This window comes from Comamonas humi (assembly GCF_054782535.1).
Genome location: NZ_BAAGSH010000005.1, coordinates 220154 through 277302 on the forward strand (window position 1 = coordinate 220154; position 57149 = coordinate 277302).

A 57149-nucleotide genomic window follows, 5' to 3' on the forward strand; every position below is an offset into this window, starting at 1 on the left:
AGCGAAGCCCCGCCGTCGATCTGCCCTTCCAGCAGGAAAGGGGGCGCATTGCCGTCGGTCAACTGGATGATCCCATAGCTGGGATAGTCCGCATCCCGAACCGTCCTCAGGCCTTCATAGAGAGAGGCGGCATAGGAGTCGCCAAAGAGGACGATGTTCTGGCTGCGCAGTGCCAGGCAGCCATTTTTCTCGCGCTCGGGCATGGCGACGGAATGGCAGACTCCATTTCTGATGTTCTTCTGAAAATCAAAATAGTCGTAAAGATTCTCGATCTGGGCCAGTTCCTGCAAGGTCTTGTTGGCCGGGGATCCAGATATCCATTGCTGCGGAACCATGATCGTTGCAAGCAAGGCCAGCGCATATCCGCAATACAGGGCCAGGCGCCTGTTCGGCGTGGTGCTAGGTCGTCGGGCAGGCTCTTCGATCAATCGCCACGAGAGGTACGCCATCACTACGGTGGCGGCGATCAGGAGCAGAGCATATTTTTCCAGCGAATGCTTGCCGAAGCGGTGCATCCAATAGGCAAAAATGGGCTGGTGCCAAAGGTAGGCGCTGTAGCTGATCTTGCCGAGAAAAACGAATGGCGGCAGTTCCAGGATTCTGGTGGCGATGCCTTGGGGGGCCTGGGCCGCGAGCACGAGCAAAGTGCCTGCGGTGGGCACCAAGGTGTGCAGGCCGGGGTGGGGCAGGCTGGCATCGAGGCCAGTGATCGAGAAGGTGATGAGTGCCAGTCCTGCGAGGGACAAGGCCTGCCGCCCCGTGGCGCCCAGCGTTTGCCGGCTCGCCCAGAGGGCGCCCAGGGCTCCGAGCAGCAGTTCCCATGCGCGTGCTGGCAGCAGATAGAAAGCCGCATTGGGCTGCGACGTTACCGTGGCGATGGCCCACACAAAGCTCAGAACGGCGCATAGCACCAAGGCATGGGTGCGCCAGGCCGACTTTCTCAGCGCATACGCCAGCAAGGGAAAGAGGATGTAGTACTGCTCCTCCACCCCCAGGCTCCAGGTATGGAGCAAGGGCTTGAGCTCGCTGGCGGCTTCGAAATAGCCACTGTGGAGCCAGAAGTAGATATTTGACGCAAAGCCCAGTGTCGCCAACAGGCTGTTGCGGAAATCGGCAAATTCCAGCGGGGCCAGCAGCACTCTGGCGAAACCATAGGTGACCAGCAGCATGGCCAGCAAGGCAGGCAGGATGCGACGCGTTCGGCGTTCATAGAAACGCAGGATGCTGAATCGGCCTTCGGATATCTCGTCGAAAAGAATGCGGCCGATCAGGAAGCCACTGATGACAAAAAAGATATCGACGCCGAAGAATCCGCCGGAAATGCCGTGGTGGAACCCGGCATGAAAGAGGATGACGGACCCTACGGCGATTGCACGCAGGCCATCGATGTCTTTTCTGTACTGCATGGGCCGTTAGCGCAAAAAGCGCTTGAGCCGCAGCGTCGGTTCCTCCACCAGTCGCCACGACAGCCAGCCCGCCGCCAGCGTCAGCACCACGACCAGCGCCAAGCTGGATGTGAAGCCCAGGCCCGGCCACAGCGCGCGCACGCTTTGCTGGATGGGGAAGGCATACAGGTAGGTGCCGTACGACACGTCGCCGAACCGCCCGGCTTGCGACAGCACGGGCCACGACGCGGTGCCTATGCCCAGCAGCACGGCCGGCAGGAAGAGCAGCAGCGCCGAGTAGGGAAAGCCCAGCGCCCAGACCAGCAGCCCTGCTGCGGTGGCCAGCACGCCGCAGGCCAGCCGGTGCCGCATGAACCATGGGTTGAAGGTCGCGATCAGCGAGCCGAACGCGAAGTACGCGGGAAACTCCCATTGGTGGTGCATGGTGCCGGTCAGGTCCAGCGTCATGTTCGTCAGAAACCACAGGAGGTAGCCGAAGCAGGCCAGCGCCCACAGCAGGCGCCAGCGCAGCAGGCCCACCAGGCCGCAGGCCGCCAGCACCGCATAGCAGGTGACTTCGATGGGAATCGTCCACAGCGATCCATTGACGGCATGGGGGTGTGGGTTCGTGACGAACACGCCGGGCAGGGCGAAGCGGATCTGCAGCACGATGTTGCGCGCATAGTCCCACATGCCGGCGTTGCGCCAGTATTCGGGCAGCGGCAAGGTGGTGAAGAAGGGGCCGAGCACCAGCATGCCCAGCAGCACCACCGTGATCAGCGCCGGCCAGATGCGCAGCACGCGCTTGGCGGTAAACGCCACTAGGCGTGGCTGGGCCCACCAGCTCAGCGTGACCAGGTAGCCGCTGATGACGAAGAAGGTCATCACCGCCACGCCGCCGATCATGGCCACGTTCATCCATGGTGGCGGCGTGGTGCCGGTGATCGGGAACTGGTGGCTATAGAGCACCGCCAGCGCGGCCAGCAGCCGCAGGGAATCGAAGTTGTTGCGGGGATGCGCAGCAGTCATACGGCGGCTGCTCAGGACGATTGCAATTCCAGCCCCGCATGCTCGCGCAGCGGATGGAAGTGGATCTTGGGGAAGCGTTCCTGCGCCAGGCGTACGTCGTAGGGGCTGGTGCACAGGTAGGCCAGGGTGTTGGCCGCATCGTGCGCCAGGCGCAGTGGGTAGGCGTGCTCGAACTCGCGCAGCTCGGCCGGGGTGTCGGCCGTGATCCAGCGCGCGCCGGTGTACTGGCAGCCTTCCAGGCGCACTTCGCAGTCGTACTCGGCCTTGAGGCGGTGCTGCACCACTTCGAACTGCAGCTGGCCCACGGCGCCCAGCAGCATGTTGCCGCCGGCGTCGGGTTTGAAGACCTGGATCGCGCCTTCCTCGCCGAGCTGCATCAGGCCCTGCTGCAGCTGCTTGGTGCGCAGCGGGTTCTTGAGCACCACGGTCATGAACATCTCGGGCGCGAAGAAGGGCAGGCCGGTGAACTGCAGGCTGGGGCCGTCGGTGATCGAATCGCCCAGCTGTACGCCGCCGTGGATGGTGAAGCCGATGATGTCGCCCGCGTAGGCCTCGTCCACGGCCTCGCGGCGCTGGCTCATGAAGGTCACGACCGAGGTGGGGCGCAGCTCCTTGCCGGTGCGCTGCACCTTCATCTTCATGCCCGGCGTGTACTTGCCCGAGGCCACGCGCACGAAGGCGATGCGGTCGCGGTGGTTGCTGTCCATGTTGGCCTGGACCTTGAAGACCACGCCCGAGAAGCTCTCGTCCTCGGGGCGGATGGTCTTTTCCTCGCGGTTGCGGTTGACCTCGGTGAAGGCCACGCGCGGGCCGGGCGGGGGCGACATGTCGACCACCGCGTCCAGCACTTCCATCACACCGAAGTTGTTCACGCCCGAGCCGAAGAACACGGGCGTGAGCTTGCCGGCGAGGAAGGCTTCATGGTCCCATTCGGCCGAGGCGCCCACGGCCAGCTCCATGCTTTCCAGTGCGTCGTCGAAGGCCTGGCCGAAGCGGGCGCGCAGTCGGTCGGCTTCGGTGAGCGGAATCACCTCGAAGTCCTGCGGGCGCTTCTCGCTGCCGGCGGTGAAGACGGTCATGCTCTGCGTGCGCAGGTTGATGATGCCGCCGAACTGCTTGCCCTGGCCCACGGGCCAGGTGATGGGGCAGCAGGGCATGCCCAGCTCGCGCTCGACCTCGTCCATGATGTCCAGCGGGTCGCGCACCTCGCGGTCCATCTTGTTGACGAAGGTGATGATGGGCGTGTCGCGCTGGCGGCAGACCTCGATCAGGCGGCGGGTCTGCGATTCCACGCCGTTGGCCGCGTCGATCACCATCAGCGCCGAATCAACGGCGGTGAGCACGCGGTAGGTGTCTTCCGAGAAGTCCTTGTGGCCGGGGGTGTCGAGCAGGTTGACCACGTGGTCGCGGTAGCTCATTTGCATCACCGACGAGGCCACCGAGATGCCGCGCTGCTTTTCGATCTCCATCCAGTCCGACGTGGCATGGCGGCTGGCCTTGCGGCCCTTGACGGCGCCGGCGATCTGGATCGCGCCCGAGAACAGCAGCAGCTTTTCGGTCAGCGTGGTCTTGCCGGCGTCGGGGTGGGAGATGATGGCAAAGGTGCGGCGGCGGCGGGTTTCGGGTGCGTAGGACACGGTTCGGATGCTAGGGCTGTAGCCAGCCCGGAGCGGGCGGCAAAAAACAAAGCCAGCGGGCGCTGGCTGGAACTGCGGCGATTTTACCCGGCCTCGGCGGCGCGGCGAGGACGGGGGCCGAGAGTCCTGCCGGGCGCGGGCAGATGGCGCTTGAGCCGCAGCGCGGGCGACTCGATGGCGTGCCAGAGCAGGTAGCCCAGCAGCACCGCCAGCAGGCAGGACAGCAGCATGCTGGCGTAGAAGTTCATGCCCGGCCACGTGGCGTACACCGCCTGGGCGATCGGGCAGCCCGACAGGTAGATGCCGTAGGAGGGGTCGCCCAGCCGGCTGAGTCGGCCGGAGAAGGCTGAGGACTGCGAGCCCAGAAAGATCAGCAGCGCGGGCAGCACCAGCAGGCCGGCGGTGTGCTGCAGCCCGGTGAGCCAGAAGAACAGCGCGATCGGGATCAGGCCGCCCGTGATGGCCAGCGCGTGCGGCGCGAAGCGGTCGCGGTGCAGCGCCAGCAGCGCGCCGCAGGCAAAGTAGGCCGGGTACTCGTACCAGTGCATCATGGTGCCGGTGAAGTCGGCGTTGTAGCGCGCGATGAACACCAGCACATAGCCGAGCAGCGCCAGCGTGGCCAGCCAGCGGTAGCGGAAGAGTCCCAGCACGCCGGCGGCGGCCAGCACCGCATAGCACATGGCCTCCATGGGGATCGTCCACAGCGGCCCGTTCATCAGCAGGGCCAGCGGGTTGTGCTCGAACACGCCGGGCAGGTTGACATAGGCGCGGTACAGCAGCAGGTTGCGGAAGTACTCCAACGTCTGCGGATGGCGCAGAAAGTCCAGGGCGGGCAGGCTGGTGAAGGCCAGGCCGAACACCAGGATGTTGAGCACCACCGCCGCCAGCATGCCCGGCCACAGACGCAGCAGGCGCTTGGCGGCGAAGGGCAGCAGGCGCGGCTCGCGCAGCCAGCTGCCGGTGACCAGGTAGCCGCTGATGGTGAAGAAGGTCATCACCGCCACGCCGCCGATCATGCCTACGTTCATCCAGGGCGGCCCCTGGCGGTCGCTGATGTAGTAGTGGTGGCACACGATCACGGCCAGGGCCGCACTGATCCGGAGGATGTCGAACGAATTGGTGCGGTGCAGGGAGGAAGCCATGGAAAACAGCAAAAGGGTCTGCGGGGATTGTAGGGCTCCGCTACAATACGCGTTCTTCGCTTTTCGAGGAGCGTTGCAGCACCAGGCGGTGCGAGGCTCGAAAAGTCGGCAATGCTCTAGTCCATTGCACCCGCAACGACGCTCACCCACGCTTTCTGTGCGGTGAGGTGTTCTTCCCCCAAGTTCCCCGCAGAACGTGGTTTTTCATTCGTCACTGGAGAAAACCATGAACGCTGCCGTTCGCCCCGTTTCCGCAGACTCGGCCATTGCCGACATCACCCTGGCCGATTGGGGCCGCAAAGAGATCCGCATCGCCGAGACCGAGATGCCCGGCCTGATGGCCGTGCGCGAGGAGTTTGCTGTTGCCCAGCCACTGAAGGGCGCGCGCATCACCGGCTCGCTGCACATGACCATCCAGACCGCCGTGCTGATCGAGACGCTGAAGGCCCTGGGCGCCGACGTGCGCTGGGCCTCGTGCAACATCTTCTCGACGCAGGACCACGCCGCCGCCGCCATCGCCGCCACCGGCACGCCGGTGTTCGCCATCAAGGGCGAGTCGCTGGAAGACTACTGGGACTACACCCACAAGATCTTTGAATTCGGCGCCGCCGGCACCGAGGGCGAAGGCCCGAACATGATCCTGGACGACGGCGGCGACGCCACCATGCTCATGCACCTGGGCAAGCGCGCCGAAAAGGACCTGTCCGTGCTGGCCAACCCCGGCAGCGAGGAAGAGCGCATCGTCTTCGCCGCCATCAAGGCCAAGCTGGCGCAGGACGCCACCTGGTACAGCCGCAAGAGCGCCCAGATCATGGGCGTGACCGAGGAAACCACCACCGGCGTGCACCGCCTCAACGAGATGTCGGCCAAGGGCACGCTGCTGTTCCGCGCCATCAACGTCAACGACTCGGTGACCAAGAGCAAGTTCGACAACCTGTACGGCTGCCGCGAATCGCTGGTGGACGGCATCAAGCGCGCCACCGACGTGATGATCGCCGGCAAGGTCGCCTGCGTGGCCGGCTACGGCGACGTGGGCAAGGGCTCGGCCCAGGCGCTGCGCGCGCTGTCGGCCCAGGTCTGGGTGACCGAGATCGACCCCATCAACGCCCTGCAGGCCGCGATGGAAGGCTACCGCGTGGTGACCATGGAATACGCCGCCGACAAGTGCGACATCTTCGTGACCACCACCGGCAACAAGGACATCATCCGCCACGAGCACATGGCCGCGATGAAGGACCAGGCCATCGTCTGCAACATCGGCCACTTCGACAACGAGATCGACGTCGCCTCGATCGAGAAGTACGAGTGGGAAGAGGTCAAGCCCCAGGTCGACCAGATCACCTTCCCCGACGGCAAGAAGATCACCCTGCTGGCCAAGGGCCGCCTGGTGAACCTGGGCTGCGCCACCGGCCACCCCAGCTTCGTGATGAGCAACTCCTTCGCCAACCAGACCCTGGCGCAGATCGAGCTGTTCACCCGCACCGACGCCTACGAGGTCGGCAAGGTCTACGTGCTGCCCAAGGTGCTCGACGAAAAGGTCGCCCGCCTGCACCTGAAGAAGGTCGGCGCCCAGCTCACCGAGCTGACCGACAGCCAGGCCGCCTACATCGGCGTGAGCAAGCAGGGCCCTTACAAGCCCGATACCTACCGCTACTAAAGCAATAGCTTCTGGCGCTTGCCATCAGCCGTTTTTAAATAGAAAAGCATTTGAATTCGGCCAGCAACAAGCGCCAGTAGCTATCAAAACAAGAGAGGACAGCGCCATGCGCGCCGATGTTTTTCTGGTGGATGCAGGCCATGCGTCCACGCGTTCGCAGGCGCAGCGCCTGATCGCCGCCGGCGTGCAATGGCGGCTGTCGCCGCTGGCGCCGTGGGTCCAGGTGGCCAAGAACGGCGACGAGATTCCCGCCGGCTCCGAGGTGCAACTGCTCGACGCCGCCGAGGCGCGCTATATCTCGCGCGGCGGCCTCAAGCTCGAAGGCGCGCTCGCGGCGACGGGCCTGTCCGTCGCCGGCCTGCGCTGCCTTGACGTCGGCCAGAGCACCGGCGGCTTCACCGACTGCCTGCTGCAGGCCGGCGCCGCGCAGGTGGTCGGCGTCGACGTGGGCCACGCCCAGCTGCACGAGTGCCTGCGTGCCGATGCGCGCGTGATCGGCATCGAGGGCCTGAACGCCCGCGCGATGACCGCCGACGGCCTGCAGGAAGCCTGCGAGGAGGCGCTGTCCGAGCGCGTCGAGGAGGCCGAGGACAACGACACCCAGCCGGTCGCACCCTACGCCTGGATGCGCAACGGTGGCATGGTGGCCGATGATTACGAAGACAGCGACGGCAGCGGCGACGCTTCCGACGCCGAGATCGAGTCCTTCAAGGCCGAGCGCGCCGCCAAGGCCAGCCAGGTGCAGGACCGCTCGCAGCTGCCGCGCCGCCGCCGCGCCGGGCTGGAGCAGGTCGACACCACGCCCGCGTTCGATTTCGTCACCGGCGACCTGTCCTTCATCTCGCTCACGCTGGTGCTGCCCGCCGTGGCGCCGCTGCTGAAAAGCGGCGGCCACCTGCTGATGCTGGTCAAGCCGCAGTTCGAGCTGCAGCCCGGCCAGGTCGGCAAGGGCGGCATCGTGCGCGACGCGGCGCTGTACGCCGTGGTCGAGCAGCGCATCCGCGACTGCCTGGACGGCCTGGGCCTGCAGGTGCAGGCCTGGCTGGATTCGCCCATCGAGGGCGGCGACGGCAACCGCGAGTTCTTCATTCACGCCAAGCGGTGATACCCATCATGAGCTTCCCCATCAGTTTTGAATTCTTCCCGCCCAAGACGCCCGAAGGCGCGGAAAAGCTGCGCGTCGTGCGCCAGCAGCTCTATGCGCGCCAGCCGCAGTTCTGCTCGGTCACCTACGGCGCCGGCGGCTCCACGCAGCAGGGCACGTTCTCGGTGGTGCGGTCCATCCTGCAGGAGGGCGTGGAGGCGGCCTCGCACTTCTCGTGCATAGGCGCGACCAAGGAATCGGTGCGCGAGCAGCTTGCGCAGTTGCAGGCCATGGGCGTCAAGCGCCTGGTGGCGCTGCGCGGCGACCTGCCCAGCGGCTACGGCCTGGGCGGCGAGTTCCAGTACGCCAGCGACCTGGTGGCCTTCATCCGCGAGAGCACGGGCGACGCCTTCCACATCGAGGTGGCGGCCTACCCCGAGGTGCACCCGCAGGCGCGCACGCCCGAGGCCGACCTGCAGGCCTTCGCCACCAAGGTGCGCGCGGGCGCGGACTCGGCCATCACCCAGTACTTCTTCAATCCCGATTCGTATTTCAGATTTAAAGATGATTTACAAAAACTCGGAATTGATACGCCGGTCATCCCCGGTATCATGCCGATCACCGGATCGACGCAGCTGATGCGTTTTTCCGACGCCTGCGGCGCCGAGATCCCGCGCTGGATCCGGCTCAGGCTGCAGGCCTATGGAGATGATGCGGCCAGCATCCGTGCCTTCGGCCTGGATGTGGTCACGCAGATGTGCGAGGAACTGCGCCGACGTGGCGTGCCGGGCCTGCACTTCTATACGATGAACCAAAGCGCCGCCACCCTGGCCATCTGCGAACGCCTGGGGTTGTAGTCGGCCCCCGGCGCAAGCGCGGGGCCGGCGGCACCAGCCTGAAGGAAGTGACCGCATGCCCCTGGGGATAGCCGCCTGGCCACGCGCCCGCACCCGTATCCGCACCGCGCTGCTCGGCGCCCTGGCCGCCGGCCTGCTCACGGCCTGCGCCAATGCGCCCACGACGGAAGCGGAGCCCGAACCCGAGCCCGTGCCGGCACCCGCCAAGCGGCCAGCGCCTGCGCCCAAGGCCGCGCCCCGCGCGCAGGCGCCCGCTCCCCAACCTGAGCCGGCCATGCCTGCCGAGGACCAGTCCGGCGCCTACTCCGAAGCCTATTCGGGCGAAGGCCTGCTGCCCCCGGTGCTGCGCCCTTATGGCGGCATGTTCGATGGCCGCAGCCTGCAGCGGCGCATTCCCGACAGCCCCCTCCAGCCGCCCGAGGACTGGCGCGACAGCGACCAGCGCGGCATGGCCTCGTGGTATGGCGGGCGCTTCCATGGGCGCAAGACGGCCAGCGGCGAGCGCTTCGACCAGGGCGACCTCACGGCCGCGCACCGCACGCTGCCCTTCGGTTCGCTGGTCTGCGTGCGCAGCACCGTCACCAGCAAGACCGTGGTGGTGCGCATCAACGACCGCGGGCCCTACAGCGAAGGCCGGGTCATCGACCTGAGCCAGGCCGCCGCGCAGGAGTTGGGCATGCTGGGCCTGGGCATCAAGCCGGTGGAAATGTGGACACTGGCCGAAGGCAAGGAGGAATGCCCTTCCTTCGTGACCTCGCCGCACCGCAAGACCCACGCCTCGGCGTCCACGCCCGCCCGCAAGAAGGCAGTGGTGCCGGCCAAGCGCCCGGCGGCCAAGGCGCCGCCCCGCAAGCGCCGCTAGGGCTTCAGACGCCCGCGCTTTCCAGCGTGAAGCCCGCGTTGCTGTCCTGGCGCAGCAGCTCCACCATCTGCGGCAGCGCGGCCTTGAGCTGGGCCTGCAGCGTGTAGGGCGGGTTGACGACGAACATGCCGCTGGCGGGCAGGCCGGGGCGCTTCTTCTCGCCCTGCAGGTTGCTCGAGATCTTGCTGGACTTGACGGTCAGCGTGGCATGCAGCCAGCCCTTGCCGGCCTTGGTGGCCATGGTTCGCAGGCGGCGCGGCAGCTCGTGTGCCTCGGGCCGCGGGATGATCGGGTACCAGACCGCGTAGGTGCCGGTGGGAAAGCGCTTGAGCCCGTCGGCCACCATGTCGGCGACCTTCATGTAGTCGGTCTTGATCTCGTAGCTCGGATCGCACAGCAGCAGGCCGCGGCGCGACGGCGGCGGCAGGAATTTCTTCACGCCCTCGAAACCGTCCTCGTGCAGCACCTGCACCTGGCGTCCAGCCTCGAGCTGCGCCACGTTGCCACTCAGCGAACGCATGTCGGTGGGGTGCAGCTCGAACAGCTTGAGTTTGTCGTGCGGGCGCAACTGCTGCTGCGCCAGGAAGGGCGAACCCGGGTAGGCCAGGATGCGCGGGCCGGCGTTGAAGCTGCGTACCGCATCCACATAGTCCTGCAGCAGCGGCGCGAGCTTCTCGGCCTGCTCCAGCCGCAGGATGCCGTCGGCCGCCTCGCCGCTGGTGCTGGCGTAGTCGCCGTCCAGCCGGTACAGCCCGGCGCCCGCATGGGTGTCGAGCACTGCCAGCGCCGCCTCCTTTTGCGTGAGGTATTGCAGGATGGCGAGCAGCATGCTGTGCTTGAGCACGTCGGCATGGTTGCCCGCATGGAAGGCATGGCGGTAGCTGAACATAGCCGCCAATGGTACTCGCTTTGCCATGAAAACGGTTTTTTGTATAATGGCGGGCTTCGCAGCGATTTTTGGACCCCGCGACGAAGAATGGAAGACTTGCGCAAAACAGCTCCAGAGCCAGGCTCCTGGCCCATGGATACGTTGTTGAGGCATCCTTGTTTGCGCAAGCCGGCCATGCCCCCGCCTAAGAGGCCTCTCACCAGAAGAGGCACCGACCGCGGAAAAGGGTCCGCCAAACCTTCTTGAAAGAGAAAACTCATGTCTACATTCAGCGCAAAACCCGCTGAGGTCGTGCACGAGTGGTTTGTGATTGACGCCACCGATAAGGTGCTCGGACGTGTCGCCAGCGAAGTGGCACTCCGTCTGCGCGGCAAGCACAAAGCCATTTATACGCCTCACGTTGATACCGGCGACTTCATCGTCATCATCAACGCCTCCAAGCTCAAGGTCACCGGCACCAAGAACCTGGACAAGATCTACTATCGCCACTCGGGTTTCCCCGGCGGTATCACGGCTACCAACTTCCGCGACCTGCAGGCCAAGCACCCCGGCCGCGCGCTGGAGAAGGCTGTCAAGGGCATGCTGCCCAAGGGCCCTCTCGGCTACGCCATGATCAAGAAGCTCAAGGTGTACGGCGGCGGTGAGCATCCTCACACCGCTCAACAGCCCAAGCCGCTGGAAATCTAAGGAGTTGCAATGATTGGTGATTGGAACAATGGCACCGGCCGTCGCAAATCCAGCGTCGCCCGCGTGTTTCTGAAGAAGGGTTCCGGCAAGATTACGGTGAATGGCAAGGACATTCAGCAGTATTTCGGCCGCGAAACCTCCATCATGATCGCAAAGCAGCCCCTGGTGCTGACTGGCAACGTCGAAGCCTTCGACATCCAGATCAACGTCCACGGTGGCGGTGAATCCGGCCAGGCAGGCGCAGCCCGCCACGGCATCACCCGCGCCCTGATCGACTACGACGCAGCGCTGAAGCCCGTCCTGAGCCAAGCCGGCTTCGTGACCCGCGACGCCCGCGAAGTGGAACGTAAGAAGGTCGGCCTGCACTCCGCACGCCGCGCCAAGCAGTTCTCGAAGCGTTAATCCGCTTTGGTCTACTGCGGGAAAGGTTCTTCGGAGCCTCTCCCAAAAAGCCGCCTGGAACGCAAGTTCCGGCGGCTTTTTTTATGGCTCAATCCACGAGCAGTTTCCCGTCCCGTGCGGCGATGCGGCCGCCTGCCACGACCAGCGAGCGCGGCGGGCGCGCGCACACCGCATGGGCCGCGCATTGCGCCGGCAGCAGCACCAGGTCGGCGCGGCAGCCGGGCGCCAGGCCGTAATCGCCGAAGCCGCAGACCTCGGCACCGGCCTGGGTCACGCAGTGCAGGGCCTGCTCGATCTCGTCGTCGCGGCGCAGGTTGTTGCGCAGGCCGATGAACATGGCGCGCTCCAGCATGTCGGGCTGGCCATAGGGTGACCAGGTGTCGCGGATGCCGTCGTTGCCGCCGGCTACGCGCACGCCGGCCGCAAGGCAGGCCTGCAGCGGTGGCACCGAGCGCGACGGCGGCGCGCTGGTGATGAGCGTGACGCCCAGGCGCGCCATGCGGGCCAGCAGCGCGTCGCGCGCCGGCGCGGCCAGATCGCCCAGGCAGAAGCCGTGGCTGATGGCCACGCGGCCCTGCAGGCCATGGGCCTCGACGCGGTCCAGGATCAGCTTCAGCGAGAACGCGCCCATGTCGCCGCTCTCGTGCAGGTGGATGTCCAGCGGCTTGTCGTGGCGCTCGGCGATCCCGAACAGCACATCGAGCGAGCGCACCGGGTCCTCGTCGATGGCGCAGGGGTCCAGCCCGCCCAGCACGTCGGCGCCCAGCGCCAGGGCTTCGCCGAGCAGCTGCGCGGTGCCCGGGCGCTGCAGCAGGCCCGACTGCGGAAAGGCCACGATCTGGATCTCCTGCCAGGGTGCCATGGCCTCGCGGGTCTGCAGCACGCCCTCCACATGCCGCAGGCCGATCTCGGTATCGACGTCTGCATGGCTGCGGATGCGCGTGGTGCCCTGGGCCAGGAACTCGCGGGCCAGCGCCAGCGACTGCGCGGCGCTGTCGTGCCCACCCTGCGCCCGGTAGGCGCGCTCGTTCTCGATGCGGTGGATGAGCTGGTTGCCAACTTCGTTGCGGTACCAGGGCAGGTTCCAGAGCGTCTTGTCCAGGTGGGTGTGCGCTTCGACCAGGCCGGGCAGCAGCAGCTGGCCCTGGCCGGCTATGCGCTCCGCGCCCTGCGGTGCGGCCAGCGCCGGGCCGATGCCGGCGATACGGCCCTGCTGGACGAGCACGTCGCAGGCTTCGCCATTCAGGGGGCCGCCGAAGGGGCGGACGTTCTGCAGTAGCAGATCAGGGGTGTTCATGTTGGTCTCCTGTAGGTGTCGGGTCAGCGCACGGCGCCGATCTCGGGCGTGGCGACCTGGCGCACCTTCTGCACGTCGGCCCGGATCAGGCGCTCGAAATCGGCCTGCGTGCCGCCTACATGCTCGATGCAGGCCTGGTCGAGCTTCTCGGCCACCTGCGGCTCGCGCAGCACGGCATTGATCTCGCGGTTCAGCTTGCCGGCCACGTCGTCGGGCACGGCCTTGGGTGTGAAGATGCCGGTCCAGATGCCGAAATCGTAGCCGGCCAGGGCCTTGGACGAGGACAGCGCTGGCACGCCGGCCAGCACGGCGCACGAGGTCTTGGACGTGGTGCCCAGCGGCTTGACCTTGCCGTCCTTGAGGTAGCCCTGGATCGACGGCACCATGAAGAAGCCGTAGTCCACGCTGCCACCGATGAGGTCCGTCAGCATGGGCACAGCGCCCTTGTAGGGCACGTGCTGGATCGAGACATGGGCCTGCTGGTTGATGAGCTCGCCGGCGATGTGCAGCGCCGTGCCCATGCCCGACGAGGCGAAGTTCTCCTTGCCCGGCTGGGCCTTGGCCTGGGCGAGCATGGTGTCCACGGAAGTCGCCTGCGTGCGCGGGCCGGCGACCAGCACCATGGGCATGACGCCGACCAGGGTCACGGCGCGCAGGTCCTTGGCGCCGTCGTAGGCGATGGCGTTGTTGAAATAGCGCGACAGGATGACCTCGCTGCTGGAGCCGAGGAAGATCGTGTAGCCGTCGGGGCGCGCGCGCACTACCTTCTGCGCGGCGATGCTGCCGCCCGCGCCGGCCACGTTGTCCACGATCACCGGCACGCCCAGGCGCCGCGACAGCGGATCGGAGATCGTGCGCGCCAGGATGTCGGCCGAGCCGCCCGCGGTGAAGCCGACCACCAGGGTGACAGGCCTGTCGGGCCAGGCCGCGTGTGCCGGCAGGCAGGCGCCGGCCAGCGACAGGGCCAGCAGTGCGGAGGGGAGGAGAGGTTTGGGGGACATGGGCGTGGAAGAGTGGCTGCGCAGGCGCGGGGAAGAGGATTCTACGAACCTGGGTGCGGGCGCCCCGGGCCGCCGTTATCGTGCAGGCGACAGCCTGGGCAATCCTTCGCAATGTCCTTACTCCAATTGCCGTCTCGCCCCGGCGGGCCTGCACGCGGCGCGGCGATGCAGTAGCATGGCGCCAGTTCCATAGATTTCCCGGAGTTATTCCCATGAGTGCTGTTGCCGAAACCCCCGTGACGGAAATGCCCGCGCCCATCGTCTTCACCGACAGCGCCGCCGCCAAGGTGGCCGACCTGATCGCCGAGGAGGGCAACCCCGACCTGAAGCTGCGCGTGTTCGTGCAGGGCGGCGGCTGCTCGGGTTTCCAGTACGGCTTCACGTTCGACGAGATCACCAACGAGGACGACACGACCATGAGCAAGAATGGCGTGTCGCTGCTCATCGACGCCATGAGCTACCAGTACCTGGTCGGTGCCGAGATCGACTACAAGGAAGACCTGCAGGGCGCGCAGTTCGTCATCAAGAACCCGAATGCGAGCACCACCTGCGGATGCGGGTCGAGCTTCTCGGTGTGAGACCGCACCAGTTTCACCAAGCCGCTGTCCTCAGCGGCTTTTTCTTTGGGGCTTGGGCATGACCGACTCCGCCTCGCGCCCCGCGTCGTCCATGGTGCTGTGGCTGGTGGCCATCGGCTTCTTCATGCAGACGCTGGACGCCACCATCGTCAACACCGCGCTGCCGTCGATGGCCGCCAGCCTGGGCGAGAGTCCGCTGCGCATGCAGTCGGTGGTGGTGGCGTACTCGCTGGCGATGGCCATGCTGATCCCGGCGTCGGGCTGGATCGCCGACCGCTTCGGCGCCAAGCGCGTGTTCATCGGCGCGATCATCTGCTTCATGCTGGCCTCGCTGCTGTGCGCGATGGCGCGCACGGTGGACCAGCTCGTGGCCTTCCGCGTGCTGCAAGGCCTGGGCGGCGCGCTGCTGCTGCCGGTGGGGCGGCTGGTGGTGCTGCGCAGCTTTCCGCGCGAGGAATTCCTGCAAGCGATGAGCTTCGTCGCCATCCCGGGGCTGATCGGCCCGCTGGTCGGGCCCACGCTGGGCGGCTGGCTGGTGGAGCTGGCCTCGTGGCACTGGATCTTCCTCATCAACGTGCCGGTGGGCCTGATTGGCGTGGCCGCCGCGCTGCGCTACATGCCGACCATCGACAGCCCGCCGGTCGGCCGCTTCGACGGCGTGGGCTACGGCATGCTGGCCTTCGGCATGGTGGCGGTGTCGCTGTCGCTCGACGGCCTGTCGGGCATGGGCATGGGGCGCGCCGCGGGGCTGCTGCTGATGCTGGCGGGCCTCGCCAGCCTGGCGGCCTACTGGCTGCACGCGCTGCGCCACCCCGGTCCGCTGTTCTCGCCGCAGCTGTTCTCGGTGCCCACGCTGCGCATCGGCCTGCTGGGCAACCTGTTCGCGCGGCTGGGCAGCGGCAGCATGCCGTTCCTGATCCCGCTGCTGCTGCAGGTGACCATGGACTACTCGCCCATGCAGGCCGGCATGATGATGCTGCCGTCGGCGCTGTCGGGCATGGCGATGAAGAAGGCCGCGGTGGCGGTGATCGGCCGCTTCGGCTACCGCCGGGTGCTGGTGGGCAATACGCTGCTGCTGGGCGTCCTCATGGCGAGCTTCGCGCTGTCGTCGCCGGCCGAGCCGCTGGCGTTCAAGATCGCGCAGCTGGCGGTGTTCGGCGCCATCAACTCCATGCAGTTCACGGCCATGAACACGGTGACCCTCAAGGACCTGAACAAGACCATGGCCAGCAGCGGCAACAGCCTGCTGTCCATGGTGCAGATGGTGTCCCTCGGCATGGCCGTGGCTACCGCGGGCGCCATCCTGACCACCTTCGACGGCCACGGCGGCGCCGCCGTGGCGGGCGAGCATGCGCAGGGCGCGTTCCAGGCCACCTTCGTCTGCATGGGCGTGATCACCATGCTGTCGGCGCTGATCTTCTGGCAGCTCGCGCCGCAGGACGAGAACCTGCGCGGCCAGGGCAGCGACCAGATGGACGACGCCCACGATGCCTGATCTTTGAATGAAACAGGCCGCTGGCGCTTATCCATCAAGCGCAAGCAGCTATTGTTTTGGTAGTGATCAGGCCGGGTAGACCGCGCCCAGCACGCGCGGGCCGCGCGCGCCGGTCACGGCCGGCAGGTTGCCGGGCAGGCGCCGCAGCGTCTGGCGGGCCAGCCAGGCAAAGGCCGCGGCCTCGACCTGCAGCGGCGGCAGGCCCAGCGCGTCCGAGGCCTGCACCGGCAGGCCCGGCAGCAGGGCGGCCAGGCGCTGCATCAGATGGGTGTTGAGCGCGCCGCCGCCGCAGACCACCACGCGCTGCCCGGCCGCGGCGCCATGGGCCAGCAGGTCCTGCGCGATGGCCTGCGCCGTGAATTCGGTCAGCGTGGCCTGCACGTCGGCGGGCGCCGCGCCGGCGCCATGCACGGCGAGCTGCGCCTGCAGCCAGCCGGGGTGGAACAGGTCGCGCCCGGTGCTCTTGGGCGCGGGCTGGGCCAGGTAGGGCTCGGCGAGCAGGGACTGCAGCAGCGGCGCAATGACCCGGCCCGAGGCCGCCCAGCGGCCGCCGTCGTCATAGGCCTGGCCGGTGTGCCGCTGGCACCAGTGGTCCATCAGCGCGTTGCCCGGGCCGCAGTCCCAGCCGCGCACGTCGGGCTCGCCGGCGCGGCCGTCCAGCCGGCTGAGGTTGGAGATGCCGCCGATGTTCACCGCCCAGGCCAGCGCGCCCGGCTGGCCGAACACCCCTTGGTGGAAGGCGGGCACCAGCGGCGCGCCCTGGCCGCCGGCCGCCACATCGCGGCTGCGGAAGTCCGCCACCACGGTGATGCCGGTCCGCTCGGCCAGCAGGGCCGGGTTGTTCAGCTGCAGCGTGTAGCCGGTGCCGTCCCGCAGCCCGGGCTGGTGGCGCACCGTCTGGCCATGGGCGCCGATGGCGGCCACCGACGAGGCCGGCGTGCCGGTCTGCCGCAGCAGCTGCTGCACGACCTGGGCATAGTCCTCGGCCAGCGCGTTGGCGGCCAGCGCCGCGCGGTGCAGCTCGTTGCTACCGGCGCTGTTCAGCGCCAGCAGCTCGGCCTTCAGCGCCGGCGCGAAAGGCGCTGACTCGTGCCGCGCGACCACGGGTTTTTCGCCGTCGAAGCGAAGCAGCACGCCGTCCACGCCGTCGAGCGAGGTGCCTGACATCAGGCCGATAAAGAGATCTGTCATCTGCGTACCCAAAAACAAAAGGCCCCGGCAAGCATAGCTCGCCGGGGCCTGGGGTGCGGTGAACCGCGCGCTTATTCGGCGCCGGCGGCGCTGCTCTGCTCGGCGGCGTTCAGCGCCAGGCGCATGCTGGTGGTGAACTTGTCGAAGGCCGGGCGCGCCAGCTTGGCGATGGGGCGGGCGGCGCTGGTGCTGCTGGCCACCATGGCCAGCGGGTCGCGCTGCTCGCCGTCGACGCGGAACTCGAAGTGCAGGTGCGGGCCGGTGGCCCAGCCGGTCTGCCCCACGGCGCCGATCTCGTCGCCCTGGCGCACCTTCTGGCCGGGCTTGACGTCGATGCGGCTCAGGTGGGCGTAGACGGTTTCCTGGTCGTTGGCATGGTCGATGAAGACCACGTTGCCGTAGCCGCTCTGCACCCCGGCAAAGCTGACGGTGCCGTCGGCCACGGTCAGCACCGGCGTGCCGGTGGGCGCGGCCAGGTCGGTGCCCTTGTGGGCCTGCCAGGTCTTGTGGATGGGGTGGATGCGCATCGCGAAGGCGCTGGTCACCTGGGTGTAGCGCACCGGCGAGCTGAAGCCGCGCTGCAGGCTGTTGCCGGCGAAGTTGTAGTAGCCGCCCTTGGCCTGCGGGTCTTCCTGGAACCACACGGCCTCGTAGGTCTTGCCGGCGTTGCGCAGCTCGGCGCTCAGCAGGCGGCCGCTGCGCAGGATCTCGCCGTCGGCCTCGAGGGTTTCGTAGACCAGCGAGAAGCGGGCGCCGGGACGGATGGCCTTGCGCAGGTCGACCTGGTCGGCCAGCGCATCGGTCAGCTGGCTGACGACGCTCTGCGGCACGTCGGCCGCGTTGGTGGCCGAGTACAGCGTGCCGCGCACGATGCCGCCGGCCAGGCGCAGGCTCTTGGTGAGCGGCACGAACTCGGTGACCACGTCGAACTTGCCGGCGGCCTTGGCGTCCTGGCTGCGGCGGATGGTCAGGCGCTGGAACACGTCGCTGTCGTCGGCCGCCCAGCGCACGGTGAGGCTGGCGAGCTGGTGGTCGTTGGTGGCTTCGGCCGTCACCAGGCGGCCGGTGCGGCCGACGATGGCGTTGCGCGCCTTGGCATTGCTGCGCAGGAAGGCGGCCGCGGCCGGGTCGGCCACGCCCAGGCGGCGCAGCAGGGTCTCGGGCGAGTCGCCGCTGCGCACCTGCTCGGAGCGGTAGAGCGTGAAGCCGGGGCCGTCCACCAGGTCGGCGATGGAGATGTCGGAAGCCAGCGAGGGCACGCTGTATTCGACGCTGTGCACCGGCATGTCGGCGGCGGTGGGCTGGAGCTGGGCCACGGCGAAGGCGCCGCCGCCTCCGGTCATGAGCAGCAGGGACAGCACGGCGGCCACGCGCCGGGGATGCCGCTGGGCGCTGGCAGCCAGCCGGCTGAGGAAGGCCTGGCCGCTGGAAACGAGTCCGTTGTTCAAATCGTCATCCTGGTTCGATCGGTCAGTGTGCTTGCCGGACGCCGTAGGCAGACGGCAAAAACGGCTGCGGGGCGTTGGCAGCCGTTGTCGTGCAAGCACGGGGGTATCTGGATGTGCGCGGGCCGGGCTCGTTGCGGGAGCAGACTAAAATCCCACGCGACAATGGGCCGCAAGTATACCGGTCATCCCCGCCGATGGGACTAGAGAAACCCTTATGAATCAATCGACTGTTACAAATTACCCCGTGACCGACCGTGTGCGGCAGGCCCTGGAAATCTCGCTGCGCGGCGTCGATGAGCTGCTGCCGCGCGAGGAGTGGGAGCGCAAATTGGCCCGGTCGGAGGCGACCGGCGTGCCGCTGCGCGTGAAGCTCGGGCTGGACCCGACGGCGCCCGACATCCACATCGGCCACACGGTGGTGCTGAACAAGATGCGCCAGCTGCAGGACCTGGGCCACCAGGTGATTTTCCTGATCGGCGACTTCACCACGCTGATCGGCGACCCCTCGGGCCGCAACACCACCCGCCCGCCGCTGACGCCCGAGCAGATCCAGGCCAACGCCGAGACCTACTACCAGCAGGCCGCCAAGGTGCTGGACCCGGCGCGCACCGAGATCCGCTACAACAGCGAGTGGAGCGACAAGCTGGGCGCGCGCGGCATGATCCAGCTGGCCGCCAAGTACACGGTGGCGCGCATGATGGAGCGCAACGACTTCCACCAGCGCTTCACCGACGGCAGCTCGATCAGCGTGCATGAGTTCCTCTACCCGCTGATGCAGGGCTATGACTCGGTGGCGCTCAAGGCCGACCTGGAGCTGGGCGGCACCGACCAGAAGTTCAACCTGCTGATGGGCCGCCACCTGCAGCAGGAGTACGGCCAGGAGGCGCAGTGCGTGCTGACCATGCCGCTGCTGGTGGGCCTGGACGGCGTGGACAAGATGTCCAAGTCCAAGCACAACTACATCGGCATCACCGAGGATGCGAACACCATGTTCGCCAAGGTGCTGTCGATCTCGGACACGCTGATGTGGGACTGGTTCACGCTGCTGTCCTTCCAGAGCCTGGCCGAGATCGCCAAGCTCAAGGCCGAGGTGGCGGGCGGGCGCAACCCCAAGGACGCGAAGGTGATGCTGGCCAAGGAGATCACGGCGCGCTTCCACAGCGCGGCCGCGGCCGATGCGGCCGAGCAGGATTTCATGAACCGCAGCAAGGGCGGCATCCCGGACGACATTCCCGAGGTCAGCCTGTCGGGCGCGCCCATTGGCATCGGCGCGCTGCTCAAGCAGGCCAACCTGGCGCCTTCGACCAGCGAGGCCAACCGCCTGATCGACGGCGGTGGCGTGCGCATCGAGGGCGGTGTGGTCAGCGACAAGGGCCTGAAGCTGGGCGCCGGCACCTACGTGGTGCAGGTGGGCAAGCGCAAGTTCGCGCGCGTCACGCTGTCCTGATCGTCAGATCTTTCAAAAAAGAGAGCTGCTGGCGCTTGCTGCACTAGAGTTTCAGATGGTTTTCCATCTGAAACCCAATGGTGGAGAGCGCTGGCAGCTCTCTTTTTTATGCCGGCGTGCGGCGCAGCAGCATCGAGTCGCCGTAGCTGAAGAAGCGGTAACGCTGCTCGATGGCATGGCGGTACATCGCCATGATGTGCTCGTAGCCGGCGAAGGCGCTGACCAGCATCATCAGCGTGCTCTTGGGCAGGTGGAAGTTGGTGATCAGCAGGTCGACCACCTGGAACTGGAAGCCCGGCGTGATGAAGATGTCGGTGTCGCCCGTGGCCTGGCCGCTCTTCGCCCAGGATTCCAGCGTGCGCACCGTGGTCGTGCCCACGGCCACGACGCGGCCGCCGCGCTGGCGGCAACGCTCCAGCGCCGCCAGCGTGGCCAGCGGCACCTCGTACCACTCGCTGTGCATCTGGTGCTCGGCCAGGTTCTCGGTCTTCACCGGCTGGAAGGTGCCCGCGCCCACGTGCAGCGTGACGCTGGCGCGCTCCACGCCGCGCTCGGCCAGCTGCGCGAGCAGCGCCTCGTCGAAATGCAGCGCCGCGGTGGGGGCCGCGACCGCGCCGGGATGCTTGGCGAACACGGTCTGGTAGCGGGTCTCGTCCTCGGACTGGTGCGGATCGGCGCCATGCTGCTGCTGGCGCTCGATGTAGGGCGGCAGCGGGATGTGGCCGTGGCGCTGCATCAGCTCCCAGGGCGTTTCGCCGTTAGCGCCGTCGAGGCGCAGGCGGAAAAGCGCGCCCTGCTCGTCGGGCCAGCGGCCGAGCAGGGTGGCGTCGAAGCCGCCTTTGCTGTGCCCGCCGGCCAGGTGCATCACGCCGCCGATGCCGGGCTTCTTGCTGACCTTCATGTGGGCGACGACTTCGTTGCCCGTGAGCACCCGCTCGATCAGCAGCTCCAGCCGGCCGCCGCTGGCCTTTTCGCCGAACACGCGCGCCTTGACGACCTGGGTGTCGTTGAACACCAGCAGGTCGCCCGGCTGCAGCTGCGCGGGCAGGTCGTAGAAATGGCGGTCGATGAGGGCGGGGGCCTGGCCGTCCAGCAGGCGCGAGGCGCTGCGTTCGGCGGCGGGGTGCTGGGCAATCAGCTCGGGGGGCAGGGCGAAGTCGAAGTCGCTCAGTTGGAAGGCGCGGGGCGCGGTCATGGGGAACAAAGGCTGTACAGGCCTTGCAGTCAAAAACAAGGGCGTGATTGTGCCAGCAAACCAGGGCTCAACCACTGTTTATCCAACCAGTTGTGATAGCCTTGCCGCCGTGCCCCAAGCCTCTTCCTCCCCCAAGCCCGCTGCGGCCAAGACCGCAGCCGCCAAGAACCCGGCGCAGCAGGCGCTGGCCAAGCTGGGGCTGACGCGCGACATCGATCTGGCGCTGCATCTGCCGCTGCGCTACGAGGACGAAACCCGCATCGTGCCCATCGCCAATGCCCGCGACGGCAGCGTGGCGCAGATCGAGGCCACGGTCACGTCCAGCGAGGTGCAGCTGCGCCCGCGCCGCCAGCTGGTGGTGCAGGTCGAGGACGCCAGCGGCAGTTGCGAGCTGCGCTTCTTCAGCTTCTACCCCTCGCACCAGAAGACCCTGGCCGTGGGCAGCACCCTGCGCATCCGCGGCGAGATCAAGGGCGGCTTCTGGGGGCGGCAGATGGTGCACCCAGCCTTCCGCCAGGCGGGCGGCGAGCTGCCGCAGTCGCTCACGCCCGTCTACCCGACGGTGGCGGGCCTGCCCCAGCCCTACCTGCGGCGGGCCGTCGTGGGCGGGCTCACGCGGGCCGAGCTGTCCGAGACGCTGCCGCCCGGCGTGGAGCCGCCGTTTGCGCGGTATTGGGGTCAAAATGCAGTGCAGGCCGCATATAGCCTGCGCGAAGCGCTCACTTTTTTGCACCATCCCGCGCCCGACGTGGCGCTGGCCAGCCTGGAGGACCACAGCCACCCGGCCTGGCAGCGCCTGAAGGCCGAGGAGCTGCTGGCGCAGCAGCTCTCGCAGTTGGAGGCCAAGCGCGCCCGCGACCAGCTGCGCGCGCCGCAGCTGGTGCCGCAGCGCGCGGCAGACGGCGGGCTGAACCTGCACGAGCAGTTCCTGGCCGCGCTGCCGTTCGCGCTCACCGGCGCGCAGCGCCGCGTCTGCGAGGAGATCGCCCGCGACCTGGCCCGCGCCGTGCCCATGCACCGGCTGCTGCAGGGCGACGTGGGCTCGGGCAAGACCATCGTGGCCGCGCTGTCGGCCATGATCGCCATCGAGGCCGGCTGGCAGTGCGCGCTGATGGCGCCCACCGAGATCCTGGCCGAGCAGCACTTCGCCAAGCTGGTCGGCTGGCTGGCGCCCATCCTGGCGCAGCGCGGCCTGCAGGTGGCCTGGCTGGCCGGCGCGCAGAAGAAGAAGGAGCGCGCCGCCATGCTGGCCCTGGTCGAGAGCGGCGAGGCCGCGCTGGTGGTGGGCACGCACGCCGTCATCCAGGAGCAGGTGCGCTTCGCCCGCCTGGGGCTGGCGGTGATCGACGAACAGCACCGCTTCGGCGTGGCGCAGCGGCTGGCGCTGCGCCAGAAGCTCGCCAGCACCGGCATGGAGCCGCACCTGCTGATGATGAGCGCCACGCCCATCCCGCGCACGCTGGCCATGAGCTACTACGCCGACCTCGACGTCTCCACCATCGACGAGCTGCCGCCGGGCCGCACGCCGGTGGTCACCAAGCTGATCGCCGACAGCCGCAAGGACGAGGTGATCGAGCGCATCGCCGCCCAGGTGGCGGCCGGGCGCCAGGTCTACTGGGTCTGCCCGCTGATCGAGGAGAGCGAGGCGCTCGACCTGTCGAACGCCACCGCCACCCACGCCGACCTGAGCGAGGCGCTGCCCGGCGTCATGGTCGGGCTGCTGCACTCGCGCATGCCCACGGCCGAGAAGAAGGCGGTGATGGAGCTGTTCACCAGCGGCGCCATGGGCGTGCTGGTGTCCACCACGGTGATCGAGGTGGGCGTGGACGTGCCCAATGCCTCGCTGATGGTGATCGAGCATGCCGAGCGCTTCGGCCTGTCGCAGCTGCACCAGCTGCGCGGGCGCGTGGGGCGCGGCGCGGCGGCCTCGGCCTGCGTGCTGCTGTATTCCGTAGGCGACAGCGGCCGCCTGGGCGAGACCGCCAAGGAGCGCCTCAAGGCCATGGCCGAGACCGCCGACGGTTTCGAGATCGCGCGCCGCGACCTCGAGATCCGCGGGCCGGGCGAGTTCCTGGGCGCGCGCCAGTCAGGCGCGCCGCTGTTGCGTTTTGCCGACTTGGAGCGCGATGTGCAGCTGCTGGACTGGGCGCGCGAGCTGGCGCCGCAGATGCTGGACCGCTGGCCCGAGCTGGCGCGCACGCATGTCTCGCGCTGGCTGGGCGGCAAGGCGGAATACCTGAAGGCCTAGCAGACGGCGGGCCGCGCCTGCGAAGGCCGCTTTGGCCGCCCTGCGCAATGGCGACCTTCACGCTTGACAGCCTGCCAGGAACCTGACTGTTTCCATGGGCTTCGGCTTACGCTATGGTACGGATGCGCGCAGGTGAAAAAACTCATCGCTTGCAAAGCTACATATTAGAAAAATGCATAGTTTTATGCCTTAAATTGGGAACGGCTATTGCACAATATGCGGCGTTTCCGCGAGACACCCCCATGACACTGACCGAACTGAAATACATCGTCGCCGTAGCCCGGGAAAAGCATTTCGGGCGTGCTGCCGACTCGTGCTACGTGTCGCAACCGACGCTGTCGGTCGCCATCAAGAAGCTCGAGGACGAGCTGGAGGTCAAACTGTTCGAACGCAGCGCGTCGGAGGTGTCGGTCACCACGCTGGGCGAGCAGATCGTGCGCCAGGCGCAGATCGTGCTGGACCAGGCTGCCTCGATCCGCGAGATCGCCAAGCGCGGCAAGGACCCGCTGGCCGGCGTGCTGACGCTGGGCGTCATCTACACCATCGGCCCCTACCTGCTGCCCGAACTGGTGCGCCAGTCCATCGAGCGCACGCCGCAGATGCCGCTGATGATCCAGGAGAACATGACGGCCAAGCTGCTCGAGATGCTGCGCACCGGCGAGATCGACTGCGCCATCATCGCCGAGCCCTTCCCCGACACCGGCCTGGCCATGGCCCCGCTGTACGACGAGCCCTTCTACGCCGCCGTGCCCAGCACCCACCCCTTTGCCACGCGCGACAACCTGTCGGCCAACGAGCTGAAGAACGAGACCATGCTGCTGCTGGGCACGGGCCACTGCTTCCGCGACCACGTGCTCGAGGTCTGCCCCGAGTTCGCGCGCTACTCCAGCAACACCGAGGGCATCCGCCGCACCTTCGAAGGCTCGTCGCTCGAGACCATCAAGCACATGGTGGCCGCCGGCATGGGCGTGACCCTGGTGCCGCGCCTGTCGGTGCCCAAGGACGCGCTGGAAAAAGGCCTGCGCCGCCGCAAGTCCGACGAGACCCACATCCGCTTCATCCCGCTGGTCGAGGAGGGCACGACCGAGGCGCCCAAGCGCCGCGTGGTGCTGGTGTGGCGCCGCAGCTTCACCCGCTACGAGGCCATCGCCGCGCTGCGCAACGCCATCTACGCCTGCAACCTGCCGGGCGTGACCATGCTGACGGGCTGATCCGCAGCCTGCTGATCCAGCGCAAAGCCCCGGTGCACCGCACCGGGGCTTTGTCATATTCGGGATGGTTGCGGCTGGCATACTTGTTGTGACAGCCGTATTTCATTGGCGCTGTCGCATCTGCAGGAGGTACCCATGGCGCAAGAGAAGAAATCCCCATCCAAGGCGTTCGAGTTCCCCAAGGCGGGCAAGGTCGGCGCCGCCATCAACATCGGCATCAGCGACAAGGACCGCGCCGCCATCGCCAAGGGCCTGTCGCGCCTGCTGGCCGACACCTACACGCTGTACCTGACCACGCACAATTTCCACTGGAACGTGACCGGCCCCATGTTCAACACGCTGCACACCATGTTCATGGGGCAGTACACCGAGCTGTGGAACGCGGTCGATCCCATCGCCGAGCGCATCCGCTCGCTGGGCCACAAGGCGCCGGGCTCGTATGCCGAGTTCGGCAAGCTCACCAGCCTGCCCGACGCGCCCGGCGATTCGCCCAAGGCGCTGGCCATGGTGCGCATCCTGGTCGACGGCCACGAGGCCGTGGCCCGCACCGCGCGCGAGCTGTTCCCGCTGGCCGACAAGGCCGGCGACGAGCCCACGGCCGACCTGCTGACCCAGCGCCTCACGGTCCATGAGCAGACCGCGTGGATGCTGCGCTCATTGCTAGAAGAATAATAGCTATCAGCGCTTGCTGCACTAGGGCTTCGGCCCTTTTTTGCTTTTCATCGTGCAGATTTGCGCGGCATTCACATGCGGACACAGTGGCTCACGCCGGCGCGCCTACAGTGGGGCATCCCCGCCCAGGAGCCAGCCCAGCATGCCTGCCGATGCCGTCCGCCCCGATCCCGTTGCCATCGCGCTGAACCGCTTCGGTCTTGGCGCCCGCGCCGACGAGGCGCCGCCCGGCGAGCCCCGGCGCTGGCTGCTGCAGCAATTGCAGCAGCCGCCGGCCGCGGTGCGCGCGCCAGCCTTCGGCACCGAGGCGCTGACGCAGGCGCTGCTCGAGCAGCAGCGCCTGCTGCGCGATGCCGCCGATCCGGCCGCGAAGATGGCCCAGCGCCAGGCGCTGAACCAGCAGGCCCGCGCCGCCTACCAGCAGGACGTGGCGGCGCGTGTCGACCGCGCGCTGGCCAGCCCCGCGCCGTGGCTGGAGCGCTGGGTGCATTTCTGGGCCAACCATTTCGCGCTGTCCTGCGAGAAGCCCGAGGTGCGCATGCTCGCCGGCGCCTTCGAGGACGAGGCCATTCGCCCGCATGTGCTGGGCCGCTTCGAGGACATGCTGCTCGCAGTGGAAACCCACGGCGCCATGCTGCGCTACCTGGATGCGGCCTCGTCCGTCGGCCCGAACAGCCCGGCCATGCGCAGGAGCGCCCGGCCGCGCGGCCTCAACGAGAACCTGGCGCGCGAAACCCTGGAGCTGCACACGCTGGGCGTGCGCACCGGCTATTCGCAGGCCGACGTGACCGAGCTGGCGCGCGCCATGACCGGCTGGGGCGTGCCCGGCCTGCAGCCGGCCCGGGGCGAGCAGGCGCTGGGCTTGGGCGCCGTCTACCGCCCGCTGCTGCACGAGCCCGGCGAGCGCACGGTGCTGGGCCGCCGCTATGCCGATGCCGGCCCCGGCCAGGCGCGGCAGGTGCTGCACGACCTGTCCACCACGCCGGCCACGGCGCAGCACCTGTGCACCAAGATCGCCCGCCACTTCGTCGCCGACGATCCGCCGCCCGCACTGGTCGAGCACCTAACCGGCACCTGGCTGCGCAGCCGCGGCGACCTGCCCACGGTCTACCGCGCGCTGGTGGAGCACGAGGCCACCTGGAGCGCGCCGGCGCGCAAGTTCAAGACGCCGTGGGAATGGCTGGTGTCCTCGGCCCGGGCGCTGGGCTGGCGCCAGTGGGCGGACAAGCCGCCGGCCTTCCAGCTGCTGAACCAGCTGGGCCAGCCCGTGTGGCAGCCCGGCTCGCCGGCGGGCTACGACGACCGGGCGGCCGCCTGGGCCGCGCCCGATGCGCTGGTGCGCCGCGTCGAGGCGGCCCAGCAGCTCGCGGCCCGCACCCGGCCGGGGCTGGACGCGCGGCGCACCGCCGCGCAGGTCTTGCCCGGCAGCCTGGGCAGCGCCACGGCCCAGGCCATCGCGCGCGCCGAAAGCCCGGCCCAGGCACTGGCCCTGATGGTCGTGTCGCCAGAATTCCTGCGGAGGTAGCCATGCAGTCCTACCCACCATCCACACGCCGCCGCTGGCTGCAGGGCGCCGGGCTCGTGGCCACCGCCGCGCTCGCGCCGGCCTGGAGCTTTGCCGCCGCCGCCACCGAGCGGCGCTTCGTCTTCATCATCCAGCGCGGCGCGGCCGACGGCCTGCACACCGTGGTGCCGTATGGCGACCCGGCCTATGCGGCGCTGCGCCGCGAGCTCGCAGTTGATCCGGCCGCGGCGCTCAAGCTCGACGGGCTGTTCGCGCTGCACCCGGCGCTGGTGCAACTGCACGGCATGTACCAGCAACAGCAGGCGCTGTTCGTGCACGCGGTGGCCTCGCCGTACCGCGGCAACCGCTCGCACTTCGATGCGCAGAACGTGCTCGAATCCGGCGGCACCGAGCCCTACCAGGTGAAGGATGGCTGGCTGAACCGGCTGGCTGCGCTGCTGCCCGCCGGCCTGCCCGAATCGCTGGCGCTGGCGCCCACGGTGCCGCTGGCGCTGCGCGGCGCGGTGCCCGTGGCGTCGTACGCGCCCTCGGGCCTGCGCCAGCCGCCGGACGACCTGCTGGCGCGCGTGGGCCAGCTCTACGAGGGCGATGCGCAATTGCACGCGCTGTGGGCCAGCGCCAATGAGACCCGCGACATGGCAGGCAGGAACACGCGCCAGGACCCGGCCAGCATGGGCCGGCTCGCGGCCGGCTTTCTGCGCCGCGCGGACGGCCCGCGCATCGCCATGCTGGAGACCAATGGCTGGGACACGCACGCGGGCCAGGCGGGCCGCATGAACAACCAGCTGAAGAACCTCGACACCCTGCTGGCCGCTCTGCGCGAAGGCCTGGGGCCGGAGTGGGAGCGCACCACGGTGCTGGTGGCCACCGAGTTTGGCCGCACCGCTGCCGCCAATGGCACCGGGGGCACGGACCATGGCACCGCCGCCGTCGCCCTGCTGGCGGGCGGCGCGGTGCGCGGCGGCCGCGTGCTGGCCGACTGGCCGGGCCTGCAGGCGAAAGACCTGCTGGAGGGTCGCGACCTGCGGCCGACGATGGCGCTGGACGCGGTGATCGCCGCCGCCGCCGGCGAAAGCCTGGGCCTGGAGCCCGGCAAGGTGGCGCGCAGCCTGTTCCCCGCAATGGAGCGCAGCGCCGCGCTGCCCAGTGGCCTGGTGCGGGCCTGATCAGCCGCGCAGCAGCTCCAGCCGCTGCTTGCGCTGCTGCGGGGTTTCGCTGGCCAACTCGTCGATCACCTGCTGGCGGGTCTTGCCGGCATCGGCCTGCGGTGCCTCGGGCGGGTAGGCATTGCCGTTGAAGCGCGAGGCGCCGCCCGGCGCGCGCGCGGCGGCCGCCGCCTCGGCCTGTACCTGGGCACGGGTCTTGTCGCTCTTGAAGGCCTCGGGGTGGACCACCACGCCCTTCTCGTTGTTGGCGGGGTGCATGTAGGTGTCGGCCGAAGCCAGCGCGGGGGCCAGCAGGGCGGTGGCGAGGACGGGGATGAGAAGCAGACGTCGGGTCATGGCAGGACTCCTGGTGGGGTGGATGGACATCCCGCAGCGCCTCGGTCAGCTGCTGCGGGCGGGGCTGGATCGCTTGATCCAGCTTGGTATCCACTGTAGAAATCCGACCCCGACAGCACGCCCACCGCAGCGTGACAATGTCGTCATGCTGCCGTCAGCGGCTCCCCGGTGGCCTGGCCTTCGGGCGTGCGGCGGTAGGCCAGCCGGTACAGCAGCGGCAGCACCAGCAGCGTGAGCATGGTGGACGACAGGATGCCGCCGATCACCACCGTGGCCAGCGGGCGCTGCACCTCGGCGCCGGTGCCGGTGGCGATCGCCATCGGCACGAAGCCCAGCGAGGCCACCAGCGCCGTCATCAGCACCGGCCGCAGCCGCGCCAGCGCGCCCTCGGTCACCGCGTCGGCCAGGCCCTGGCCAGCCTCGCGCAGCGAGCGGATGTGGGCGATCATCACCAGCCCGTTGAGCACCGCCACGCCCGACAGCGCGATGAAGCCGATGGCCGCCGAGATCGACAGCGGAATGCCGCGCAGCCACAGCGCCACGATGCCGCCGGTCAGTGCGAACGGGATGCCGGTGAACACGATGAGCCCGTCGCGCACATTGCCGAACATGGCGAACAGCAGCACGAACACCATCAGCAGCGCTACCGGCACCACGATCTGCAGGCGCTGGCGGGCCGACTCCAGGTTCTCGAAGGTGCCGCCCCAGCGTGTCCAGTAGCCGGCCGGCAGCTGCAGCGACTGCAGGCTTTGCTGCGCCTCGCTGACGAAGGAGCCGATGTCGCGGCCGCGCACGTTGGCGCTGACGACGATGCGGCGCTTGCCGTCCTCGCGGCTGACCTGGTTGGGGCCGGGCGCGATGTCGAACTGCGCCACCGCCGACAGCGGCACGAAGCTGATGCGGCCGTCCGCGCCGCGCGGCAGGGCCACGGGCAGGCGGGCGATGGCCTCCAGGTCGTCGCGCATGCTGTCGGGCAGGCGCACCTGGATGTCGAAGCGCTTGTCGCCCTCGAACACCTTGCCGGCCTCGCGACCGCCGAGCGCGGTGGCCAGCGTGTCCTGCACGTCGCCCAGGTTCAGCCCATAGCGCGAAGCCTTCTCGCGGTCGATCTGCACGGTGAGCATGGGCAGGCCGGTGGTCTGCTCGACCTTGACCTCGGAGGCGCCGGGGATCTTCTGCAGCAGGCCGGCCACGGTCTGGGCCGAGCCGGCCAGCACCTGCATGTCGTCGCCGAAGATCTTCACCGCCACGTCGCTGCGCACGCCCGAGATCAGCTCGTTGAAGCGCAGCTGGATGGGCTGCGAGAACTCGTAGTTGCTGCCGGGGATGGACTCCACCGCCTTCTGCACCGCGGCCAGCAGGTCTTCGCGCGGGCGGGCCGGGTCGGGCCATTGCTCGCGGGGCTTGAGCATGATGTAGCCGTCCGAGATGTTGGGCGGCATCGGGTCGGACGCGATCTCGGCGGTGCCGGTGCGGGCGAAGACGCGCTCGATCTCGGGGAATTCGCCCTTGAGCTTTTTCTCCAGCTGCATCTGCATCTCCAGCGACTGCGTGAGGCTGGTGCCGGGGATGCGCAGCGCCTGGATGGCGAAATCGCCCTCGTTGAGGTTGGGCGCGAACTCGCTGCCCAGGCGCGAGGCCAGCAGCAGGCTGAGCGCCACGGCCACGCCGGCGGCCGTCAGCACCACGGCTGGCGCCCGCATCACGCGCGCCAAGAGCGGCGCGTAGGCGCGGCGCGCCCAGCCCATCAGCCGGTTCTCCTTCTCGGCCACCTTGTCGCCGATGAACAGGGCGATGGCCGCGGGGATGAAGGTGATGGACAGCAGCATGGCGCCGGCCAGTGCGAACACCACCGTGAGCGCCATCGGGTGGAACATCTTGCCCTCGACGCCGGTGAGCGCAAAGATCGGCAGGTAGACCACCATGATGATGAGCTGGCCGAACAGCAGCGGCCGGCGCGATTCGCGCGCCGCGGCGAAGACCTCGTGCAGGCGCTCGCTGCGCGTCAGCAGGCGGCCCCGGGCGGACTGGGCGTGCGCCAGGCGCCGCACGCAGTTCTCGACGATCACCACCGCGCCGTCGATGATGATGCCGAAGTCCAGCGCGCCCAGGCTCATCAGGTTGGCGCTGACGCGGTAGTGCACCATGCCGGTGAAGGTCAGCAGCATCGACAGCGGAATGATCATCGCGGTGATCACGGCCGCGCGCAGGTTGCCGAGGAAGAGGAACAGGATGGCCACGACCAGCGCCGCGCCTTCGACCAGGTTCTTCTTCACCGTGGCCACGGCCTTGTCCACCAGGTTGGTGCGGTCGTAGACGGTGACGGCCTTGACGCCCGCGGGCAGGCTGCGGTTGATCTGCTGCATGCGCTCGTGCACGGCCTGCGAGACCTGGCGGCTGTTCTCGCCGATCAGCATGAACACCGTGCCCAGCACCACCTCGCGGCCGTTGTCGGTGGCGGCGCCGGTGCGCAGCTCGCGGCCCAGGCCCACGTCGGCCAGGTCGCGGATGCGGATGGGCTGGCCCTGCGCGCTGCCGACGATGACCTCGCGGATGTCGGCGATGCCGCGCACCTGGCCGGGCGCGCGGATCAGGTACTGCTCGCCCTGGCGCTCGATGTAGCCCGCGCCCACGTTGGCGTTGTTGCGCTCGAGCGCGGCAACGATGTCGGCCAGCGTGAAGCCGTAGGCGGCCAGCCGCGCGGGCTGCGGCGCGACCAGGTATTCCTTGGCATAGCCGCCGATGGAGTTGATCTCGGCCACGCCGGGCACGTTGCGCAGCTGCGGCTTGATGACCCAGTCCTGGATCTCGCGCAGGTCCATGGGCGTGTACGGCGAGCCGTCGGCCTTCTTCGCGCCGTCCTCGGCCTCCACGGTCCACAGGTAGATCTCGCCGAGGCCGGTGGAGATGGGGCCCATGGACGGCGTGATGCCTGCGGGCAGCGCGCCGCGCGCCTGCTGCAGGCGCTCGCCCACGAGCTGGCGCGCGAAGTAGATGTCGGTGCCGTCCTCGAACACGACGGTGACCTGCGACAGCCCGTAGCGCGACAGCGAGCGGGTCTGCTGCAGGTGGGGCAGGCCGGCCATCGCGGTCTCGATGGGGTAGGTCACGCGCTGTTCGGTCTCCAGCGGCGAGTAGCCGCCGGCATGGGTGTTGATCTGCACCTGCACGTTGGTGATGTCGGGCACAGCGTCGATGGCCAGGCGCTGGTAGTTGTACAGGCCCAGGCCCGCCAGCCCGAGCACGGCGATGAGGACCAGCCAGCGCTGCTCGATGGCGAAGCGGATGATGCGTTCGAACATGGTTTCTCCGGGGTCAGCTGTTCAGGGGCTGGTGAAGGGTTTGGGGTGTTTTTGGCCTGTAGCGCTTATGGGGTGAGCGCGAGCAGCTATCTTTTTTGTGGACAGAGGCCGGGAGTTCGCCCCGGCGGGCGACCTACTTTTCTTGCTCCTGCAAGAAAAGTAGGCAAAAGAAGCAGGCCCTGCTGCCTGCGACCCCGCTGCGCAGCAGCGGGGCAACCTGTGGCGTGGCGTTTGCGGGGTGCGCCGTGGAACTCTCTCCGCGCCAAAGGCGCTCCGTTCAAACATCCCCGGCGAGCCAGACAACGAAGCATGCGCGCTCCGACGCGCATGCCACCCCGCAAACGCCACGCCACAGGCGCAGGCAGAAGGGGGTGATACGGGCCATCGCGTTGCTCGGCCTGGCGAGCCGAGCAAAGCTGGCGAGCTGGATCAGTGCGCATGCTCGGCGGTGGCCTTGCCGAGTTCGGCCTTGAGCATGAAGCTGCCGTCACGAACATAGCGCTGGCCGGGGGCCAGGCCTTCGAGCACCTCGGTGGTCTGGGCGTCGGCGCGGCCCAGGCGCACGGGCTGGGCGCGAAAGCCCCCGTCCACCGGCACGAAGACCACGCTCTGCTGCTGGTCGAGCTTCTGGATGGCCTGCGTGGCCACGGCCAGCGGCACTTGCTGCGACGAGGCGGTCAGCTCGACGTTGACGAACAGGCCCGGCCGCCACAGGCCCTCGGGGTTGGGCAGGGTGATGCGGGCCGGCGCGGTGCGCGTGTCCTGGCCGATCAGCGCGCCCACATAGGCCACCGAGCCAGTGGCCGACGACTCGAAGGCCGTGGCGCTGACGGTGGCCTGCTCGCCCACGCGCACGGCGGGCAGGTCGCTGGCGGCCACGCGCATCTCGGCCCATACGCTGCGCAGGTCCGAGATGGTGAACACGGCCGTGGTCTCCTGCACGGCCTCGCCCATGGACAAATGCTTTTCGACCACCACGCCGTCGAACGGCGCACGCAGCTCGAAGCGGTTGAGCGCGCCGCCGCCTGTCTTGCTGCTTATTCCGGCGCCGGTAGCCGCCAGCTTCTGCTGCGCGTTCGACACGGCGATCTCCGCCTCGCGCAGCGCCTGCTGGGCCTGCAAGTAGTCCTGCTGGGCCGAGACCTTTTCCTCCCACAGCTGCTTTTCGCGCGCATGCGTGTTCTGCGCCAGCGCCAGGCGCTTCTGCGCGGCCAGCAGCTCGCTGCGCTGCTCCGACACCGCGGCGCTGCTGAGCACGGCTAGCACCTGGCCCTTCTTCACCGCCTGGCCCAGGTCGGCGGTCACGCTGTCGGCGACGCCGGCCACGCGCGGCACCACGTGGGCGGTGCGGTCCTCGTTGAAGCGGATCTCGCCGGGCAGCTGCAGCGTGCGGCGCACGGTGGCGGGGCCGGCCTCGGCCAGCTTCACGCCGGCGGCCTGCGTGCGGGCTGCGTCCATGGCGATCAGGCCTTCGTCGTCATCGTGTTCGGCGGGCTTGGCGGACTTGTCTTTGGGGGCGGCCTCGCCATGGTGCTCTTCGTCGGCGTGCTCGGCCGAGTCGCTGTGCCCATGGCCGGCCTGCGGCGCGGCGCTGCCGCCGGAGCCACCCTGCAGGATCAGCACGGCGGCCAGGGCGCCGAGCGCGAGGATGGCGGCCACGGCGATGGCCGTGCGACGGCGGCTGGTGGGAGGAGGTGTGGTGTTCATGGTGGAGTGGATAGGGGGATCAGGGGCCGGTGCCGAGCAGGCGGTCGATGCTGGCGGCGGCGCGGTGGGTGGACAGCAGCTGGTTCAGGTACTGGCTGCGCGCGTCGGACCAGGTGCGCTGCGCGTCGAGCACCTCGAGGTAGCTGAACTTGCCCAGCGCAAAGCCCTTGGCCGACAGCTCGTAGGCCGATTGCGCGGCGGGCAGCACCTGGCTGGACAACTGCTCGGCCTGGTCGCGGCTGGTCTGCAGCTGCTCGCGCGCCTCCTGCAGCTGGGCCTGCAGCTGGGTGCGCACGGCCTGCAGTTCCTCCTCGGCCTGGTCGGCGCGGCGCAGGGCCTGCAGCTGGTTGCCGTGGTTGTTGTCGAACACCGGCAGCGGCACCGAGACGCCGAACACCACCTGGTTGCGGCTGCCGTCCTGGCCATCCTGCGAGCGCTTCACGCCCAGGCTCACCGTGGGATCGGGCAGGCGCTTGGCGCGCTCCAGCTCGGCGGCGGCGCGGCTTTGCTCCAGCACCTGGCGCGCGCGCAGCACGGCGGGCGCCAGCTCCAGGCGCTGCTGCAGCACGGCGGCCTCGGGCACCGGGGGCAGGGCGTCCACGGCGCCTTCGGCGTCGCCGAAGCCGGCCATGGTTTGGGCGCTGTCGCCCCACAGCGCCTGCAGCTGTTGGCGCGCCACGCGCAGGCCCGATTGCGCCTGCGACAGCTCCAGGCGCGCGCCCGACTCGGCGACGCGGGCCTTGGTTTCCTCCAGCGGCGCGACCTTGCCCGCGGCCACGCGCTTGGCGGCGGCCTCGCGGGCGTTGGCGGCGATCTCCAGCGTCTGCTGCGACAGCGCCACGCGCTGCTGCGCGGCCAGCAGGCCGAAGAAGGCGGTGCTCACGTCGGCCTGCAGCGCGGTCTGGGCGGCGGCCAGCTCGGCCCGGGCCAGGTCGCGGCCGCGCTCGGCCACGCGCATGCGGGCCTCGCGCTTGCCGCCGATCTCGATGGGCTGGTTCCACTGCAGGGTGCTGGAGCGGGTGCTGCGGCGCATGTCCTCCTGCGAGTAGGACAGCTCGGGGTTGGGGCGCGCGCGGCTTTGCAGCACGCCGCCTTCGCTGGCATCGACCCCCAGCCGCGCCGCGCGCAGCGTGGGGTTGTGTTCGAGGGCCAGCGCCTGCGCCTGGGCCAGCGACAGCGGCGGCGACGAAGTGGCGGCCGGCTGCGCCGCGGCCCCGAAGGCCAGCAGCAGCGCGGCGCCCAGCAGCCCGCAGCGCAGGGACAGGGACGAGGCAAAAGACATGGAACAGAACTCCGTGGATAGAGTCGGCACTCTAGAAAGCCGGCAGCGACGCACTTCTGACCGCCAGATGACAAATTCGTCATCTGGCTGGCGGCAGGCTGAGCGCCGGCATCGCGCACAATGCGGGCCATGAAGCTGCTGGTGATTGAAGACGAGGCCAAGCTGGCCGACTACCTGCGCCGGGGCCTGACGGAGGAGGGGTTCATCGTCGACGTCGCACACGACGGCATCGACGGCTTGCACCTCGCCACCGAGCTGGCCTACGACCTCATCGTGCTCGACGGCATGCTGCCCGGCATCGACGGGCTGGCCGTGCTGGCGGCGCTGCGCCAGTCCAAGCAGACGCCGGTGCTGATGCTGACCGCGCGCGGCCAGGTGGAAGACCGCGTCAAGGGCCTGCAGGGCGGGGCGGACGACTACCTGGTCAAGCCCTTCGCGTTCTCGGAGCTGGTGGCCCGCATCCACGTGCTGCTGCGCCGCGGCGCCGCGGCCCAGGCCGCGCCCGAGGCCACGGTGCTGCGCATGGATGACCTCGAACTCGACCTGATCCGCCGCCGCGCCACGCGCGCCGGCCAGCGGCTCGACCTGACGGCCAAGGAATTCAACCTGCTCAGCCTGCTGCTGCGCCGCCAGGGCGAGGTGCTGTCGCGCACCGAGCTGGCCTCGCAGGTCTGGGACATGAACTTCGACAGCGAGACCAACGTGGTCGAGGTGGCCGTGCGGCGCCTGCGCCTCAAGCTCGACCAGCCCTTCGAGCGGCCGCTGCTGCACACCGTGCGCGGCATGGGCTACGTGCTGGAGTCGCGCGCACCGTGATGCCCTGGCGCAGCGACGTTCCCCACCTGGGCCGGCGCCTGTCGCGCTGGCTGGCGCTGCAGACCATGCTGGGCCTGGGGCTGGTGTGCGTGGCGGTGTACGTGGTGATCGCGCTCGCGCTGTCGCTGCGCCAGCAGGAAGCGCTGGACCACAAGCAGCAGGCCGTGCAGCACCTGCTGGCCGAGGGGCGGGCGGTGCACGGGGCGCCCGAGCTGGCGCACATGCTGGACGATTTCCTGACCGGGCACGACGAGCTGTCGCTGCGCATCCTCGACGCCCAGGGCAACCCGGTGTACGAGCATCCGCGCCACGGCGCCGGCGCCGATGCGCGCCCGCTGCACCGGCGCTTCGCGGTGCTGCTGCCCGGCAGCGGGCAGCCGGTGCAGGCCGACCTGCAGCTGGACCGCAGCGACGACAACGCATTGCTGCGCCACCTGGCCTGGACGTTGGGGCTGGCCGCGGTGATCGGCACGCTGCTGGTGTCGCTGGCCGGCATCTGGCTGGTGCACCGCGGGCTGGCGCCGCTGCATTCGCTGGTGGAGCAGACGCGCCGGCTGTCGGCGCAGGACCTGCAGCGCCGGCTCGACGACAGCGGCCAGCCGCAGGAGCTGCGCCCGCTGGTCGCGCAGTTCAACTCGCTGCTGGAGCGCCTGGCCGTGGCCTATCGGCAGATGGAGGCCTTCAACGCCGACGTGGCCCACGAGCTGAACACGCCGCTGGCCACGCTGATCAGTAGCAGCGAGCTGGCGCTGCGCAAGCCGCGCAGCGAGGCCGAGCTGCGCGAGGTGCTGGCCTCGAACCTGGAGGAGCTGCAGCGCATGGCGGGCATCGTCGCCGACATGCTGTTCCTGTCGAACGCCGACCGCGGCCAGGGCGCCCGCAGCGCGCCGGTGGACAGCCTGGCCGCGCTGGCGCACGAGGTGGCCGAGTTCCACGAGGCCGCGCTGCAGGAGGCCGACCTGCAGGTGCGGGTGCGCGGCGACGCGGCCGCCGCAGTCGATGCGCGGCTGCTGCGCCGCGCGCTGTCGAACCTGCTGGGCAACGCCACGCGCTATGCCCGGCCGGGCTCCACCATCGCCATCGAGATCGGCGATGGCCAGGAGCCCTGCGAGGTGTGTGCGCCGCAGGTGGCGCTGGTGGTAAGCAACCAGGGTCCGACCATCGACGCGCAACACCTGCCGCGGCTGTTCGACCGCTTCTACCGCGCCGATGCCGCGCGCATCCAGGCCGACGGCAACCACGGCCTGGGCCTGGCCATCGTCGCGGCGATCGCGCGCATGCACGGCGGGCGCTGCTTCGCCGAGTCGCAGGGCGGCCTGACGCGCATCGGCATCGAGCTGCCTCGCGGCTGGTGACTATAAAAAACATAGCTGCTGGCACCTGCTGTTATTGATTTTAAAATAAAAAAGTGCATGAAATCGAGAGATGGAGAGCGCGAGAAGCTATTGTTTTGATACCGCCCAGCGTGCCCGCGAGGCCCTCCAAACCCGCTATGCTTGGCGCACCATGGCCTCTGCTTCTCCTGCTTCCGTTTCGCTGTCCGAGCGCATCGCGCTGTACCTGAATCTCGTGCGCTGGGACCGCCCCGCCGGCTGGCTGGTGCTGGTCTGGCCCACGCTGGTGGCGCTGTGGGTGGCGGCCGATGGTTTTCCGGGCTGGCACCTGCTGGCCGTCTTCGTGCTGGGCACGGTGCTGATGCGCAGCGCGGGCTGCTGCATCAACGACATCGCCGACCGCAAGTACGACAAGCACGTCAAGCGCACGGCGCAGCGGCCCATCACCTCGGGCAAGGTCTCGGTCACCGAGGCCGTGGTGCTCGGCGTGGTGCTGGCGCTGCTGTCGCTGGGCCTGGTGCTGACCACGCGCTGGGAGGCCGTGGCCTGGTCGGTGCCGGCGGTGCTGTTCACCATCCTCTACCCGTTCACCAAGCGCTTCTTCGCGATGCCGCAGGCCTTCCTGGGCATCGCCTTCAACTTCGGCATCGTCATCGCCTTCGCCGCGGTGCAGGGCGAGGTGCCGCTCACCGCCTGGCTGCTGTGGCTGGCGAACATGTGCATGGTGCTGGCCTACGACACCGAATACGCCATGGTCGACCGCGACGACGACCTGAAGATCGGCATGCGCACCTCGGCCATCACGCTGGGGCGCTACGACGTGGCGGGCATCATGCTGTGCTTCGCGCTGTGCTGGTGGCTGACGGCCTTCGCGCTGCGCCCGTCGCTGCTGGGCTGGCCGCTGTGGCTGGGCATGGGCGTGGCCGCGGGGCAGATGGCCTGGCACTACGGCCTGATCCGCGAGCGCACGCGCGAAGGGTGCTTCCGCGCCTTCAGCAAGAGCCACTGGATCGGCGCGACGCTGTTCGCCGGCGTAGTGCTGGGCTTCGCGCTGAAGTGAACGGCACGGCTGGCGCCGGCGCGGCGCCCGGCCTATCATGGGCGTTGGCGGCATGTGCCGCCGATACCAGGGGTGCGATCATGTCCAGATCCTGTTTGCCCGCCGGTCTTGCACTGGCTGTCCTCTGTGCGCTGCCGCTGGGCGCGGCGGCCCAGAACAGCGGCGAGCGCACGGCGGGCGCGCCGCTCAAGGGCGTGGACGTGAAGCTGGGCAGGGCCGCCGAGGCCCGCGCCGCCGGCCAGCCGCCGAAGGCGGATGCACCCGCCAAGGCCGCGGCCGACGGCAAGCCCGGCACGGCGCCGCAGCCGGCGCAGAGCGGCATCGTCAAGTCCAAGTCGAACATCACCAACAACTGAAGGCCCGCGCCGCGCGGCGCTTGACACAGAGCTTTCATCACCGGCGGCCAAAAATGGTTGTTTACTCAACAACCAGCGTTGGCTGCCATGTTTGCCCTGCGATCGATAGCTTCCGTGTGCCGCACCCCGGCGCGCCTGTCTTCCCCGTTTTTCCTGGCCAGTGCGCTGGCACTGGCGGCCTTGCCTGCATCTGCCCAGACCGCATTGCAGCCGGGCGACGTAGCCGTGGTCGGCTTTCGCTCCGACACGCCCGACGGCGTGAGCCTGCTGCTGCTGCGCGGCGTGGACGCCGGCACCGAAATCCGCATCACCGACAACGGCTGGCTGCAGGCCGGCGGCTTCCGCTCGGGCGAGGGTATGCTGGTCTGGAAGGCCACTGCAGCGCTGCCGGCGGGCACGGTGGTGCACCTGGGCAGCGCCGATACCAAGGCGCCCACGGCCAGCGCGGGCAGCGTCTCCGTCGCGGGCTCGTTCAACCTGGCCTCGGGCGGCGACAGCCTGATCGTCTACCAGGGCAGCGAGGCCGCGCCCAGCGTGCTGTACGCGGTGAACAACACCTCGGGCGGGGGCTGGCAGGCCGATGCCGCGAACAGCAACACCTCGGCCCTGCCGCCGGGGCTGCTGGCCGGCACCACGGCGCTGGCGCTGGCCCAGAAGGACAACTACGCCTACAGCGCCCTGCTGCGCCAGGGCACGGCCGCCGAGTTGCGCGCTGCCATCGGCGCCGCCGGCAACTGGACGGGCGATGCCACCGCGGTGCCGGCGCCGCCCGATGCCTTCGACGTGACCGATGGCGGTGGCGGAGGAGGCGGTGGCACGACGCCTCCCGGCCCCGTCGCCGCCAAGATCTCCGCCGTGCAGGGCGCGGTGGCGGCATCGCCGCTCAAGGGCAAGAGCGTGGTGGTGAAAGGCATAGTCACGGCCCACTTCCCGCAGCTGAACGGCTTCTTCCTGCAGTCGCTGCCCGAGGATGACGACGGCGACGCCGCCACGTCGGAAGGCGTGTTCGCGTACTACGGCAACCAGCCCGTGGACGTGGGCGTGGGCCAGGTGGTGCAGTTCACCGCCACGGTGGATGAGTACAAGGAGCAGACCCAGCTTGGCAACCTCACCAGCTTCAGCGTGCTGAACGGCGGCGCGCTGTCGGCGCTGCCGGCAGCGGTGGAACTGTCGCTGCCCCTCGCCGACGCCGCGCTGTGGGAGAGCTACGAAGGCATGCGCGTGCGCGTGCGCGCCGCCGACGGCCCGCTGGTGGTGACCGACAACTACACGCTGGGCCGCTTCGGCACCGTGGTGCTCGCCAGCGGCGGCCTGCTGCCGCAGTACACCGAGCAGCATGCGCCCAGCTACACGGGCAACCAGGCCTTCATCGCCGCGCAGCTGCGCAACCAGATCATCGTCGACGACGGCAACGGCAGCCAGAACCCGGCCGCGCTGCCGGGCCGCGGCGGCCAGCCGCTGAGCGCCGCCAACCCGCTGCGCGCCGGCGACCGCACGCCCGAGGTCGTGGGCATCCTCGACCAGTTCGTCGCCGGCACCGAGGCCGCGCACCAGACCAGCTACCGCCTGCAGCCCACGCAGGCACCGGTGTACGAGGGCGACGAGCGCCCCACGGTGCAGGCGCTGCAGCAGGCCGTGGGCGAGGCCACGGTCAAGGTCGCGTCGGCCAACGTACTGAACTTCTTCACCACGCTGGGCAAGGCGCGCTTCAGCAACCCCTTCGGCGATTCGCTGGAAGGACGCGGCGCCGACAACGCCCAGGAGTTCGCCCGCCAACGCGACAAGGTCGTGGCCAACCTGCTGGGCCTGGACGCCGACGTTTACGGCCTGATGGAGATCCAGAACAACGGCTTTGCCGATGACGGCGCGCTGGCCACGCTGGTGGCGGCGATGAACCAGCGCCATGGCAGCGCGGTCTTCGCCTTCGTGCGCGGACCGTTCGATGCGGGCGGCGGCAAGCAGGTGCCCGCGGCCGGGCGCGATGCGATCAGCGTGGCCCTGGTCTACCGGCTCGACCGCGTGCGCCCGGTGGGCCAGGCCGCGGTGGCCGACGACAGCCAGTACGACGCCTTCACCGCCGCCTACGGCAGCCGCGTACCGCTGGCGCAGTCCTTCGAGGTCGACCTGAAGGACGGCGGCACCGAGCGCTTCACGGTGGTGGCCAACCACCTCAAGTCCAAGGGCAGCGTGAACGACCCCGACACCGGCGACGGCCAGGGTGCGAACAACCTCGCGCGCATGCGCGCGGTGACGCAGCTGCAGGCCTGGCTGCAGGGCACACCCACCACGGTGGCCACCGACAAGCTGCTGCTGCTGGGCGACTTCAACGCCTACGCCAAGGAAGACCCCATCGCCTACCTCGAAGGCCAGGGCTACGCCAAGCTGGCGCCGGGCCAGTATTCGTACGGCTTCCAGGGGCTGTGGGGCGCGCTCGACCATGTGTTCGTCAGCCCCGCGCTGGCGGCCAAGGTGGGCAACGCGGTCAAGTGGCACATCAACGCCGAAGAGCCGCCGGTGCTGGACTACAACACCAACTACAAGAGCCCGGCGCAGGTGGCGGCCTACTACGCGGACGACGCCTACCGCTCCAGCGACCACAACCCCATCGTCGTCGGCCTGCGGCTCGACCCGCCGGTCGTGCCCGTCGATCCCCCGGACTACGAGGTGCAGCTGCCGTCCGGTCCGGCGCTGAACCTGGCGCTGGCGAGCGAGGCGCAGTGCCGCTTCGAGGCGGCGCCCGCGGTCAGCGCCGGCGGCCACGGGCCGCTGCCGCGCGGGCTGGAACTGCTGCACGCGCCGCTGCAATGGGCGGCGACCGGCTGCACGCCCGGCGGCGCGGCCACGCTGCGCATCACCTACCCCGAGGCGCTGCCGGCCGGCACGCAGTACTGGAAGTGGGGCCCCACCGCCGCGAACCCGCAGCCGCACTGGTACAGCCTGCCGGCCACGGTCAGCGGCAAGGTGCTGACGGTGCAGCTCAGCGATGGCGCCGATGGCGATGATGACCTGGCAGCTAACGGCCGCATCGCGGACCCGGGCGCTGCCGGCCGCCTGGCCGCCGACCCCAGACCGGGCACGCCCGTGGCCACGCCGGTGCCGGCGACCGGCCCGGCCGCGCTGGGCCTGCTGGGCGGTCTGCTGGCGCTCGCGGCAGCGGGGGTGCGCCGGCGCCGCCGCTGACCACGGCGCATAAAAAAGCGGCCATCGAGTCGATGGCCGCTAAACACTGGAGTCGCAGAAAAAATCGTTACCAGGCGCTTGTGGCGGGCGCCCCCCTCTGCAAAGTTGTAAGCAGTAGTTTAATCCAAAGTGTCGAACACCGCATCGTCCGGGCCGACAAAGGCCGGCGAGCGCCAGGTGACATCGCGCATCGAGCGCGCCACCTGGTTCTCCACGCCCATCAGCACCGCGAACAGTGCCATGCGCACGGGGATGCCGTTGTCGGTCTGGCGGAAGATGGCCAGGCGCGGGTCGAGGTTCAGGTCGGTCGAGAGGTCGTTGGCGCCGGGGCGGGCGTCGCGCGGCAGCGGGTGCATGATGATGGTGTCGGGCTTGCAGACCGCGTCCACCAGCGACTTCTGCACCTGGAACTCGGGCGTGTAGCCCTCGATGTTCTCGCCCTCGAAGCGCTCCTTCTGGATGCGCGTGGCGTAGACCACGTCGGCGCCCTTGAGGTCCTGCAGCGACGACGAGACCTGCACCACGTGGCCGTTCTTCGAGGCCAGGTCCACCAGGTAGGCGGGCATTTCCAGCGACGACGGCGAGATCAGCGTGAACTTCATGCCCTGGTACAGCGACAGCAGGCGGATCAGCGAGTGCACGGTGCGGCCGTACTTCAGGTCGCCGACCATGGCGATGTGCGCGCCGTCCATCAGCTTGCCCAGGCGCGAGAACTCGCGCTGGATGGTGTACATGTCCAGGATGGCCTGGCTGGGGTGCTCGCCCGGGCCATCGCCGGCGTTGATGACCGGGATGTTGGTGGCGCGCGCGAACTCGGCCACCGAGCCCTGCTCGGGGTGGCGGATGACCAGCGCATCGACGTAGCCGGCCATCACGCGGCTGGTGTCGTAGATGGACTCGCCCTTGGCCATGGACGAGAAGGTGAAGCCGGTGGTGTCGCACACCGAGCCGCCCAGGCGGCAGAAGGCGGCGCCGAAGCTCACGCGGGTGCGGGTGCTGGCCTCGAAGAACAGGCTGCCGAGCACGGCGCCCTCGAGCACGCGGCTCACCTTGTGGCGGCGCGCGATGGGCTGCATCAGGTCGGTGATGCGAAACAGCTCTTCCAGGCTCTCGCGCTCGAACTGCGACACCGACAGCAGCTGCGGCCGGCCGTCGGCCGCCATGCGCTCGGCCAGCGGCTTGGCGTGCTTCTTGGCGTCCTGGCCCGAGGCTTCGCGCGACAGGATCTCGGAGACGAACTTCTGCGCCATGTCGGGCATGGCGCGGGCTTCGCCCGAGGCCTCGGGCAGCAGCCAGGTGTCGAGCGTGCGGCGGCGCACGCCCAGGCGCTCGGCGAACGCGTCGCGCGTCAGATTCATGCGGCGCATCGCGTCGCGCAAAAAGTCCTGTTGGCTGTCCATGGCGGTGTCCTGTCGGCAAATGTCGGCGGGATTATACGCTTTGCGTAGAATATTTGTGTTGAATATACGCATTGTGTTTTGTGCGAACCCGTGTCGGACAACTTCGCCAGCACGGCCGTTTTGTTTGCGCCGCCCGGGGCCATCCGCTACCGTGGGGCCATCCGTATGGACCCAAGGAGGATACGCATGGACCAGAACGTGGTGGTGCTGAGCTTTGCCGAGGCCAGCAAGGCCTACCAGGCACTGTCGGAGCTGAAGGCCGCGGGCGTGCAGGAGCGCGTTCATGTCGAGACCGCGGCCGTGGTGGCGCGCGAGGCCGACGGCCGCCTCGTCGTCAAGGACGGCGCGAGCGACGGCGAGATGGCCTCGGGGCCGCTGACCGGGACGCTGCTGGGCGCGGTGATCGGGCTGCTGGCGGGGCCGCTGGGCATGCTGCTGGGCGGCATGTCGGGCGCGGTGATTGGCAGCTCGGTTTCGCTCGACAAGGTGCAGGACCGGCTGAGCATGATCGACCAGATGATGCGCGCGATGCCGGTGGGCTCGACCTCGCTGATCGCGGTGGTGCAGGAGTCGTCGGCCGAGGCGGTGGACCAGCTGGCCGCCGGCCTGCAGGGCACGGTGCTGCGCCGGCCGCTGGCGGCCGTGCAGGCCGAGGTCGATGCACAGAGTCAGGCCCACGAGGCCGCCAGCCGCGAGGCGCGCCGGGTGCTGCACGAGCAGCAGAAGGACGAGTGGCAGGGCAAGTTCGACAACTGGAAGGAAGAACTCGGCGAGGGCCTGGACCGGCTGCAGGCCCGGATCGCGGAGCTGTTCGGTGGCCGCAAGTAGTCAAAAAAAGGAGCTGCTGGCGCTTATTCTGCAAGGATTTCGATATAAAAGTATTTGAAAATCCTTGCGTACCAAGCGCCAGCAGCTCTGTTTTTTGATAGTCCCGGAGCTACGCCTTGTAAGGGCGCCGGTTTACCGCCCGAACTCGTCGCCCAGCTCGGTGGCGCGCTTTTCGGCGGCGCGCATCGCGGTGACGAAGTGCTCGGCGATGTGGCTGGCGCGCATGCTCTCCAGCGCGGCATAGGTGGTGCCGCCCTTGCTGGTGACGCGCTCGCGCAGCACGGCCGGCGGCTCGCTCGATTGCGCGGCCAGCTGCGAGGCGCCGACGAAGGTGCCCACCGCGAGCTGGTGCGCCTGCTCGGGCAACAGGCCCATGTCGGTGCCGGCCTGGGCCATGGCCTCGAGGAAGTAGAAGACATAGGCCGGGCCCGAGCCGGACAGCGCGGTGACCGCGTCGAGCTGGCCTTCCTGCTGCACCCACAGGTACTGGCCGGTGGTGGCGATCACCTGTTCGACCAGTTGCTTTTGCGCCGCGCTGACGCCGGGGCGCGGGAACAGGCCGGTCATGCCCAGGCCCACCAGCGCCGGCGTGTTGGGCATGGCGCGCACGATGTGGTCGGTGGCCAGCCACTGGGCCATGCTGTCCGAGCGGATGCCGGCGGCCACGCTCAGGTGCAGGGCGCGGGTGGCATGCGGTGCCACGGCGGCCGCGGCCTCCTTGAAGGTCTGCGGCTTGACGGCCCAGACCACCAGCGCGGCATCGGCCAGCGCGCTGCCGGCGGCTTCGAGCACCTGCACGCCGAACTGCTCGCGCAGCTTCTGGCGCTGCGCCTCGAAGGGCTCGACCACGGTGATGCGCGCGGCCGGCGCGCCCTGGCGGATCAGCCCGCCGATGATGGCGCTGGCCATGTTGCCGCCGCCGATGAAGGCGATGGGCGGAAAGGTGAAGGGGGTGGAGGTCGAGGCGGTCATGGAAGGTGCGGGCGGATGAAGCGGGTCAGCCTTGCATTATGGCGTGCCGTATGGCGCGCCGCACCGCCCGGCCTCGGCCAGCGCGACCAGCTGGGTCACCTCGGCCGGGTTGAAGTTGTCGTCGCTCAGCACCAGCAGCACGCGCTCGCCGCCGGCCAGCCGCGGGCCCCAGGCCATGCCCTCGAGGTTGTCCACGCTGCGCAGGCCCAGCGCGGCGAAGTCCAGCACCAGGGTCTTGGCCGCCACGCGGTGGTTGCCGGGGACGAGCTGCGCGAGCGCCAACGTGTCGCTGGCGGCGTCGCCCGCGATGCGGGTGCTGATGCGGTACAGCCGCGCGCCGAAGCCGTGGCCCAGCACGTACGAGCGCTCCAGCACCAGCAGCTGCCCGGGGCCGTCGTCCAGGATCTCGCTCACACCGTTGACGGCGGCCTGCGGCAGCAGCGGCGGCGCATCGGCGGGCAGCGCATCGGGCTGGTAGGCGATCTGGCGCAGCGCCTGGCCGCTCGCGGCATCGAAGGCGGTGAGGCGCACCGGGCCGCCGGGCTGGCCGTGGCGGGGCAGGGGGCCGTCCTGCTGCAGCGGGGCTTCCATCGAGACCCAGACCGTGCGCCGGTCGTCGTCCACGGCGATGCCCTCGAACGTGAAGTTGTTGCGCGGGCCCTGGCCGCGCACGCGGGGTTGGGGCAGCTGCAGCTGCGCCGGCAAGGTCCAGCTGCGCAGCCAGTGGCCATCGGCCTGCATCTCGTTCAGCTCGGGGCCGAAGCCGCGGGCGAAGTCGCCCTCGCTGCTCCACAGCAGCCGGTCACCGCCGGGCAGCAGGCGCAGCGCCTCGGGGTCGGGCACGGCCACTTGGGGCTGCGCCGTGCGGGTGCCTGCATAGGGCTGGTCCAGCGGGCTGCGCAGCGGCTGCACGCCGGTCAGCGCAAAGCCGTGCAGGCCGGCGGCGTCGTAGCGTATGCGGGCGGTATAGAGGCGCGCCGGGTCGCGGGCCGAGCGGTCGTCGCTGAGCAGGTAGTACTGGTCGTGCGCCGCGTCGTAATCGATGGCCGACAGGCCGCCGACCGTGGTGCCGCCGAACTGCATGGCGTGGTCCCAGCGGATCTCGCCGAGCAGGCGCCAGGCGCTGCCATCTGCGGTGCAGATGGCGGCCGGCGGCGGCGCGGTGGCGCAGCCGGCCAGCCACAGCGCTGTCATCAAGGCCGCCCATACTCGGGCGCGCCTGGAATCGTGGAGAGGGCGGAGGGCGGGAGAAGCAGCGGGCATGGAGCGATGGGGCCGGGGGCGAGCATGGTTTCCCCCTATTGTTCACATTTCTCACGGACGCAAAGGATGGCCGCCCCCTATGATTCCAGGCACTTCGGCATCGGCATGTGGCCCGGCGCCGCAGCTAGAGGAGGAGAGTCTGTCATGGCAACAAACGTGAAGAAATGGTCCGCCGAATTCATCGGCACGTTCTGGCTGACCTTTGGCGGCTGCGGCAGCGCGGTGCTGGCCGCGGCGTTTCCGAACGTAGGCATCGGCCTGTTGGGCGTGTCGCTGGCCTTCGGCCTGACGGTGCTGACCGGCGCCTATGCGCTGGGCCCGATCTCGGGCGGGCACTTCAACCCGGCCGTGTCGGTGGGGCTGGCGGTGGGCGGGCGCTTCAAGGCATCCGAGCTGCCGGGCTACATCATCGCGCAGGTGCTGGGCGCGATCGCCGCCGGTGCCGTGCTCTACGTGATCGCCACCGGCAAGGCCGGCGCGGACATCGGCGGCTTCGCCACCAACGGCTATGGCGAGCATTCGCCCGGCGGCTACTCGATGCTGGCGGCTGCCGTCGCCGAGATCGTGCTGACGGCCATCTTCGTGATCGTGATCCTGGGCGCCACCGCCAAGCGCGCCGCCGGCGGCTTTGCCGGCGTGGCCATCGGCCTGTGCCTGACGCTGATCCACCTGATCTCCATCCCGGTGACCAACACCTCGGTGAACCCGGCGCGCAGCACCGGCGTGGCGCTGTTCGGCCCGTCGATCGCCACGACGCAGCTGTGGTTCTTCTGGGTCATGCCCATCGTTGGCGCGGCCATCGGCGCCATCATCTACAAGGCCCTGCTGGCTGACGAGCAGGACTGATACCCGCAGCGCCTGCTGCAGCACAGCGCCAGAAGGCATGCACCGTGAGGTGCATGCCTTTTTGCTTTTGCGGCGGGCCGTAGCGGAAGGGCTCGCCGTGACGCGGATTCACATTTGATTGACAATATGCCCATTCGGAGAATTTATAACCGAAGCCAAAAAAACAGGGAGGCATCCGCAGCGAGCGGGTGTAGGGAGGAAAAGACATGCACATCCTGCTGGTGGCGAGTGCGTTCAACAGCCTGACGCAGCGCATCTACACCGAACTGGCCGAGCACGGCCACAGCCTGGGCGTGAGCCTGGCGCTGGGCGATGACGAAGAGCTGCGCGAGGCCGTGCGGCGCCATGCGCCTGACCTGGTCGTGGCGCCCATGCTGACCACGGCCATCCCTGAGGACATCTGGTCGCGCCACACCTGTTTGATCGTCCACCCCGGCCCGCCCGGCGACCGCGGGCCCTCGTCGCTGGACTGGGCCATCGCCCAGGATGCGCCGCAGTGGGGCGTGACCGTGCTCGAGGCGGTGGCCGAGATGGACGCCGGCGACGTCTGGGCCTGGCGGCCGCTGGAAGTGGCGCCGGTGGGCAAGAGCGAGCTGTACCGCGGCGAGGTGGCCGATGCCGCCGTGGCCGCGGTGCAGGAGGCCGTCGAGCGCTACGCCAGCCGCACGCACCGGCCGGCGAAGCAGGCCGCGGCCGATCTGGCCGCCGGCTGGCGCTGCTTCATGCGCCAGCCCGAGCGCGCCATCGACTGGTCGCGCGACAGCACCGCCGAGGTGCTGCGCCGGCTGCGCGCCGCCGACTCGCAGCCCGGCGTGCTGGACGAGCTGCTGGGTGAGCGCTGGTACCTGCACGGCGGCCATGCCGAGACCGAGCTGCGCGGCGCGCCGGGCACGCTGCTGGCCACCCGCGACGGCGCCGTGTGCCGCGCTACGGTCGATGGCGCGGTCTGGCTGCCGCACCTGCGGCCGGTGGCGGCACCTGGCGAGCCCGCCAGCTTCAAGCGGCCGGCGGTCGATGCGCTGGGCGCACGCCTGCCGCCGCTGCCCGAGGTGCCGGCCGGCGCGCAGGATTGGTCCGAGATCCGCTACGAGGAACACGGCGACGTGGGCCTGCTGTGGTGGCGCTTTGCCGGCGGCGCCATGGGCACGGCCCAGTGCCAGCGCCTGCTGGCGGCCTGGCGCCGGGCCTGCGAGCGGCCGACGCGGGTGCTGGTGTTCGGCAGCGAGCGCGACTTCTTCTCCAACGGCATCCACCTGAACCTGATCGAGGCCGCGCCCGATCCGGCGGCCGAGTCCTGGGCCAACATCAACGCGATGAACGACCTGGTGCAGGCCATCCTGTGCACCACCGACCGCCTGGTCGTCGCGGCGCTGGGCGGCAATGCCGCCGCGGGCGGCGCCATGCTGGCGCTGGCCGCCGACGAGGTCTGGTGCCGCGAGGGCGCGGTGCTCAACCCGCACTACCGGCTGATGGGCCTGCATGGCTCCGAATACTGGACCTACACGCTGCCGCGGCGCGTGGGCACGGCCATGGCGCGACAGCTGACCCAGGCCGCGTTGCCGGTGGGCGCGCAGCGCGCCCGCGCGCTGGGCCTGGTCGACCGCGTGCTGGACGCGCCGCCGCAGGGCTTTGGCGACGCGGTGCGGCGCCTGGCCGCCACGCTGGCGGCCGGCCCGGGCCTGCGCCAGCGCATCGCCGGCAAGGCCGGGGCCCGGGCGCGCGACGAGGCGGCCAAGCCGCTGCAGCGCTACCGCGACGAGGAGCTGGCGCAGATGCGGCGCAATTTCTTCGAGCCTGGCGAGCCCTACCACGCGCTGCGCAGCGCCTTCGTGCGCAAGCACAAGCCCGCATGCACGCCGGAGCATCTGGTGGCCCTGGGGCTGAACGAGCCCCGGGTCGCGCAGCCCTTGGCAGCACCTGCCCCGGCGGAGCCGCAGCGCGTGCGGGCCGGCCTGGCCGGGCTGCTGGGGCGCCTGGCGGGGGCGATGCGCTAGCCGATCAGTCTGCGGTGGCCTGGCGCACCGCGTGCTCCCACTGCTGCATCAGCGCCTCGGCGCGGTCGCGGCCCAGCGTGGGGTGGAAGCGCCGGTCGGCGCGCCACAGCGTGGCGATCTCATCGGTGCCGGCATAGACGTCGCTGGACAGACCGGCGAGGAAGGCGGCGCCCAGCGCCGTGGTCTCCACGCAGGCCGGGCGCACCACCGGGATGCCGAGCAGGTCGGCCTGGAACTGCATCAGCAGGTCGTTGACGCAGGCGCCGCCGTCCACGCGCAGCTCGCTCACCGGGCGGCCGCCGGCGGCGGTGGCGTCGCGGCTCATCGCGCTCAGCAGCGCGGCGCTCTGGTAGGCGATGGATTCCAGCGCCGCGCGGGCGATGTGGGCCAGCGTGGTGCCGCGCGTGATGCCGGTGATGGTGCCGCGTGCGTCGGGCTTCCAGTACGGCGCGCCCAGGCCGGTGAAGGCCGGCACCATCATCACGCCGCCCGAGTCGGGCACGCTCTCGGCGAGCTGCTGCACCTGGCCGCTGTGCTCGATGGCGCGCAGCCCGTCGCGCAGCCACTGCACCACGGCGCCGCCGACGAAGACGCTGCCTTCGAGCGCGTATTCCGGCGCCCGGTTCGGCTGGGCCGCGCTGGTGGTGAGCAGGCCGTTGCGGCTGGTCTGGAAGCTGTCGCCAGTGTGCATCAGCATGAAGCAGCCGGTGCCGTAGGTGTTCTTGGCCATGCCGGCCGAGAAACAGGCCTGGCCGAACAGCGCGCTCTGCTGGTCGCCGGCCACGCCGCCGATGGCGATGGCGCTGCCCAACACCTCGGCATCGGTTCGGCCGAAGTCGGCGGCCGACGGCAGCACCTCGGGCATCAGCGCGCGCGGAATGTTCAGGAGCGCCAGCAGCTCGTCGTCCCACTGGTTGCGGTGCACATTGAACAGCATGGTGCGGCTGGCGTTGCTCACGTCCGTCACATGGCGCTTGCCGCCGGTGAGCTGCCAGATCAGCCAGCTGTCCACCGTGCCGAAGGCGAGTTCGCCGCGCTCGGCGGCGGCGCGCGCACCGGGCACTTCGTTCAGCAGCCACTGCAGCTTGGTGCCCGAGAAATAGGCATCGACCAGCAGGCCGGTCTTGGCCTGGATGGCGGCGGCGTGGCCCTGCTCGCGCAGCTGCGCGCAGGCGGGCTCGGCGCGGCGGTCCTGCCAGACGATGGCGTGGTGCACGGGCTCGCCGGTGGCGCGGTTCCACAGCACCGTGGTTTCGCGCTGGTTGGTGATGCCTAAAGCGCGCACGTCGGCGGCGCCGATGCCGGCCTTGGCCAGCGCCTCGCGCGCGGTGGCGAGCTGGGTGCGCCAGATCTCGCGCGGGTCGTGCTCGACCCAGCCGGGGCGCGGGTAGATCTGCGGCAGCTCCAGCTGGGCCTGGGCCACGGTGCGGCCCTGGGTGTCGAAGACGATGCTGCGCGAGCTGGAGGTGCCCTGGTCCAGGGCGAGCAGGTAGGTCATGGTGCGGGTTCTATGAAAAAGTGAGCTGCTGGCGATTGATCCTGTTGGGTTTTCAATTCAAATTACATTGAATTCAAGACTGGATGAGCGCTACCAGCTCCTGTTTTTGAATCAATCGGCGACGATGCACTGCACGCCGGCCTCCTGCAGCAGCGCCGGAAACGGCTCGGGCGGCGGCGCGTCGGTGAACAGGCGCTGGATCTGGTTCAGCCGCGCTAGCTCCACCATGGCCTGGCGGTGGAACTTGCTGTGGTCGGCGGCCAGCCAGACCTCGCGCGCATGGTCGATGATGGTTTGCGCCACCTTCACCTCGCGGTAGTCGAAGTCGCGCAGCGAGCCGTCGGGCTCGATGCCCGAGATGCCGATCAGCGCGATGTCGACGCGGAACTGGCGGATGAAGTCCACCGCCGCCTCGCCGACGATGCCGCGGTCGCGCGTGCGCACCACGCCGCCGGCCACGATCACCTCGCACTCGGGGTTGCCGCTGAGGATGGCGGCCACGTTGAGGTTGTTGGTCAGCACGCGCAGGCCCTTGTGGTGCAGCAGCGCGCGCGCGACAGCCTCGGTGGTGGTGCCGATGTTCAGGATCAGCGAGCAGTCGTTGGGCACCTGCGCGGCCACGGCGCGCGCGATGCGCGCCTTGCCTTCGGCATGCAGGGTCTCGCGCTGGGTGTGGGCCAGGTTCTCGACGGTGGAGCTGGGCACGCGCACGCCGCCGTGGAAGCGCATGACCAGGCCTTGCTCGGCCAGGCGCTGCACGTCGCGGCGCACGGTCTGCAGCGTCACGCCGAGCGTCTCGGCGAGCTGTTCCACGGTGACGGATTGGCGCAGCCGCACTTCGTCGAGCAGCTGCAGTTGGCGGGGATTGGTATTCACGCGATTGAGGACGTAGAGGGCGTTTTCACTGTAAAGCGAACCAAAAGAGAAAGCATCCAGGGTAAACCTGTATTCAAAACGATCATAAAAGAACAAAAATGATCGAAATCGAAACGGTTCCCGCCGTTTCGCTCAAGACACAACAAAGCGGCCCGGGCGGGCCGGGGGACACAGCGATGGAGTTGGTTCTGGATCGCATCACCAAGCGGGTGGGGGCCGAGACGTGGCTGCACAGCATGGACATGGCGCTGCACAGCGGCGCCGTGACCGTGCTGCTGGGCGCCACGCAGGCCGGCAAGACCAGCCTGATGCGCATTATGGCGGGGCTGGATGCACCGAGCACCGGCCAGGTGCGCGTCGATGGCAAGGACGTGACCGGCATGCCCGTGCGCGAGCGCAACGTGGCCATGGTCTACCAGCAGTTCATCAACTACCCCTCGCTCACGGTGGCCGACAACATCGCGTCGCCGCTCAAATTGCGCGGCGAAAGGAACCTGGAGCAGCGCGTGCGCGAACTCGCCGGGCGGCTGCACATCGAGATGTTCCTGGATCGCTACCCGGCCGAGCTGTCGGGCGGCCAGCAGCAGCGCGTGGCGCTGGCGCGGGCCCTGGCGAAGGGCGCGCCGCTGATGCTGCTCGATGAGCCCCTGGTCAACCTCGACTACAAGCTGCGTGAGGAATTGCGCGAAGAGCTTTCGCAATTGTTCGCGGCGGGCGACTCCACCGTGGTCTACGCCACCACCGAGCCGGGCGAGGCCTTGCTGCTCGGCGGCTACACGGCCGTGCTCGATGCCGGCGAGCTGCTGCAGTACGGGCCCACGGCCGAGGTCTTCCACGCGCCGAACTCGCTGCGCGTGGCGCGAGCCTTCAGCGATCCGCCGATGAACCTGCTGGCCGCGCAGGCCGTGGAAGGCGGCCTGCGCCTGCCCGATGGTGCGCTGCTGCCGCTGTCCCTGCGGGACGGGTTGGGCGGCGCGCTCACCATGGGCGTTCGCGCCAGCGCGCTGCGCCTGCAGGCCCAGCCGGGCGACATGGCCGTGCCCGGCCGCGCCCTGCTGGCCGAGATCTCGGGCTCGGACACCTTCGTGCATGCGGACACGCCCTGGGGCGAGCTGGTGGCGCAGGTCACCGGCGTGCACTACATCGCGCTGGGCAGCGCGGTGACGCTGTACCTGAACCCGGCGCAGGTCTATGTCTTCGGCGCCGACGGCGCCCTGGCGCTGGCGCCCGCGCGCACCGGGAGGGCTTGAACATGGCACGCATAGAACTCGACCTCGCGCACTCCTACCAGCCCAATCCGCGGCAGGACAGCGACTACGCGCTGCTGCCGCTGAAGATGACTTTCGACGACGGCGGCGCCTACGCGCTGCTCGGGCCCTCGGGCTGCGGCAAGTCCACCATGCTGAACATCATGTCGGGCCTGCTCGTGCCGTCGCAGGGCCAGGTGCTGTTCGATGGCCGCGACGTGACGCGCGCCACGCCGCAGCAGCGCAACATCGCCCAGGTGTTCCAGTTCCCGGTGATCTACGACACCATGACCGTGGCTGAGAACCTGGCGTTTCCGCTGCGCAACCGCAAGCTGCCCGAGGAGCGCATCCGCCAGCGCGTGGGCCAGATCGCCGAGATGCTGGAGATGAGCGGCCAGCTGGGCCAGCGCGCCGCGGGCCTGTCGGCCGATGCCAAGCAGAAGATCTCGCTGGGCCGCGGCCTGGTGCGCGAGGACGTGGCGGCCGTGCTGTTCGACGAGCCGCTCACCGTGATCGACCCGCACCTCAAGTGGCAGCTGCGGCGCAAGCTCAAGCAGATCCACCATGAGCTGAAATTGACGCTGATCTACGTGACGCACGACCAGGTCGAGGCGCTGACCTTCGCCGACCAGGTGGTGGTGATGACGCGCGGCCGCGCCGTGCAGGTGGGCACGCCGGGCGAGCTGTTCGAGCGCCCGCAACATGCCTTCGTGGGCCACTTCATCGGCTCGCCGGGCATGAACTTCCTGCCCGCGCAGGCGCAGGGCGATGCGCTGGACATCGCCGGCCAGCGCCTGGCCGTGCCGCGGGCGCTGCCGAGCGGCAGCCTGCAGGTGGGCGTGCGGCCCGAGTACCTGGCGCTGGCGGCCGAGGGCGCGCCGGGCGCCTTGCCCTGCCGCGTGCTGCGCGTGCAGGATGTGGGCACCTACCAGATGCTGACGGCCGAGGTGGCCGGCGACGTGCAGAGCCAGGTGCTCAAGGCGCGCTGCGCCAGCGAGCAGCGCCTGCCCGCCGTGGGCGAGGCCGTGTGGCTCCAGGTGCTGGGCGAGCACACCTGCTTCTACCAAAATGAGGAGCTGCTGCCATGAGCGCAACGACCAAACCGGTCAACCAGAAGGCCTGGTTCCTGATCCTGCCGGTGATCCTGTGCGTGGCCTTCTCGGCCATCCTGCCGCTGATGACGGTGGTGAACTACTCGGTGCAGGACATCATCTCGCCCGAGCGCCGCGTCTTCGTCGGCACCGAATGGTTCGCCGCGGTGATGCGCGACGAGGAACTGCACGGCGCGCTCGTGCGCCAGATCGGCTTCTCGCTGGCGGTGCTGGCGGTGGAGATCCCGCTGGGCATATTGCTCGCGCTGGCCATGCCGGCCAAGGGCTGGAAGTCGTCCGCCGTGCTGGTGGTGGTGGCGCTGTCGCTCTTGATCCCGTGGAACGTGGTCGGCACCATCTGGCAGATCTACGGCCGGGCCGACATCGGGCTGCTGGGCGCGGCGCTCAACAGGCTGGGCGTGGACTACAGCTACACGGGCGATGCCACGCATGCCTGGCTCACGGTGCTGGCCATGGACGTGTGGCACTGGACGCCGCTGGTCGCGCTGCTGTGCTTTGCCGGGCTGCGCTCGATCCCCGATGCCTACTACCAGGCCGCGCGCATCGATGGCGCGAGCAAGTTCGCGGTGTTCCGCTACATCCAGCTGCCCAAGATGCGCGGCGTGCTGATGATCGCGGTGCTGCTGCGCTTCATGGACAGCTTCATGATCTACACCGAGCCCTTCGTGCTGACGGGCGGCGGGCCGGGCAACGCGACCACCTTCCTGTCGCAGTACCTCACGCAGAAGGCCGTGGGCCAGTTCGACCTGGGGCCGGCCGCGGCGTTCTCGCTGATCTATTTCCTCATCATCCTGCTGCTGTGCTTCATCCTCTACAACTGGATGCAGCGCGTGGGCACGGCCGACAAAGAAGGTGAACAATGACCCCCACGCTCACTTCGTTCGCTGCCCCCCGAGGGGGCCTGGCCTCCCTAGGGGCGGCCCGGCGGGAGGCCAGCCATGAATGAACCCCGCTTCCAGAAACGCACGCTGTTCCTGATCGCCTACCTGGTCTTCGCCGTGCTGCCCATCTACTGGATGGTCAACATGAGCTTCAAGACCAACGAGGAGATCCTGTCGAGCTTCTCGCTCTGGCCCCAGCACTTCACCTGGGACAACTACAAGACCATCTTCACCGACGAGAGCTGGTACTCGGGCTACATCAACAGCCTGATCTACGTGGCCATCAACACGGTGATCTCGCTCACCGTGGCGCTGCCGGCGGCCTATGCCTTCAGCCGCTACCAGTTCCTCGGCGACAAGCATGTGTTCTTCTGGCTGCTGACCAATCGCATGACGCCGCCGGCCGTGTTCCTGCTGCCGTTCTTCCAGCTCTACACCACCGTGGGGCTGATGGACACGCACATCGCGGTGGCGCTGGCGCATTTGCTGTTCAACGTGCCGCTGGCGGTGTGGATCCTGGAAGGCTTCATGAGCGGCATCCCGCGCGAGATCGACGAGACGGCCTACATCGACGGCTACTCGTTCCCGCGCTTCTTCCTCACGATCTTTCTGCCGCTGATCAAGGCGGGCGTGGGCGTGGCGGCGTTCTTCTGCTTCATGTTCAGCTGGGTCGAGCTGCTGCTGGCGCGCACGCTGACCAGCGTGAACGCCAAGCCCATCGTGGCGACGATGACGCGCACGGTGAGCGCCTCGGGCATGGACTGGGCGACGCTGGCCGCGGCCGGCGTGCTGACCATCGTGCCCGGCGCGATCGTGATCTGGTTTGTGCGGCACTACATCGCAAAAGGCTTTGCGATGGGCCGCGTCTAAGGGAGGAGCGCCATGTTCGATTGGATGGCCTGGACCACGCCGGTCGCCGTATTTTTCACCTGCATCGTGCTGATGCTGGTCGGCATGACGGTGTGGGAAGTCAAGTCGCCCACCGCGATGCGCAAGGGCTTTCTGCCGATCGCCACCACGCGCGGCGACCGGCTCTTCATCGGCCTGCTCACGGCCGCCTACATCAACCTCGCCTGGGTAGGCCTGGGCGAGAAGATGGCGCAGTGGTTTGCGCTGGAGGCCGAGCCCTCGGTGTGGATCAGCTTCGTGCTGTCGATGCTGGTGCTGGCGCTGGTGATGCGCAAGGGTTGAAAAAAGAGAGCTGCTCGCGCTTGTTGAATAAGGGTTTCAATGCAAAAAATGCTTGAAATAAAGATGTGGCAAGCGCCAGCAGCTATGGTTTTTGTGAATCAAGGCGCCGGCCCGATCCTCCCCCGGGGACGGCGCTCCAAGGCAAACGGGGAGTTCCCAATGAGGAGACAGCAATGAAGATGCAGTTCAAGGCGATCGCATTCGCCGCCGCGGCCCTGGCTTTGGGGCAGGCCACGTGGGCCGGCGAGGCCGAGGCCAAGAAGTGGATCGACAGCGAGTTCCAGCCTTCCACGCTGTCCAAGGACCAGCAGGCCGCCGAGATGAAATGGTTCATCGACGCCGCCAAGAAGCTGCAGGCCAAGGGCGTGAAGGAGATCTCGGTGGTCTCCGAAACCATCACCACGCACGAGTACGAAAGCAAGGTGCTGGCCAAGGCCTTCAGCGAGATCACCGGCATCCAGGTCAAGCACGACCTGATCCAGGAAGGCGACGTGGTCGAGAAGCTGCAGACCTCGATGCAGTCGGGCAAGTCCATCTACGACGGCTGGATCAGCGACTCCGACCTGATCGGCACGCACTACCGCTACGGCAAGATCATGAACCTGACCGACTACATGGCCGGCGCAGGCAAGGAATTCACCAACCCCGGCATCGACCTCAAGGACTTCATCGGCACCAGCTTCACCACCGCGCCCGACGGCAAGCTCTACCAGCTGCCCGACCAGCAGTTCGCCAACCTCTACTGGTTCCGCGCCGACCTGTTCGCGCGCAAGGACCTGCAGGACAAGTTCAAGGCCAAGTACGGCTACGAGCTGGGCGTGCCGCAGAACTGGAGCGCCTACGAGGACATCGCCGAGTTCTTCACCAACGACGTCAAGCAGGTCGACGGCAAGCCCATCTATGGCCACATGGACTACGGCAAGAAGGACCCGTCGCTGGGCTGGCGCTTCACCGATGCCTGGCTGTCCATGGCCGGCACCGCCGACAAGGGCATCCCCAACGGCATGCCGGTGGACGAGTGGGGCATCCGCGTGGCCGACGACAAGTGCACGCCGGTGGGCGCCAGCGTGTCGCGCGGCGGCGCCACCAACTCGCCCGCGGCCGTCTACGCGCTCACCAAGTACGTGGACTGGATGAAGAAATACGCGCCCAAGGACGCCATGGGCATGACCTTCGGCGAATCCGGCCCCGTGCCCGCCCAGGGCCAGATCGCGCAGCAGATCTTCTGGTACACCGCCTTCACCGCCGACATGACCAAGAAGGGCCTGCCCGTGGTCAACGAGGACGGCACGCCCAAGTGGCGCATGGCCCCCGGCCCCAACGGCCCGTACTGGAAGCAGGGCATGCAGAACGGCTACCAGGACGTGGGCTCGTGGACCTTCTTCCAGGGCCATGACGCCAACCGCACGGCCGCGGCCTGGCTCTACGCCCAGTTCGTGACCGCCAAGACCACCTCGCTGAAGAAGTCCATCCAGGGCCTGACCTTCATCCGCGACAGCGACATCCGCAGCGAGTTCTTCACCAAGAACGCCAACAAGTACGGCGGCCTGGTCGAGTTCTACC

At 68.9% G+C, this 57149-nt stretch carries 47 protein-coding genes and 1 riboswitch (2 of these 48 running past the window's edge); of the genes, 28 read left to right on the forward strand and 19 right to left on the reverse strand.

Annotated features, from left to right (window positions below; all coding sequences use genetic code 11):
• The 4 genes from ACYVKR_RS05350 to ACYVKR_RS05365 all read right to left on the reverse strand — a co-directional run.
• On the reverse strand, positions 1-1406 hold the 5' portion of the coding sequence (locus ACYVKR_RS05350) for an acyltransferase family protein (protein ID WP_460479769.1). 514 nt of this gene lie to the left of the window's left edge; only the first 1406 of its 1920 coding nucleotides appear in the window; its start codon is at positions 1404-1406; the stop codon falls past the left edge of the window.
• Positions 1407-1412: 6 nt separating this feature from the next.
• Positions 1413-2414: an acyltransferase family protein gene (locus ACYVKR_RS05355; protein ID WP_460479770.1), complete on the reverse strand. Its 1002-nt coding sequence runs from the start codon at positions 2412-2414 to the stop codon at positions 1413-1415.
• 11 nt (positions 2415-2425) lie between these two features.
• Positions 2426-4051, reverse strand: coding sequence for a peptide chain release factor 3 (locus tag ACYVKR_RS05360; protein ID WP_460479771.1), 1626 nt, complete (start codon positions 4049-4051; stop codon positions 2426-2428).
• Positions 4052-4134: 83 nt separating this feature from the next.
• Positions 4135-5193 (reverse strand): acyltransferase family protein, encoded by a 1059-nt coding sequence (locus ACYVKR_RS05365; RefSeq protein WP_460479772.1) that lies wholly within the window; start codon positions 5191-5193, stop codon positions 4135-4137.
• Between the two features lie 59 nt (positions 5194-5252).
• Positions 5253-5344, forward strand: a riboswitch (S-adenosyl-L-homocysteine riboswitch).
• A 75-nt stretch (positions 5345-5419) separates the two neighbouring features.
• Between ACYVKR_RS05365 and ahcY the strand changes: the two genes are divergently transcribed.
• The 4 genes from ahcY (at position 5420) to ACYVKR_RS05385 (ending at position 9653) form a co-directional block, all read left to right on the forward strand.
• A complete protein-coding gene (gene ahcY, locus ACYVKR_RS05370; RefSeq protein ID WP_460479773.1) occupies positions 5420-6850 on the forward strand; it encodes an adenosylhomocysteinase in 1431 nt (476 codons plus the stop codon).
• A 106-nt stretch (positions 6851-6956) separates the two neighbouring features.
• Positions 6957-7955, forward strand: coding sequence for a TlyA family RNA methyltransferase (locus tag ACYVKR_RS05375; protein ID WP_460479774.1), 999 nt, complete (start codon positions 6957-6959; stop codon positions 7953-7955).
• Positions 7956-7963: 8 nt separating this feature from the next.
• Positions 7964-8791, forward strand: a complete 828-nt coding sequence (metF, locus tag ACYVKR_RS05380) for a methylenetetrahydrofolate reductase (protein WP_460479775.1) — start codon at positions 7964-7966, stop codon at positions 8789-8791.
• A 55-nt stretch (positions 8792-8846) separates the two neighbouring features.
• Entirely contained in the window at positions 8847-9653 is an 807-nt protein-coding gene (locus ACYVKR_RS05385; RefSeq protein ID WP_460479776.1) for a septal ring lytic transglycosylase RlpA family protein, read from the forward strand.
• 4 nt (positions 9654-9657) lie between these two features.
• Here ACYVKR_RS05385 and ACYVKR_RS05390 read toward each other — a convergent pair whose 3' ends face one another.
• Entirely contained in the window at positions 9658-10542 is an 885-nt protein-coding gene (locus tag ACYVKR_RS05390) for a 23S rRNA (adenine(2030)-N(6))-methyltransferase RlmJ (protein ID WP_460480076.1), read from the reverse strand.
• 258 nt (positions 10543-10800) lie between these two features.
• Here ACYVKR_RS05390 and rplM point away from each other — a divergent pair, with 258 nt between their 5' ends.
• Both rplM and rpsI read left to right on the forward strand, forming a co-directional pair.
• Positions 10801-11229: a large ribosomal subunit protein uL13 gene (gene rplM, locus ACYVKR_RS05395; protein ID WP_460479777.1), complete on the forward strand. Its 429-nt coding sequence runs from the start codon at positions 10801-10803 to the stop codon at positions 11227-11229.
• A 9-nt stretch (positions 11230-11238) separates the two neighbouring features.
• Positions 11239-11631, forward strand: a complete 393-nt coding sequence (rpsI, locus tag ACYVKR_RS05400) for a 30S ribosomal protein S9 (RefSeq protein WP_460479778.1) — start codon at positions 11239-11241, stop codon at positions 11629-11631.
• Between the two features lie 88 nt (positions 11632-11719).
• Here rpsI and ACYVKR_RS05405 read toward each other — a convergent pair whose 3' ends face one another.
• Together ACYVKR_RS05405 and ACYVKR_RS05410 are read right to left on the reverse strand one after the other, a co-directional pair.
• On the reverse strand, positions 11720-12928 hold the full coding sequence (locus ACYVKR_RS05405) for an amidohydrolase family protein (RefSeq protein ID WP_460479779.1): 1209 nt from the start codon (positions 12926-12928) through the stop codon (positions 11720-11722).
• 23 nt (positions 12929-12951) lie between these two features.
• The gene (locus tag ACYVKR_RS05410) at positions 12952-13929 is read right to left on the reverse strand and encodes a Bug family tripartite tricarboxylate transporter substrate binding protein (RefSeq protein ID WP_460479780.1); all 978 of its coding nucleotides are present in this window, start codon (positions 13927-13929) and stop codon (positions 12952-12954) included.
• Positions 13930-14141: 212 nt separating this feature from the next.
• Between ACYVKR_RS05410 and erpA the strand changes: the two genes are divergently transcribed.
• Together erpA and mdtD are read left to right on the forward strand one after the other, a co-directional pair.
• Positions 14142-14507: an iron-sulfur cluster insertion protein ErpA gene (gene erpA / locus ACYVKR_RS05415; protein WP_460479781.1), complete on the forward strand. Its 366-nt coding sequence runs from the start codon at positions 14142-14144 to the stop codon at positions 14505-14507.
• A 58-nt stretch (positions 14508-14565) separates the two neighbouring features.
• Positions 14566-16002 carry an MFS transporter gene (gene mdtD / locus ACYVKR_RS05420; protein ID WP_460479782.1) on the forward strand — a complete coding sequence of 479 codons (1437 nt, stop codon included), beginning with the start codon at positions 14566-14568 and terminating at the stop codon, positions 16000-16002.
• 66 nt (positions 16003-16068) lie between these two features.
• On the opposite strand, the gene ACYVKR_RS05425 is transcribed toward mdtD, so the two are convergent.
• The gene (locus ACYVKR_RS05425) at positions 16069-17193 is read right to left on the reverse strand and encodes an anhydro-N-acetylmuramic acid kinase (protein WP_460479783.1); all 1125 of its coding nucleotides are present in this window, start codon (positions 17191-17193) and stop codon (positions 16069-16071) included.
• A gap of 71 nt (positions 17194-17264) precedes the next feature.
• Positions 17265-18641 (reverse strand): M23 family metallopeptidase, encoded by a 1377-nt coding sequence (locus tag ACYVKR_RS05430; protein WP_460479784.1) that lies wholly within the window; start codon positions 18639-18641, stop codon positions 17265-17267.
• A 214-nt stretch (positions 18642-18855) separates the two neighbouring features.
• Between ACYVKR_RS05430 and tyrS the strand changes: the two genes are divergently transcribed.
• Positions 18856-20088, forward strand: coding sequence for a tyrosine--tRNA ligase (tyrS, locus tag ACYVKR_RS05435; RefSeq protein ID WP_460479785.1), 1233 nt, complete (start codon positions 18856-18858; stop codon positions 20086-20088).
• Positions 20089-20194: 106 nt separating this feature from the next.
• Here the strand turns inward: tyrS and queA are convergent, their stop codons facing one another.
• Positions 20195-21283, reverse strand: coding sequence for an S-adenosylmethionine:tRNA ribosyltransferase-isomerase (gene queA, locus ACYVKR_RS05440; RefSeq protein ID WP_460479786.1), 1089 nt, complete (start codon positions 21281-21283; stop codon positions 20195-20197).
• Here queA and recG point away from each other — a divergent pair.
• From recG to ACYVKR_RS05465, 5 genes are all read left to right on the forward strand, one after another.
• Positions 21282-23531 carry an ATP-dependent DNA helicase RecG gene (recG, locus tag ACYVKR_RS05445; protein ID WP_460479787.1) on the forward strand — a complete coding sequence of 750 codons (2250 nt, stop codon included), beginning with the start codon at positions 21282-21284 and terminating at the stop codon, positions 23529-23531. The genes queA and recG overlap by 2 nt on opposite strands.
• 242 nt (positions 23532-23773) lie before the next feature.
• Complete coding sequence (locus ACYVKR_RS05450) at positions 23774-24742, forward strand: LysR substrate-binding domain-containing protein (RefSeq protein ID WP_460479788.1); 969 nt, start codon at positions 23774-23776, stop codon at positions 24740-24742.
• A 135-nt stretch (positions 24743-24877) separates the two neighbouring features.
• The gene (locus tag ACYVKR_RS05455; protein WP_460479789.1) at positions 24878-25414 is read left to right on the forward strand and encodes a Dps family protein; all 537 of its coding nucleotides are present in this window, start codon (positions 24878-24880) and stop codon (positions 25412-25414) included.
• Between the two features lie 142 nt (positions 25415-25556).
• The gene (locus tag ACYVKR_RS05460; protein ID WP_460479790.1) at positions 25557-26939 is read left to right on the forward strand and encodes a DUF1800 domain-containing protein; all 1383 of its coding nucleotides are present in this window, start codon (positions 25557-25559) and stop codon (positions 26937-26939) included.
• Positions 26940-26941: 2 nt separating this feature from the next.
• On the forward strand, positions 26942-28105 hold the full coding sequence (locus ACYVKR_RS05465; RefSeq protein WP_460479791.1) for a DUF1501 domain-containing protein: 1164 nt from the start codon (positions 26942-26944) through the stop codon (positions 28103-28105).
• Here ACYVKR_RS05465 and ACYVKR_RS05470 read toward each other — a convergent pair whose 3' ends face one another.
• The 4 genes from ACYVKR_RS05470 to ACYVKR_RS05485 form a co-directional block, all read right to left on the reverse strand.
• Positions 28106-28441, reverse strand: coding sequence for a DUF4148 domain-containing protein (locus ACYVKR_RS05470; RefSeq protein ID WP_460479792.1), 336 nt, complete (start codon positions 28439-28441; stop codon positions 28106-28108).
• 143 nt (positions 28442-28584) lie between these two features.
• Complete coding sequence (locus ACYVKR_RS05475) at positions 28585-31743, reverse strand: efflux RND transporter permease subunit (protein ID WP_460479793.1); 3159 nt, start codon at positions 31741-31743, stop codon at positions 28585-28587.
• A 429-nt stretch (positions 31744-32172) separates the two neighbouring features.
• Positions 32173-33450 (reverse strand): efflux RND transporter periplasmic adaptor subunit, encoded by a 1278-nt coding sequence (locus tag ACYVKR_RS05480; RefSeq protein ID WP_460479794.1) that lies wholly within the window; start codon positions 33448-33450, stop codon positions 32173-32175.
• A gap of 19 nt (positions 33451-33469) precedes the next feature.
• A complete protein-coding gene (locus tag ACYVKR_RS05485; protein ID WP_460479795.1) occupies positions 33470-34732 on the reverse strand; it encodes a TolC family protein in 1263 nt (420 codons plus the stop codon).
• A 129-nt stretch (positions 34733-34861) separates the two neighbouring features.
• Between ACYVKR_RS05485 and ACYVKR_RS05490 the strand changes: the two genes are divergently transcribed.
• The 5 genes from ACYVKR_RS05490 to ACYVKR_RS05510 all read left to right on the forward strand — a co-directional run bounded on the left by ACYVKR_RS05490 (position 34862) and on the right by ACYVKR_RS05510 (position 41478).
• Positions 34862-35548 carry a heavy metal response regulator transcription factor gene (locus ACYVKR_RS05490; RefSeq protein ID WP_460479796.1) on the forward strand — a complete coding sequence of 229 codons (687 nt, stop codon included), beginning with the start codon at positions 34862-34864 and terminating at the stop codon, positions 35546-35548.
• Complete coding sequence (locus ACYVKR_RS05495) at positions 35548-36903, forward strand: sensor histidine kinase (protein WP_460479797.1); 1356 nt, start codon at positions 35548-35550, stop codon at positions 36901-36903. The genes ACYVKR_RS05490 and ACYVKR_RS05495 overlap by 1 nt, the downstream gene beginning before the upstream one ends.
• Before the next feature lie 151 nt (positions 36904-37054).
• Positions 37055-37942 (forward strand): 4-hydroxybenzoate octaprenyltransferase, encoded by an 888-nt coding sequence (gene ubiA / locus ACYVKR_RS05500; RefSeq protein ID WP_460479798.1) that lies wholly within the window; start codon positions 37055-37057, stop codon positions 37940-37942.
• 80 nt (positions 37943-38022) lie between these two features.
• On the forward strand, positions 38023-38298 hold the full coding sequence (locus ACYVKR_RS05505) for a hypothetical protein (protein ID WP_460479799.1): 276 nt from the start codon (positions 38023-38025) through the stop codon (positions 38296-38298).
• Between the two features lie 87 nt (positions 38299-38385).
• Entirely contained in the window at positions 38386-41478 is a 3093-nt protein-coding gene (locus ACYVKR_RS05510) for an ExeM/NucH family extracellular endonuclease (protein WP_460479800.1), read from the forward strand.
• 119 nt (positions 41479-41597) lie between these two features.
• Here the strand turns inward: ACYVKR_RS05510 and ACYVKR_RS05515 are convergent, their stop codons facing one another.
• Entirely contained in the window at positions 41598-42878 is a 1281-nt protein-coding gene (locus ACYVKR_RS05515) for an aspartate carbamoyltransferase (protein WP_460479801.1), read from the reverse strand.
• A gap of 186 nt (positions 42879-43064) precedes the next feature.
• Here ACYVKR_RS05515 and ACYVKR_RS05520 point away from each other — a divergent pair, with 186 nt between their 5' ends.
• Complete coding sequence (locus ACYVKR_RS05520) at positions 43065-43706, forward strand: DUF1269 domain-containing protein (protein WP_460479802.1); 642 nt, start codon at positions 43065-43067, stop codon at positions 43704-43706.
• 132 nt (positions 43707-43838) lie between these two features.
• Here ACYVKR_RS05520 and proC read toward each other — a convergent pair whose 3' ends face one another.
• A complete protein-coding gene (gene proC / locus ACYVKR_RS05525; protein WP_460479803.1) occupies positions 43839-44678 on the reverse strand; it encodes a pyrroline-5-carboxylate reductase family protein in 840 nt (279 codons plus the stop codon).
• A gap of 36 nt (positions 44679-44714) precedes the next feature.
• Positions 44715-45872, reverse strand: a complete 1158-nt coding sequence (locus tag ACYVKR_RS05530; protein ID WP_460479804.1) for an esterase-like activity of phytase family protein — start codon at positions 45870-45872, stop codon at positions 44715-44717.
• Positions 45873-46085: 213 nt separating this feature from the next.
• On the opposite strand from ACYVKR_RS05530, the gene aqpZ reads away from it, so the two are divergent.
• Together aqpZ and ACYVKR_RS05540 are read left to right on the forward strand one after the other, a co-directional pair.
• Positions 46086-46787 carry an aquaporin Z gene (gene aqpZ / locus ACYVKR_RS05535; RefSeq protein ID WP_460479805.1) on the forward strand — a complete coding sequence of 234 codons (702 nt, stop codon included), beginning with the start codon at positions 46086-46088 and terminating at the stop codon, positions 46785-46787.
• A gap of 206 nt (positions 46788-46993) precedes the next feature.
• Entirely contained in the window at positions 46994-48781 is a 1788-nt protein-coding gene (locus tag ACYVKR_RS05540; protein ID WP_460479806.1) for an enoyl-CoA hydratase-related protein, read from the forward strand.
• 4 nt (positions 48782-48785) lie between these two features.
• Here ACYVKR_RS05540 and glpK read toward each other — a convergent pair whose 3' ends face one another.
• Positions 48786-50279, reverse strand: coding sequence for an FGGY family carbohydrate kinase (glpK, locus tag ACYVKR_RS05545; protein WP_460479807.1), 1494 nt, complete (start codon positions 50277-50279; stop codon positions 48786-48788).
• Between the two features lie 111 nt (positions 50280-50390).
• Complete coding sequence (locus ACYVKR_RS05550) at positions 50391-51155, reverse strand: DeoR/GlpR family DNA-binding transcription regulator (protein WP_460479808.1); 765 nt, start codon at positions 51153-51155, stop codon at positions 50391-50393.
• Positions 51156-51331: 176 nt separating this feature from the next.
• Between ACYVKR_RS05550 and ACYVKR_RS05555 the strand changes: the two genes are divergently transcribed.
• The 6 genes from ACYVKR_RS05555 to ACYVKR_RS05580 all read left to right on the forward strand — a co-directional run.
• Positions 51332-52405 carry an ABC transporter ATP-binding protein gene (locus ACYVKR_RS05555; protein WP_460480077.1) on the forward strand — a complete coding sequence of 358 codons (1074 nt, stop codon included), beginning with the start codon at positions 51332-51334 and terminating at the stop codon, positions 52403-52405.
• A 2-nt stretch (positions 52406-52407) separates the two neighbouring features.
• Positions 52408-53490, forward strand: a complete 1083-nt coding sequence (locus ACYVKR_RS05560) for an ABC transporter ATP-binding protein (protein WP_460479809.1) — start codon at positions 52408-52410, stop codon at positions 53488-53490.
• The gene (locus ACYVKR_RS05565) at positions 53487-54377 is read left to right on the forward strand and encodes a carbohydrate ABC transporter permease (protein ID WP_460479810.1); all 891 of its coding nucleotides are present in this window, start codon (positions 53487-53489) and stop codon (positions 54375-54377) included. Before ACYVKR_RS05560 ends, ACYVKR_RS05565 begins: the two co-directional genes overlap by 4 nt.
• Before the next feature lie 75 nt (positions 54378-54452).
• Complete coding sequence (locus ACYVKR_RS05570; RefSeq protein ID WP_020227947.1) at positions 54453-55265, forward strand: carbohydrate ABC transporter permease; 813 nt, start codon at positions 54453-54455, stop codon at positions 55263-55265.
• A 12-nt stretch (positions 55266-55277) separates the two neighbouring features.
• Entirely contained in the window at positions 55278-55586 is a 309-nt protein-coding gene (locus ACYVKR_RS05575) for a DUF2160 domain-containing protein (protein WP_460479811.1), read from the forward strand.
• Positions 55587-55759: 173 nt separating this feature from the next.
• On the forward strand, positions 55760-57149 hold the 5' portion of the coding sequence (locus tag ACYVKR_RS05580; protein ID WP_460479812.1) for an ABC transporter substrate-binding protein. 344 nt of this gene lie beyond the right edge of the window; 1390 of the gene's 1734 nt are visible here — the first part of the coding sequence; its start codon is at positions 55760-55762; its stop codon lies off the right edge, out of view.

Coding starts and splice junctions, on each gene's coding strand:
- queA (WP_460479786.1), bottom strand. CDS start 21,283: ATGACCGCGCCCCGCGCCTTCCAACTGAGCGACTTCGACTTCGCCCTG.
- ACYVKR_RS05575 (WP_460479811.1), top strand. CDS start 55,278: ATGTTCGATTGGATGGCCTGGACCACGCCGGTCGCCGTATTTTTCACC.
- mdtD (WP_460479782.1), top strand. CDS start 14,566: ATGACCGACTCCGCCTCGCGCCCCGCGTCGTCCATGGTGCTGTGGCTG.
- ACYVKR_RS05515 (WP_460479801.1), bottom strand. CDS start 42,878: ATGGACAGCCAACAGGACTTTTTGCGCGACGCGATGCGCCGCATGAAT.
- metF (WP_460479775.1), top strand. CDS start 7,964: ATGAGCTTCCCCATCAGTTTTGAATTCTTCCCGCCCAAGACGCCCGAA.
- ahcY (WP_460479773.1), top strand. CDS start 5,420: ATGAACGCTGCCGTTCGCCCCGTTTCCGCAGACTCGGCCATTGCCGAC.
- ACYVKR_RS05410 (WP_460479780.1), bottom strand. CDS start 13,929: ATGTCCCCCAAACCTCTCCTCCCCTCCGCACTGCTGGCCCTGTCGCTG.
- ACYVKR_RS05540 (WP_460479806.1), top strand. CDS start 46,994: ATGCACATCCTGCTGGTGGCGAGTGCGTTCAACAGCCTGACGCAGCGC.
- ACYVKR_RS05465 (WP_460479791.1), top strand. CDS start 26,942: ATGCAGTCCTACCCACCATCCACACGCCGCCGCTGGCTGCAGGGCGCC.
- ACYVKR_RS05490 (WP_460479796.1), top strand. CDS start 34,862: ATGAAGCTGCTGGTGATTGAAGACGAGGCCAAGCTGGCCGACTACCTG.
- rpsI (WP_460479778.1), top strand. CDS start 11,239: ATGATTGGTGATTGGAACAATGGCACCGGCCGTCGCAAATCCAGCGTC.
- ubiA (WP_460479798.1), top strand. CDS start 37,055: ATGGCCTCTGCTTCTCCTGCTTCCGTTTCGCTGTCCGAGCGCATCGCG.
- ACYVKR_RS05570 (WP_020227947.1), top strand. CDS start 54,453: ATGAATGAACCCCGCTTCCAGAAACGCACGCTGTTCCTGATCGCCTAC.
- ACYVKR_RS05555 (WP_460480077.1), top strand. CDS start 51,332: ATGGAGTTGGTTCTGGATCGCATCACCAAGCGGGTGGGGGCCGAGACG.
- ACYVKR_RS05475 (WP_460479793.1), bottom strand. CDS start 31,743: ATGTTCGAACGCATCATCCGCTTCGCCATCGAGCAGCGCTGGCTGGTC.
- ACYVKR_RS05460 (WP_460479790.1), top strand. CDS start 25,557: ATGCCTGCCGATGCCGTCCGCCCCGATCCCGTTGCCATCGCGCTGAAC.
- ACYVKR_RS05355 (WP_460479770.1), bottom strand. CDS start 2,414: ATGACTGCTGCGCATCCCCGCAACAACTTCGATTCCCTGCGGCTGCTG.
- erpA (WP_460479781.1), top strand. CDS start 14,142: ATGAGTGCTGTTGCCGAAACCCCCGTGACGGAAATGCCCGCGCCCATC.
- ACYVKR_RS05385 (WP_460479776.1), top strand. CDS start 8,847: ATGCCCCTGGGGATAGCCGCCTGGCCACGCGCCCGCACCCGTATCCGC.
- ACYVKR_RS05485 (WP_460479795.1), bottom strand. CDS start 34,732: ATGTCTTTTGCCTCGTCCCTGTCCCTGCGCTGCGGGCTGCTGGGCGCC.
- ACYVKR_RS05375 (WP_460479774.1), top strand. CDS start 6,957: ATGCGCGCCGATGTTTTTCTGGTGGATGCAGGCCATGCGTCCACGCGT.
- ACYVKR_RS05560 (WP_460479809.1), top strand. CDS start 52,408: ATGGCACGCATAGAACTCGACCTCGCGCACTCCTACCAGCCCAATCCG.
- ACYVKR_RS05450 (WP_460479788.1), top strand. CDS start 23,774: ATGACACTGACCGAACTGAAATACATCGTCGCCGTAGCCCGGGAAAAG.
- ACYVKR_RS05565 (WP_460479810.1), top strand. CDS start 53,487: ATGAGCGCAACGACCAAACCGGTCAACCAGAAGGCCTGGTTCCTGATC.
- aqpZ (WP_460479805.1), top strand. CDS start 46,086: ATGGCAACAAACGTGAAGAAATGGTCCGCCGAATTCATCGGCACGTTC.
- ACYVKR_RS05520 (WP_460479802.1), top strand. CDS start 43,065: ATGGACCAGAACGTGGTGGTGCTGAGCTTTGCCGAGGCCAGCAAGGCC.
- ACYVKR_RS05530 (WP_460479804.1), bottom strand. CDS start 45,872: ATGACAGCGCTGTGGCTGGCCGGCTGCGCCACCGCGCCGCCGCCGGCC.
- ACYVKR_RS05510 (WP_460479800.1), top strand. CDS start 38,386: ATGTTTGCCCTGCGATCGATAGCTTCCGTGTGCCGCACCCCGGCGCGC.
- ACYVKR_RS05390 (WP_460480076.1), bottom strand. CDS start 10,542: ATGTTCAGCTACCGCCATGCCTTCCATGCGGGCAACCATGCCGACGTG.
- ACYVKR_RS05495 (WP_460479797.1), top strand. CDS start 35,548: ATGCCCTGGCGCAGCGACGTTCCCCACCTGGGCCGGCGCCTGTCGCGC.
- ACYVKR_RS05470 (WP_460479792.1), bottom strand. CDS start 28,441: ATGACCCGACGTCTGCTTCTCATCCCCGTCCTCGCCACCGCCCTGCTG.
- ACYVKR_RS05505 (WP_460479799.1), top strand. CDS start 38,023: ATGTCCAGATCCTGTTTGCCCGCCGGTCTTGCACTGGCTGTCCTCTGT.
- ACYVKR_RS05365 (WP_460479772.1), bottom strand. CDS start 5,193: ATGGCTTCCTCCCTGCACCGCACCAATTCGTTCGACATCCTCCGGATC.
- ACYVKR_RS05425 (WP_460479783.1), bottom strand. CDS start 17,193: ATGACAGATCTCTTTATCGGCCTGATGTCAGGCACCTCGCTCGACGGC.
- rplM (WP_460479777.1), top strand. CDS start 10,801: ATGTCTACATTCAGCGCAAAACCCGCTGAGGTCGTGCACGAGTGGTTT.
- ACYVKR_RS05480 (WP_460479794.1), bottom strand. CDS start 33,450: ATGAACACCACACCTCCTCCCACCAGCCGCCGTCGCACGGCCATCGCC.
- glpK (WP_460479807.1), bottom strand. CDS start 50,279: ATGACCTACCTGCTCGCCCTGGACCAGGGCACCTCCAGCTCGCGCAGC.
- ACYVKR_RS05405 (WP_460479779.1), bottom strand. CDS start 12,928: ATGAACACCCCTGATCTGCTACTGCAGAACGTCCGCCCCTTCGGCGGC.
- ACYVKR_RS05455 (WP_460479789.1), top strand. CDS start 24,878: ATGGCGCAAGAGAAGAAATCCCCATCCAAGGCGTTCGAGTTCCCCAAG.
- tyrS (WP_460479785.1), top strand. CDS start 18,856: ATGAATCAATCGACTGTTACAAATTACCCCGTGACCGACCGTGTGCGG.
- proC (WP_460479803.1), bottom strand. CDS start 44,678: ATGACCGCCTCGACCTCCACCCCCTTCACCTTTCCGCCCATCGCCTTC.
- recG (WP_460479787.1), top strand. CDS start 21,282: ATGGGGAACAAAGGCTGTACAGGCCTTGCAGTCAAAAACAAGGGCGTG.